51 protein-coding genes and 1 tRNA gene (2 of these 52 cut by a window edge) are annotated in these 57671 nt (G+C 44.0%); 46 read left to right on the forward strand and 6 right to left on the reverse strand.

From position 1 onward, the window contains the following. The 17 genes from NEJAP_RS03390 to NEJAP_RS03470 form a co-directional block, all read left to right on the forward strand. On the forward strand, positions 1-496 hold the 3' portion of the coding sequence (locus tag NEJAP_RS03390; RefSeq protein ID WP_201349298.1) for an aromatic/alkene monooxygenase hydroxylase subunit beta. The gene continues 488 nt to the left of window position 1, outside the view; 496 of the gene's 984 nt are visible here — the last part of the coding sequence; its start codon lies off the left edge, out of view; its stop codon occupies positions 494-496. Positions 497-507: 11 nt separating this feature from the next. Next, the gene (locus tag NEJAP_RS03395; RefSeq protein WP_201349299.1) at positions 508-774 is read left to right on the forward strand and encodes an MmoB/DmpM family protein; all 267 of its coding nucleotides are present in this window, start codon (positions 508-510) and stop codon (positions 772-774) included. Between the two features lie 21 nt (positions 775-795). Further along, positions 796-2298 (forward strand): aromatic/alkene/methane monooxygenase hydroxylase/oxygenase subunit alpha, encoded by a 1503-nt coding sequence (locus NEJAP_RS03400; RefSeq protein WP_201349300.1) that lies wholly within the window; start codon positions 796-798, stop codon positions 2296-2298. 59 nt (positions 2299-2357) lie between these two features. After that, entirely contained in the window at positions 2358-2720 is a 363-nt protein-coding gene (locus tag NEJAP_RS03405; protein ID WP_201349301.1) for a phenol hydroxylase subunit P4, read from the forward strand. 12 nt (positions 2721-2732) lie between these two features. Continuing rightward, entirely contained in the window at positions 2733-3794 is a 1062-nt protein-coding gene (locus NEJAP_RS03410; RefSeq protein WP_201349302.1) for an NADH:ubiquinone reductase (Na(+)-transporting) subunit F, read from the forward strand. Positions 3795-4128: 334 nt separating this feature from the next. Continuing rightward, on the forward strand, positions 4129-4455 hold the full coding sequence (locus NEJAP_RS03415; protein ID WP_201349303.1) for a 2Fe-2S iron-sulfur cluster-binding protein: 327 nt from the start codon (positions 4129-4131) through the stop codon (positions 4453-4455). A gap of 77 nt (positions 4456-4532) precedes the next feature. After that, on the forward strand, positions 4533-5456 hold the full coding sequence (locus NEJAP_RS03420; protein ID WP_201349304.1) for a catechol 2,3-dioxygenase: 924 nt from the start codon (positions 4533-4535) through the stop codon (positions 5454-5456). Between the two features lie 97 nt (positions 5457-5553). After that, positions 5554-7014: a 2-hydroxymuconic semialdehyde dehydrogenase gene (locus tag NEJAP_RS03425; protein WP_201349305.1), complete on the forward strand. Its 1461-nt coding sequence runs from the start codon at positions 5554-5556 to the stop codon at positions 7012-7014. A gap of 121 nt (positions 7015-7135) precedes the next feature. Then, a complete protein-coding gene (dmpE, locus tag NEJAP_RS03430; RefSeq protein WP_201349306.1) occupies positions 7136-7921 on the forward strand; it encodes a 2-oxopent-4-enoate hydratase in 786 nt (261 codons plus the stop codon). A gap of 31 nt (positions 7922-7952) precedes the next feature. Continuing rightward, positions 7953-8864, forward strand: a complete 912-nt coding sequence (locus tag NEJAP_RS03435; protein ID WP_201349307.1) for an acetaldehyde dehydrogenase (acetylating) — start codon at positions 7953-7955, stop codon at positions 8862-8864. A 16-nt stretch (positions 8865-8880) separates the two neighbouring features. Beyond that, on the forward strand, positions 8881-9909 hold the full coding sequence (gene dmpG / locus NEJAP_RS03440) for a 4-hydroxy-2-oxovalerate aldolase (RefSeq protein WP_201349308.1): 1029 nt from the start codon (positions 8881-8883) through the stop codon (positions 9907-9909). Further along, entirely contained in the window at positions 9909-10712 is an 804-nt protein-coding gene (gene dmpH, locus NEJAP_RS03445) for a 2-oxo-3-hexenedioate decarboxylase (RefSeq protein WP_201349309.1), read from the forward strand. Before dmpG ends, dmpH begins: the two co-directional genes overlap by 1 nt. 53 nt (positions 10713-10765) lie before the next feature. Next, the gene (locus NEJAP_RS03450; RefSeq protein ID WP_201349310.1) at positions 10766-10957 is read left to right on the forward strand and encodes a 4-oxalocrotonate tautomerase; all 192 of its coding nucleotides are present in this window, start codon (positions 10766-10768) and stop codon (positions 10955-10957) included. 406 nt (positions 10958-11363) lie between these two features. Beyond that, positions 11364-12335 carry a WD40/YVTN/BNR-like repeat-containing protein gene (locus NEJAP_RS03455; protein ID WP_236591049.1) on the forward strand — a complete coding sequence of 324 codons (972 nt, stop codon included), beginning with the start codon at positions 11364-11366 and terminating at the stop codon, positions 12333-12335. Positions 12336-12337: 2 nt separating this feature from the next. Then, positions 12338-14770, forward strand: a complete 2433-nt coding sequence (locus NEJAP_RS03460; RefSeq protein WP_201349311.1) for an efflux RND transporter permease subunit — start codon at positions 12338-12340, stop codon at positions 14768-14770. 14 nt (positions 14771-14784) lie between these two features. Beyond that, entirely contained in the window at positions 14785-16440 is a 1656-nt protein-coding gene (locus tag NEJAP_RS03465) for a DUF1302 family protein (protein WP_201349312.1), read from the forward strand. 33 nt (positions 16441-16473) lie between these two features. Continuing rightward, entirely contained in the window at positions 16474-17790 is a 1317-nt protein-coding gene (locus NEJAP_RS03470) for a DUF1329 domain-containing protein (RefSeq protein WP_201349313.1), read from the forward strand. A gap of 199 nt (positions 17791-17989) precedes the next feature. Here the strand turns inward: NEJAP_RS03470 and NEJAP_RS03475 are convergent. The 4 genes from NEJAP_RS03475 to flgA form a co-directional block, all read right to left on the reverse strand. After that, a tRNA-Arg gene (locus NEJAP_RS03475) sits at positions 17990-18066 on the reverse strand. Positions 18067-18217: 151 nt separating this feature from the next. Beyond that, positions 18218-18712, reverse strand: a complete 495-nt coding sequence (locus tag NEJAP_RS03480) for a flagella synthesis protein FlgN (RefSeq protein WP_201349314.1) — start codon at positions 18710-18712, stop codon at positions 18218-18220. 6 nt (positions 18713-18718) lie between these two features. Further along, complete coding sequence (gene flgM, locus NEJAP_RS03485; protein WP_201349315.1) at positions 18719-19030, reverse strand: flagellar biosynthesis anti-sigma factor FlgM; 312 nt, start codon at positions 19028-19030, stop codon at positions 18719-18721. Positions 19031-19156: 126 nt separating this feature from the next. Then, entirely contained in the window at positions 19157-19861 is a 705-nt protein-coding gene (gene flgA / locus NEJAP_RS03490; protein WP_201349316.1) for a flagellar basal body P-ring formation chaperone FlgA, read from the reverse strand. A gap of 73 nt (positions 19862-19934) precedes the next feature. Between flgA and NEJAP_RS03495 the strand changes: the two genes are divergently transcribed. The 13 genes from NEJAP_RS03495 (at position 19935) to flgL (ending at position 33590) form a co-directional block, all read left to right on the forward strand. After that, positions 19935-20876 carry a chemotaxis protein CheV gene (locus tag NEJAP_RS03495; RefSeq protein ID WP_201349317.1) on the forward strand — a complete coding sequence of 314 codons (942 nt, stop codon included), beginning with the start codon at positions 19935-19937 and terminating at the stop codon, positions 20874-20876. Between the two features lie 15 nt (positions 20877-20891). Further along, entirely contained in the window at positions 20892-21740 is an 849-nt protein-coding gene (locus NEJAP_RS03500) for a CheR family methyltransferase (protein WP_201349318.1), read from the forward strand. Positions 21741-21896: 156 nt separating this feature from the next. Beyond that, positions 21897-22307, forward strand: a complete 411-nt coding sequence (gene flgB / locus NEJAP_RS03505; protein ID WP_201349319.1) for a flagellar basal body rod protein FlgB — start codon at positions 21897-21899, stop codon at positions 22305-22307. 2 nt (positions 22308-22309) lie between these two features. After that, positions 22310-22744 (forward strand): flagellar basal body rod protein FlgC, encoded by a 435-nt coding sequence (gene flgC, locus NEJAP_RS03510; protein WP_201349320.1) that lies wholly within the window; start codon positions 22310-22312, stop codon positions 22742-22744. Between the two features lie 66 nt (positions 22745-22810). Beyond that, positions 22811-23488 carry a flagellar hook assembly protein FlgD gene (locus NEJAP_RS03515; RefSeq protein ID WP_201349321.1) on the forward strand — a complete coding sequence of 226 codons (678 nt, stop codon included), beginning with the start codon at positions 22811-22813 and terminating at the stop codon, positions 23486-23488. Between the two features lie 15 nt (positions 23489-23503). Continuing rightward, a complete protein-coding gene (locus NEJAP_RS03520; RefSeq protein WP_201349322.1) occupies positions 23504-25552 on the forward strand; it encodes a flagellar hook-basal body complex protein in 2049 nt (682 codons plus the stop codon). 119 nt (positions 25553-25671) lie between these two features. Further along, entirely contained in the window at positions 25672-26415 is a 744-nt protein-coding gene (locus tag NEJAP_RS03525; RefSeq protein WP_201349323.1) for a flagellar basal body rod protein FlgF, read from the forward strand. Positions 26416-26433: 18 nt separating this feature from the next. Further along, complete coding sequence (gene flgG / locus NEJAP_RS03530) at positions 26434-27219, forward strand: flagellar basal-body rod protein FlgG (RefSeq protein WP_201349324.1); 786 nt, start codon at positions 26434-26436, stop codon at positions 27217-27219. A 57-nt stretch (positions 27220-27276) separates the two neighbouring features. Further along, complete coding sequence (gene flgH, locus NEJAP_RS03535) at positions 27277-27951, forward strand: flagellar basal body L-ring protein FlgH (protein WP_201349325.1); 675 nt, start codon at positions 27277-27279, stop codon at positions 27949-27951. 50 nt (positions 27952-28001) lie between these two features. Beyond that, positions 28002-29096 (forward strand): flagellar basal body P-ring protein FlgI, encoded by a 1095-nt coding sequence (locus tag NEJAP_RS03540; RefSeq protein ID WP_236591050.1) that lies wholly within the window; start codon positions 28002-28004, stop codon positions 29094-29096. A gap of 1 nt (position 29097) precedes the next feature. Further along, positions 29098-30162, forward strand: a complete 1065-nt coding sequence (gene flgJ / locus NEJAP_RS03545) for a flagellar assembly peptidoglycan hydrolase FlgJ (protein WP_201349326.1) — start codon at positions 29098-29100, stop codon at positions 30160-30162. 71 nt (positions 30163-30233) lie between these two features. Further along, on the forward strand, positions 30234-32300 hold the full coding sequence (gene flgK, locus NEJAP_RS03550) for a flagellar hook-associated protein FlgK (protein WP_201349327.1): 2067 nt from the start codon (positions 30234-30236) through the stop codon (positions 32298-32300). Positions 32301-32315: 15 nt separating this feature from the next. Further along, the gene (gene flgL / locus NEJAP_RS03555) at positions 32316-33590 is read left to right on the forward strand and encodes a flagellar hook-associated protein FlgL (protein WP_201349328.1); all 1275 of its coding nucleotides are present in this window, start codon (positions 32316-32318) and stop codon (positions 33588-33590) included. 76 nt (positions 33591-33666) lie between these two features. Here flgL and fliT read toward each other — a convergent pair whose 3' ends face one another. Beyond that, positions 33667-33972, reverse strand: a complete 306-nt coding sequence (gene fliT / locus NEJAP_RS03560) for a flagellar protein FliT (protein ID WP_201349329.1) — start codon at positions 33970-33972, stop codon at positions 33667-33669. Between the two features lie 224 nt (positions 33973-34196). Here fliT and NEJAP_RS03565 point away from each other — a divergent pair, with 224 nt between their 5' ends. The 9 genes from NEJAP_RS03565 (at position 34197) to NEJAP_RS03605 (ending at position 46360) form a co-directional block, all read left to right on the forward strand. Beyond that, positions 34197-36191, forward strand: coding sequence for a flagellin (locus tag NEJAP_RS03565; protein WP_201349330.1), 1995 nt, complete (start codon positions 34197-34199; stop codon positions 36189-36191). 112 nt (positions 36192-36303) lie between these two features. Continuing rightward, complete coding sequence (locus tag NEJAP_RS03570; RefSeq protein WP_201349331.1) at positions 36304-36687, forward strand: flagellar protein FlaG; 384 nt, start codon at positions 36304-36306, stop codon at positions 36685-36687. Positions 36688-36719: 32 nt separating this feature from the next. Next, positions 36720-38750: a flagellar filament capping protein FliD gene (gene fliD / locus NEJAP_RS03575; RefSeq protein WP_201349332.1), complete on the forward strand. Its 2031-nt coding sequence runs from the start codon at positions 36720-36722 to the stop codon at positions 38748-38750. Positions 38751-38787: 37 nt separating this feature from the next. Continuing rightward, positions 38788-39177: a flagellar export chaperone FliS gene (gene fliS / locus NEJAP_RS03580; protein ID WP_201349333.1), complete on the forward strand. Its 390-nt coding sequence runs from the start codon at positions 38788-38790 to the stop codon at positions 39175-39177. Between the two features lie 200 nt (positions 39178-39377). Then, a complete protein-coding gene (locus NEJAP_RS03585; RefSeq protein ID WP_201349334.1) occupies positions 39378-40871 on the forward strand; it encodes a sigma-54 dependent transcriptional regulator in 1494 nt (497 codons plus the stop codon). Continuing rightward, positions 40868-41950: a sensor histidine kinase gene (locus tag NEJAP_RS03590; RefSeq protein ID WP_201349335.1), complete on the forward strand. Its 1083-nt coding sequence runs from the start codon at positions 40868-40870 to the stop codon at positions 41948-41950. Before NEJAP_RS03585 ends, NEJAP_RS03590 begins: the two co-directional genes overlap by 4 nt. A 47-nt stretch (positions 41951-41997) precedes the next feature. Further along, on the forward strand, positions 41998-43374 hold the full coding sequence (locus NEJAP_RS03595; protein WP_201349336.1) for a sigma-54-dependent transcriptional regulator: 1377 nt from the start codon (positions 41998-42000) through the stop codon (positions 43372-43374). A 219-nt stretch (positions 43375-43593) separates the two neighbouring features. After that, a complete protein-coding gene (gene acs, locus NEJAP_RS03600) occupies positions 43594-45543 on the forward strand; it encodes an acetate--CoA ligase (protein WP_201349337.1) in 1950 nt (649 codons plus the stop codon). A 148-nt stretch (positions 45544-45691) separates the two neighbouring features. After that, positions 45692-46360: a response regulator gene (locus NEJAP_RS03605; RefSeq protein WP_028471179.1), complete on the forward strand. Its 669-nt coding sequence runs from the start codon at positions 45692-45694 to the stop codon at positions 46358-46360. A 43-nt stretch (positions 46361-46403) separates the two neighbouring features. Here NEJAP_RS03605 and NEJAP_RS03610 read toward each other — a convergent pair whose 3' ends face one another. After that, on the reverse strand, positions 46404-50339 hold the full coding sequence (locus NEJAP_RS03610) for a NahK/ErcS family hybrid sensor histidine kinase/response regulator (RefSeq protein ID WP_201349338.1): 3936 nt from the start codon (positions 50337-50339) through the stop codon (positions 46404-46406). Between the two features lie 281 nt (positions 50340-50620). Here NEJAP_RS03610 and NEJAP_RS03615 point away from each other — a divergent pair, with 281 nt between their 5' ends. The 7 genes from NEJAP_RS03615 to fliG form a co-directional block, all read left to right on the forward strand. Continuing rightward, complete coding sequence (locus NEJAP_RS03615; RefSeq protein WP_028471181.1) at positions 50621-50881, forward strand: DUF4212 domain-containing protein; 261 nt, start codon at positions 50621-50623, stop codon at positions 50879-50881. Positions 50882-50909: 28 nt separating this feature from the next. After that, the gene (locus tag NEJAP_RS03620) at positions 50910-52724 is read left to right on the forward strand and encodes a sodium:solute symporter family protein (RefSeq protein WP_201349339.1); all 1815 of its coding nucleotides are present in this window, start codon (positions 50910-50912) and stop codon (positions 52722-52724) included. An 81-nt stretch (positions 52725-52805) separates the two neighbouring features. After that, positions 52806-54638 (forward strand): DUF294 nucleotidyltransferase-like domain-containing protein, encoded by a 1833-nt coding sequence (locus NEJAP_RS03625; protein ID WP_201349340.1) that lies wholly within the window; start codon positions 52806-52808, stop codon positions 54636-54638. Further along, positions 54638-55264, forward strand: coding sequence for a 3'-5' exonuclease (locus NEJAP_RS03630; RefSeq protein WP_201349341.1), 627 nt, complete (start codon positions 54638-54640; stop codon positions 55262-55264). The genes NEJAP_RS03625 and NEJAP_RS03630 overlap by 1 nt, the downstream gene beginning before the upstream one ends. A 173-nt stretch (positions 55265-55437) precedes the next feature. Beyond that, positions 55438-55788, forward strand: coding sequence for a flagellar hook-basal body complex protein FliE (gene fliE / locus NEJAP_RS03635; RefSeq protein WP_201349342.1), 351 nt, complete (start codon positions 55438-55440; stop codon positions 55786-55788). Positions 55789-55833: 45 nt separating this feature from the next. Continuing rightward, positions 55834-57501: a flagellar basal-body MS-ring/collar protein FliF gene (fliF, locus tag NEJAP_RS03640; RefSeq protein ID WP_236591051.1), complete on the forward strand. Its 1668-nt coding sequence runs from the start codon at positions 55834-55836 to the stop codon at positions 57499-57501. Then, positions 57491-57671, forward strand: the start of a protein-coding gene (gene fliG / locus NEJAP_RS03645) for a flagellar motor switch protein FliG (RefSeq protein ID WP_201349344.1). The gene runs 824 nt beyond the window's last position; the window shows 181 of its 1005 coding nt (coding positions 1-181); the start codon lies at positions 57491-57493; the stop codon falls past the right edge of the window. Before fliF ends, fliG begins: the two co-directional genes overlap by 11 nt.

Here is a 57671-nt window from a genome sequence, read left to right on the forward strand (position 1 = left end):
GGCTCAGTACCTATCTCGTATAGGTTTGATTCTAGATGGCAATAGTGGTGATTCGCTTGTAGAGGCTAAAACACAATGGATGTCTGCTGATATTTGGCAAGGTGTTCGTGCTATTTGTGAAGAGATGTTGGTGACTAAAGACTGGTTTGAATTACTGATCGCTCAGGACTTTGTCATCGATAATTTGGTTGCCAATCTTGTGTATGAGCAGTGGGATGAAAAACTAGCTGAAAATGGTGGGCAGGATGTAGCGATGTTGACTGAGTTTATGCGGGTTTGGCATAAGGATACCGCTCGCTGGGTTGACGCTGTGATTAAAGTGGCCGCGGTAGAATCCGACGAAAATCAGCTATTAATTTCTGGCTGGGTTACTAAGTGGCGCGGTAAGGCTGCCGAAGCATTTGCACCTCTTTGTAATGAAATGCTGAGTGAAAAAGCATTGACTGATGCGCTTTCGGTTATGGATAAACGATTGGCTAAGGCCGGTATTAAGTAAGGGGTTTCTACATGTCAAAAGTCTATATAGCACTACAAGATAATGATGTATCACGCTACATCGTGGAAGCTATTGAAGAGGATAATCCAGACGTAACGGTTATCCATATGCCGGCCATGATTCGCATTGAAAATGAAGACTCTTTAGTGGTTAAGCGTGAAACGGTGGAAGAAAAACTAGGGCGTGAGTGGGATGTTCAGGAGCTTCATTTGAACCTAATTACGCTGGGTGGAAATGTTGACGAAGAAGATGATCAACTGAGCCTTACCTGGAACTAATAATAAAAAAGGTACTTCGACATGGCTGCTAAAAAGCTCAATTTAAAAGATAAATATCGTTTGCTGACGCGCGATTTGGATTGGGAGTTCTCCTACCAAGATCGTAAAGAAGCGTTTCCTTACGAAGAGTTCGAGGGAATAAAAATTACTGACTGGTCAAAATGGGAAGACCCATTTCGTTTGACTATGGATAGTTATTGGAAATATCAAGCTGAGAAAGAGAAGAAACTGTACGCGATATTGGATGCTTTTTCACAAAATAACGGACAAACCAATATTTCAGATCCGCGATATGTCAATGCACTCAAAATATTCCTGACAGGGGTGTCGCCGCTTGAATATCAAGCATACCAAGGGTTTGCGCAGACAGGGCGTGAATTTGGCGGTGTTGGTGCACGTGTTGCTTGTCAGATGCAATCCATTGATGAGTTACGTCACGTCCAGACTCAGATTCATGCAATGAGTCATTACAATAAGTTTTTTGATGGATTTCAGGAGTTCAGCCATCAGCATGACCGCATTTGGTATCTGTCAGTACCTAAATCGTTCTTTAACGATGCGCGCGCAGCGGGGCCTTTTGAGTTCATGGTTGCCATCGGATTCTCATTTGAATATGTCTTAACTAACCTATTGTTTGTGCCCTTTATGTCAGGTGCTGCTTACAACGGGGATATGGCAACAGTGACTTTCGGTTTTTCTGCGCAGTCCGATGAAGCTCGCCACATGACACTTGGGCTGGAGGTCATCAAGTTCTTGCTTGAGCAGCATGAAGATAATGTGCCGATTGTACAAAAATGGATTGATAAATGGTTCTGGCGCGGCACGCGACTGCTCACTATTGTTGCCATGATGATGGATTACATGCTGCCAAATAAAGTGATGAGTTGGAAGGAAGCATGGGAGGTCTATTTCGAGGAGGCGGGTGGCGCACTGTTTAAAGACTTAGCGCGTTACGGTATCCGCATGCCTAAGTACGCTGAAACTATCGAAAAAGAAAAAGAGCATATCTCGCATCAGGCGTGGTGGACTTTTTACACGCATGGTCATGCTACCGGTTTCCATACCTGGATACCTTCAGATGAAGAACTGGATTGGTTGAGCGAAAAGTATCCAGATACCTTCGATAAGTACTACCGTCCTCGTTGGGAAATGGCCAAAGAAATGGAAGCTAAAGGTGAACGTTTTTATACCAAAGCCTTGCCGCAGTTGTGCACTGTTTGTCAAATCCCAATGCTGTTTACTGAGATGGATGATCCAACTCAGACATGTTATCGCAGCTCAGACTATGAAGAAAATAAGTACCACTTTTGTTCAGACGGTTGTAAAGACATCTTTGATGATGAACCGGAAAAATATGTGCAGTCGTGGTTGCCTGTACATCAAATTTTTCAGGGTAACTGCGGTGGTCCTGATGTAGAGGATATTTTACGTGATTACTATCGTATCAATGTGGGTGCCGACAACATGGATATGAAAGGCTCGCCAGATGAGTTGCGCTGGAAAGAGTGGAAAGGTACAGCCTAATAACAGAATAAAAACCAACAGAGACCGCTGATGTGGTCTCAGCATGGGGATAAAAGAATATGCCAGTACATGCAATTACGCCGAATTATAGCGGCGAGGTCAAAGATCGAATTGAGAATTTTAATGGTAACCAAGTTGTTTATGTGGGTTGGGACAAGCATTTAATGTTTTGTGCGCCGTTTGCATTTCCTTTACCGCCTGATATGCCATTTCGTGTTTTATTTGAAAGCGTTATGCCAGATCCTTTCTGTGTACATCCAGAATGGGAAAAAATTGACTGGAGCAACGTGAGTTGGTTGTTAGACGGTAAGCCGTTCACGCCACAACTTGATATTGCATTACAAGATCAGGGGATCGGGCATAAGTCGGTAGTACGCTTTCAGACGCCTGAACTTCTGGGTTTTCAGAATTCTGGAGTATAAGGGGAGGCCATTATGACTTATGAAGTAACGGTTGAACCGACGGGTGATGTTATTGAGGTTGAGGAGGGGCAGACCATTCTTGATGCGGCATTACGTCAAGGAGTTTGGTTGCCATTTGCTTGCGGGCATGGAACTTGCGCTACTTGCAAAGTAATGGTGTTAGAGGGGGATTCAGATTTAGGTAACGCATCACCTTTTGCGTTGATGGATGTAGAGCGTGAAGAAGGCAAAATACTTGCCTGTTGCGCTATGCCTGAGTCAGACATGGTCATAGAAGCTGATATTGACGTCGACCCAGATTTTCAGGGAAACCCGGTATACGACATGATTGGTACGGTCACTGAAATACGTGACTTGTCTCCTACAATTAAAGGCATTCACTTTAAGCTTGATAGAGTGATGGAATTTCAAGCGGGGCAATATATTAACCTACGTATTCCGGGTGTCGAAGGCTCTCGTGCATTTTCTATCGCCAATAAACCGGGTGACAATAAGGTGCTGGAGCTGCATGTACGTCATGTGCAGGGGGGCGCCGGTACCACATGGCTACATGAAAATCTGGAGCTGGGTGATACGCTTGATGTATCTGGGCCCTATGGTCAATTTTTTGTACGTAAGTCTGACCAGCAAGGCGCAATATTTATTGCGGGTGGTTCTGGCCTTTCTAGTCCGCAATCAATGATTCTGGATATGCTCGAAGAGGGTGACTCGCGTCAGATATATTTGTTTCAGGGCGCTCGCAATGTGGGAGAGCTTTACAACAGGGAGATTTTTGAAGCGCTTGACCAGCAGCATGAAAACTTTCATTACATACCAGCGCTTAATGCACCTTTGGCTGAAGATAATTGGCAAGGGTTTAATGGTTATGTGCATGAGGCAGCCAAATCTTTCTTTGATAATCGCTTTTCTGGCCACAAGGCTTATTTATGTGGTCCCCCGCCTATGATTGATGCTGCGATCACGACATTGATGCAAGGGCGTTTGTTTGAACGTGATATCCATATGGAGCGTTTCTTTACTGCAGCAGATGGTAGTGAGGAGCAAACTAGGTCGGCATTGTTTAAACGTATTTAATGTACAAAATAAATCATACCTAAAGTCAGCCATCGTGCTGGCTTTTTTATTACTGTCGCTTAGAACACGGCTTAATCAATTCATTAATTACAGAGATAAAAAAGTGATGATTTGATCACTACTTATTTATACAAGTAAAGTTTTTATGTGTGGAGCTAGCGCAGGTTAATTAATCATATTTATAAAATATTTATTATTAATCAATAAGTTATTTTTTTATATGAGAAGAGGGATGTCAACAGCCTCATGCATGGCACACCGGTTGCAATGAATACCTTATTAAAGAAAACCACTTAGCGAAATAATAAATACAGTTATTAGCTACAAGGGATTTATGACAGACAGCAAGCTGATGGCGAAGAGGTACCAGGTTGAGGTTATTAATCACCAGCGGAGCTTTACTGCGCTAGAGGGGTGTTCCTTGCTGATGTCGATGGAGCGTAGCGGTACACAGGCTATAAAAGTGGGGTGTCGTGGTGGTGGTTGCGGTATGTGCAAAATTCGTGTGATCAAAGGCCGCTATATCAGTAAACGCATGAGTCGTGCGCATGTGAGCGAGTCTGACGAACAGCGAGGTCTTGTACTGGCGTGTCGCGTTTTTCCACAAGAAGACCTGACAATTGAATCAGACCTGATCGTGGATAGCATATCTGAAAAATAATAAGAACCTCGTTGGCGAGGCCTAATCTCGCCAGCGTGAATGGGTTAAATACAATAATAAATAAGAGGAACTCTCTGATGAAAAAAGGAGTTATGCGTCCCGGGCATATCCAGTTACGGGTGCTAGATATAGAAGAAGCGTTGAAACATTATCGTGACCTTATTGGCTTGATTGAGGTGCATCGTGATGCTCAGGGCCGTGTCTACCTTAAGGGTTGGACTGAAGTTGATAAGTTTTCAGTGGTGCTTCGTGAAGCAGATCAGCCCGGTATGGATTTTGTTAGCTACAAATGTGTGAGTGAGGCTGTTGTTGATCAACTGCGTGATGAGCTAGCTGCCTTTGGTTGCAATGTGGAAGATATTCCGGCCGATGAGCTGGATGGTTGTGGCCGTCGAGTACGATTTGATTCTCCGACAGGGCATATGTTTGAGATTTTCGCTACAAAAGAGCAAACCGGTAAATGGGGTGTATCTGCCGTTAACCCTGAAGCCTGGCCTCGTGAACTGACAGGTATGAAGGCGACACGTTTTGATCATTGCCTATTGTATGGAGATGACCTAGAAGGATCATTAAAGCTGTTTTGCGATGTTCTAGGGTTTGATATCGCTGAACAGGTTCTGGATGAGAATGGAGAACGTATAGCGCAGTTCTTGACGGCTTCTCTTAAAGCCCATGATGTTGCTTTTATTAAGCACCCTGAGAAAGGTAAGTTCCATCATGCATCTTTCTATCTGAATACATGGGAGGAGGTGTTGCGTGCCGCAGATCTTATCTCGATGACAGATACATCTTTGGATATTGGGCCAACACGTCACGGGTTAACACACGGCCAAACTATCTACTTTTTTGACCCATCGGGCAACCGTTCTGAAGTGTTCTGCGGTGGTGATTATCACTATCCAGATCACCCGCCAGTGACATGGACTGCTGACCACCTCGGCAAAGCAATTTTCTATCACACACGTGAACTTAATGAACGTTTCTTGACGGCATTAACCTGATTAGCGCACCTAATCTGACGGTAATTGATCCCCTTCATTATCGTCAGATGGGTGCTGGCTAAGTAAAGGCTAATGAGGAAGGCAATGAGATAACTATATGAAAGAATTTAAGCATTTTATTAATGGCGAGTTCACCGGATCCGCCAGTGGAAAAACCTTCGAAAACCGTAATCCCGTTGATAATAGCTTATTAGGATTGGTTCATGAAGCGGGCAAAACAGAAGTGGCAGCTGCTGTTGCTGCTGCGAAAAAAGCGATGCATGGGCCTTGGGCTAAGTTAACGCAAGCGGCTCGAATCGATATGTTGAACCGAGTGGCAGATCGCATTAACGAGCGTTTTGAAGAGTTCCTAGATGCAGAGTGTAAAGACACGGGCAAGCCGCGCAAAGTCGCATCACATATCGATATTCCTCGTGGTGCTGCAAATTTCAAAGCTTTTTCCGAAACCTTAGCCAACCATCCGACTGAGTCATTCAAGCTGGATACACCGGATGGCCAAGGCGCGCTCAACTATGGTCATCGTAAGCCTAAAGGTGTGGTAGCGGTTATCAGTCCTTGGAATTTACCGCTACTGCTGATGACTTTTAAAGTTGGGCCGGCACTTGCGTGCGGTAATACGGTAGTCATCAAACCTTCAGAAGAAACTCCGGCCACAGCAACCTTGTTGGGTGAAGTGATGAATGAGTGTGGCGTTCCTGCCGGGGTGTATAACGTTGTTCATGGTTTTGGTGGCGATTCAGCAGGTGCATTCTTAACAGCTCATCCTGATGTTGATGCGATCACCTTTACCGGCGAAACACGTACAGGTGAAGTCATCATGCGAGCGGCCTCCGTTGGGCTACGTAATATTTCGATGGAGTGTGGTGGTAAAAACCCGGGAATCGTTTTTTCGGATTGCGATATGGAAAAAGCGATTGAAGGGACCATGCGCTCTGCTTTTGTGAATTGTGGTCAAGTGTGTTTAGGCACTGAGAGAGTCTATGTTGAACGGCCAATTTATGAGGTGTTTGTGCAGCGACTTAAAGAAGGTGTTGCCAAATTGAAGTTAGGGCGACCTGAAGATCCCGAGGTCGATTTTGGCCCTCTGGTTAGTCTTGAGCATAAAGAGAAAGTGCTCTCTTACTACAACTTAGCAGTTGAAGAGGGTGCAACCGTGGTCATTGGTGGTGGTGTTCCTGACATGGGAACTGAACTGAACAATGGGGCTTGGGTTGAGCCTACTATCTGGACTGACCTTGCTGACGATGCTCGTGTGATTAATGAAGAGATATTTGGTCCTTGTTGCCATATTCGCCCGTTTGATACAGAAGCCGAAGTGATCGCCTTAGCTAATGATACAACTTATGGCTTGGCGGCAACTGTGTGGACAGAAAATACCTCACGTGCCACACGTGTTGCAGAAGCTATGGATGTTGGGTTGGTGTGGGTTAATAGCTGGTTCTTGCGTGATCTACGTACTGCGTTTGGCGGCGCTAAGCAGTCAGGTATTGGGCGTGAAGGTGGTGTGCATGGGTTGGAGTTTTATACCGAGCTTAAAAATATCTGTATCAAACTTTAAACGGTGCTTATTAGCGTTGTTTTTTACAGCGTATTAAACCGATGACGGGCTTGTATTGGCCCATGAACTTAAACGAGCTAATCCGCTTAAATAAGCCAACTAGCTTGAACGAGAGAGCGTCATGGAAAAAGAACTAATTACGCAGTGCGGCGATGAGCTGTACGAAGCATTAAGTGGGCGCCGCACATTGCGCCCTTTTACTGAGCGGTTCAGCGATATCAGCATTGAGGATGCTTACCATATTTCCTTGCGTATGGTTGAGCGTCGTGTGGCAGCGGGGGAGCGCATTATAGGCAAAAAAATTGGAGTGACCTCCAAGGTTGTGCAAAACATGCTCAATGTACATCAACCCGATTTTGGTTACCTGACCGACAAAATGGCGTACAGCCAAGGTCAGGAAGTGCCAATTAGTGAGTTATTGATTCAGCCAAAAGCTGAAGGGGAGATCGCTTTTATCCTGAAAAAAGACTTAATCGGCCCAGGAATTACCAACGCTGATGTTCTGGCAGCAACAGAGTGTGTGATGCCGTGCTTTGAAATTGTTGATTCACGTATCGAAGACTGGCAGATAAAAATTCAGGACACAGTGGCAGATAACGCCTCTTGTGGCTTGTTTGTCCTTGGTGATAGTGCCGTAAATCCTCGAAAAGTTGATTTAACCACGTGCGGCATGGTTGTTGAAAAAAATGGTTCGATTATCAGCACAGGTGCCGGTGCAGCAGCCCTTGGTAGCCCGGTTAACTGTGTGACGTGGCTGGCTAATAGGCTGGGCGAATTTGGCATTCCATTGCAAGCAGGCGAAGTGATTCTCTCAGGTTCATTAGTGCCGTTGGAGCCTGTTAAGGCAGGTGACTACATGAGTGTCAGCATTGGTGGTATGGGTTCGGCTTCCGTACGTTTTGTCTGAGATTTTCAGGTAACATTTTTGGGTAACTACGATGAGTAAAAAGCTAAAAGCAGTGATTATCGGGCCAGGAAATATTGGTACCGATCTATTAATGAAAATGATGCGCTCCGAGTGGATCGAACCTGTATGGATGGTGGGTATTGATCCTGAATCTGAAGGTCTCAAACGGGCTAAAGAGATGGGGATGAAAGTCTCTCTTACGGGGGTCGATGGTATGCTTGAGCACATTGTTGAAGATGATATCCGTGTGGCGTTTGATGCAACTTCTGCATATGTTCATGCTGAAAACAGCCGCAAACTCAATGAGCTTGGCGTGATTATGATCGATCTAACCCCGGCTGCTATCGGTCCATTTTGTGTGCCTCCGGTCAACTTGCAAGATCATGCCAAAAATCTTGAGATGAATGTCAATATGGTGACCTGTGGTGGTCAGGCTACTATTCCTATGGTGGCGGCAGTGTCACGTGTGCAACCTGTTGAGTATGGCGAAATTGTTGCAACAGTTTCGTCCCGATCAGTCGGGCCTGGAACACGTCAAAACATCGATGAATTCACACGTACGACTTCAGGGGCTGTTGAAAAAGTTGGGGGGGCAAAAAAAGGTAAGGCAATTATTGTGATTAACCCAGCAGAGCCGCCTTTGCTGATGCGTGACACTGTGCATTGCTTGACAGAAACAGAGCCTGAACAAGACGCTATTACTGAGTCCGTTCATGCCATGGTGAAAGAGGTACAGAAGTATGTGCCGGGTTATCGCCTTGTTAATGGCCCTATTTTTGATGGTCGTAAGGTGACGGTCTTTATGGAGGTTGAAGGTCTAGGAGATTTCTTGCCTAAGTATGCTGGTAACCTCGATATTATGACTGCTGCAGCATTGCGTACAGCAGAAATGTTTGCCGAAGAAGCGGCAAGCGACACTATCACCCTTCCCGCACGCGGTTAAGCAGAGGAGAGTTGTAATGAATATTAAAGGACAAAAAGTCACTCTTCACGATATGAGTTTGCGTGACGGAATGCATGCTAAACAGCATCAAATTTCACTGGAGCAGATGATAGCGGTCGCCACCGATTTAGATGACGCGGGTATGCCGTTGATTGAAGTAACGCATGGTGATGGTTTAGGCGGTGCATCACTGAATTATGGTTTTCCTGCGCACACTGATGAGGAGTATCTCAACGCCGTTGTTCCAAAAATGAAAAATGCAAAAATATCCGCTTTACTGCTGCCTGGAATAGGCACGGTTGATCATCTGAAAATGGCAAAAGACTGTGGCGTAACCACTATTCGTGTGGCGACCCATTGTACTGAGGCAGATGTGTCGGAACAGCATATTGGTATGGCGGCTAAAATGGGAATGGATACCGTTGGCTTTTTGATGATGGCGCATATGGTGTCAGCAGAGAAAGTACTTGAGCAGGCTAAGTTAATGCAAAGCTATGGTGCTAACTGTATCTATTGCACTGATTCAGCAGGCTACATGCTGCCGGATGAGGTAACTGAAAAGCTCGGGCTGTTACGAGCTGAGTTGAACCCTAATGTCGAGTTAGGATTTCATGGGCATCATAATTTGGCAATGGGTATCGCCAACTCACTGGCTGCGATTGAGGCCGGTGCTAGCCGTATTGATGGCTCTGTTGCTGGCTTAGGTGCTGGGGCGGGAAACACGCCTTTGGAAGTATTGGTTGCTGTACTGGATCGAATGGATGCGGTTTCAGGTGTTGATCTTTACAAAATTATGGATGTTGCCGAAGACCTTATCGTACCGCTGATGGACAACCCTATTCGTTTAGATCGGGATGCATTAACGCTTGGTTACGCCGGTGTTTATAGCTCCTTCTTATTGTTCGCTAAGCGTGCTGAAGCAAAATATGGCATTTCGGCACGCGATATTTTGGTTGAGCTTGGGCGTCGCGGAACGGTGGGGGGGCAAGAAGACATGATCGAAGATTTGGCACTAACAATGGCAAAAGCGAAAGGGGTACTCTAATGAACGAGTCTAAAGGTAACCTGACACAGTCGCAGATTGAAGAGCTAGCGATTCACCTTGAAAATGCTGAGTTACAAGCATACGAAGTCACCAAAATTACTGATGATTTTCCGAGTATGACTTATCAGGATGCATTTGATATTCAGTGGGAAATCCGGCGCAGAAAAGAAGCGCGTGGTAATAAAATTGTTGGTATGAAAATGGGGCTCACCAGTTGGGCCAAGATGTCGCAGATGGGTGTTGAAAATCCTTGTTACGGCTTTTTAGCCGATTACTTCGCTATCCCTGACGGTGGAGAAGTAAAGCATGATGAACTGATTCATCCAAAAATTGAAGCAGAGTTAGCATTTGTTACCAAAGCGCCGCTCAAAGGTCCGGGGTGTCATATCGGGGACGTATTGCGTGCTACAGACTTTGTCATGCCTGCTGTTGAAGTTATTGATTCGCGCTATAAAGATTTCAAGTTCGATCTTAAGAGTGTTATTGCTGATAACTCCAGTTCGAGTCGTTTTATAACCGGCGGTCGAATGGCTGATACTGCTGATCTTGATCTGAAAAACCTGGGTGTTGTTATGGAGGTCAATGGTGAAGTAGTGGCAACCGGTGCTGGTGCTGCCGTCCTTGGACACCCTGCCGCTTCGGTGGCTATGTTGGCAAATATGCTGGGTGAACGTGGCGAAGAGATACCCGCTGGAACCTTTATTATGATCGGAGCGATTACCGCCGCTGTTCAAGTTAACAAAGGTGACTCTTTCTGTGTGCGCTATCAAGATTTGGGTACGCTTACGGGTAAGTTTGTCTGATGAAAAGCAGAGTTTGCATACAGAATCATAGGGTATGTGAGGAGTGATTAATTATGCCGATTGTACAAGTAAACATGCTTGAAGGCCGTACAGATGAGCAGAAAGAAGCGTTGATTAGAGAGATAACTGAGGCCATGGTGCGCTCTATTAGTGCTCCTCGGGAGAGTGTACGCGTAATGATCAATGAGATGCCTAAACAGCATTTTGGTATTGGTGGCAATTCCGTGAAAAAAATGGGGCGCTAGTCTCGCGGTGCAGTAAAGCATTAGCCGCTTATCTGTACAGAGATAATAGTATTTTTACCCGCCATAAGGCGGGTTTTTTTTGCCTATTTATTATGCGGCTAAATTTTTTGTATGTTTATTATCAATAAAAGCCTTCATGTTTTTTGATTTATTAGGGGGGAGGCGTTTTTCATTAAATGCTTAATCGTCATGTGATTTTTTGATGATTTAGTCACTTTTATAATTTGTTCTGCTATTAAAATTAATTTTAATCACGTATGGGTTATTTAAATAATCCCGCTTAATTGTTTGATATTTATCAATTAATTCCTGTCTTAATAATATTTTATCGTGCTGGCATGAGCTTTGCTTTTATAGAGATATTACTCAAAAGATCTTCAATAACTATAAAAATGAAGTGAGAAAAATGTATCCCGAGCAGCGTAAGCACAAACATCTTTTCGTCCTCATGGCACTTATCCCTTTTGCACTCGTCGGGTGTGAAGCACCGCTGAACTTAGAAAGTGTGGATAAGGAAACCTCTCAGCCGGTCCGACGTACGGACCAACTACAAGCAATTGCTAGTAATGATCAGGTAATGATTGTGGTGGGAAATAATGGCTTGGTGCTGACAACGGCAAAGGGAGAACTGCAATGGCAGCGCCATCAGTTAATAAGCCAGCCAAATTTGATTGATGTGGAGAGTTGCCCTGATCAGAGCTTTATTGCATTGAGCTTCGAAAAGCAGATATGGCGTACTAATGATAATGGTCAGCAATGGCAGATGATCAATTTAGGAACACAAGAAAATATGTTGGATCTAGCCTGTGCATCTGATGGCAGCTATTGGGTGGCGGGTAGCTTTTCAAGCATTCTTTCCAGCCATGATGGCGGAGAAAGCTGGAAAGAAAGTTCTTTCAATGAAGACGCCATGTTAACCAGCATCCAATTTGTTACTAATCAGGTTGCTTACGCTACAGGTGAATTTGGCATGGTAGTGCGCTCTGACGATGCGGGTGCCAGCTGGAAACTACTTGAACCGCTGCCCAATGAGTTTTATCCACAGGCTACGTTGTTTAAGAGCAATGAAGAGGGCTGGGTCGTCGGATTAGACGGGGTGGTCATGCATACCTCTAATGCGGGCAAAAGCTGGCAGGTTCAGCCAACACCCGTTGCTGCGCCTTTGTATGGTTTGCATCTGGGCAAAGCGGGCCTCTATGCCTTGGGTGAGAATGCCACTGTTCTGCAAGAGAAAAATGGGCGTTGGGTCTCTGTGACGTCGCCGTCTGTCTCGGCATATTTACGTGCGGCTGAAACCGTGGGTGATCAGTTATTGGTAGCGGGTGGTAACGGTACGTTACTGGCGCTGAATTCCAAAAAAAATAGCAATTCGGAATAATCATGGATAAACGATCGGCTGAAGCCCATAAAGCTACGCATTGGTTACACTGCTTTGAAGAGGCCGTATTTAACTCTCCCAAAGTAATTCTTTCGCTAATTCTGATGGCAACTCTATTTTTTGCAGCTCAGATACCCAGCGTAAAAATTTATTCTGACTTTGCAGACTTGCTACCGCAGACTCATCCCTATATTGAACTGCATAACGAAATTAAAGAATCGTTCGGTGGGGCTAATGTCATTATCGTGGGTGTTGAGTTTACTGAGCACGATATTTTCAATAACGAGGCGCTGGCACGCATTCATCGCATTACTCAGGCCGTAGACTCTCTTCCAGGCGTAAACCATAACCTCGTTGTGAGTGTTACACACCGCAACTCCCGAAAAGTATGGCTGACGGCAGAAGGTAATGTTAATTCAGAGCCTTACTATAATCCTGAACATACTGATTTGAGTAATCAAGAGTTAGCGCTGTTGCGCAAGGATATAGTTGCTGATGCCCGTGTATACGGTCCTCTGGTTAGCCCAGATAAACATATGGCACTGGTTAAAGCGCAGTTGATTGAAGGGCAGTTAGATTATGCAGCGACCTTTACTAAAATTCAGGAGTTGCGTCAGTTAGAAGCAGCTGATGGTGTGCGTATACATGTAACAGGTCAACCGATGCTGGTGGGTTGGGCATACCAATACCTAAACCAGATTATTGAAATCTTTCTGTTTACCGCGCTGATTATGCTAGCGCTGTTGATATTTTATTTTCGAAAAGCCTACGGGATCCTTGTGCCACTTGCTGGCGTGGTGGTTTCTGCCATCTGGGGTGTTGGGATCATCTCTTTATTTGGCTATAACCTTGATCCTTTAAGCTTGGTTATCCCTTTCCTTATCTCTGCGCGTGCGATGTCGCATGGTATTCAGCTAGTGGAGCGGTACTACCTTGAGCTAAATGATCATGATGATCATCACGTTGCGGCCCGGCTGACATTCGATAGCTTGTTTCGGCCCGGAAGCTTGGGGGTGGTTTCCGATGCTGTCGGTCTGTTGTTACTCGCGATTGGTTCTATCCCGTTGAATACAAAACTGGCGCACTATGCCTCGGTATGGGCGCTGAGCATTATCGTCATCGTACTGTTAGCGGTACCACTATTGCTATCTGTGCTGCCTAAGCCAAAAAATAGCGAGATTAAACATAATTTGTTCCGCAATGTCGGTTATTTCTGTGCTGATCTTATTAGCGGTGTTAAACCTGCGAAACGTGCTCTTTCTGTTGCGCTAGTACTGTTGTTGAGTGGTTTCTACCTGTCTTCTAGTGTTGTTATCGGTGAGTCCGAACCGGGCTCGCCGATCTTGTACCAAGATCATGATTACAACTTATCTTCAAAGGCTGTTAACGATAGTTTTCCGGGTTCAGAAGAGATGTATATCGTCGCACAAACCACTGACAAAGGTGGAATAAAGCGACCGGAGGTGCTCAAAGCATTGGCTGATTTGGAGCGCCATATGTTGCTTGATCCGGACGTGGGTGGGGCGAAAGGTGCGCCAGATTTGGTCAAGCAAGTTAACCGTTTGCTGCATAACAATGATCCGCGTTGGCAGCAGATCCCAGATGATAAGTTGTACGTCGGTGGTTTGATGTATACCTACATGATGTCTAATCCTATCCCGGGAGCTTTGAATGAGTTTATCGATACAGATGAGCGTATTGCCAACTTAGTTTTCTACTACAAGGATCATCAGGGCGAAACGATTCGCCGTGCCATTCATACGGCCAAACAGTGGATCACCGCTAATGAAGGGAAAGTTGAAGGCCTAACGATTCGTCTAGCCGGTGGCACTATCGGTGTAATTGCCTCTCAGAATGAAGCCGCTTTTGAAACCAATTTATGGGTGTTACCTCTCGTTTTTCTACTGATTTTCATCTTTGTGGCTGCTTTTTATTCCTCTCTTATGGCAGGAACAATGATGTTTGGTGCGATGTTGTTCGCCACTACTTTGACTTATGCCTATATGGGAATTGTCGGTATGGGAATAAACAGTAATACCGTTCCGATTATTGCTGTGGGTGTGGGGGTAGGCATCGATTACTCGATTTATATGATGGATAGAATTCGCTCTGAAATGGTGCTGCTTGGTGACCTAAATGCTGCAGTGAACCGTGCCATAAGAACAACGGGCCTAGCGGTGAGCTTTACAGCCATTACCTTGATTGCGGGCATTGTTATGTGGGTGCTTTTGTCGGACCTGCGTTTTCAGGCGGATGCTGCGCTGCTATTGATTGTAATGGTGATTCTTAATGGAGCGGCTGCGATGCTGCTGGTGCCTAGTTGGGTGCTGGTATTTAAACCGAATTTTATTGTTAAAGCGTATGTGGACGAAGACGGCGTGATTCATGCTGATCAGAGTTCTGAAGATGTATCACTTATTACAACCAAGGCATAACAGAGGCTATAACTATGTCGAAAAAAATAACAACGACATTCACTCACCTGACTGTAGGCATTGCTGCCACTATAGGTACAGGCATGGTCGCCACGTCTGTGGTGGCAGCTGAAACAGAGTGGGCAGGGTTTATAGAAAACGCTACATACTATCGTGAGGATGTCGGGCTTTCGAAGTTCCGTAATACAGGGCAAGCAGAGTTCGAAACAAAGTTTGAGTCGGATACTTTTCGTTCACTTAAGTTAAACGGGACATTCCGAGCTACTTATGATGGTGTTTATGATCTGAACGACGATGAGTTTGGTAAAAATTCTGGGCATGCTTATTTGGGTGAAAATTGGCATGGGCGAGATACATCAACGGCGGTATTAACTCCCGGCGTTCCTTTCCCTTGCGATAATGATCCCACTTTATGTAATAACTTAAACGGTTATATGGATCACAAGGAAAGTGATGCCAAAACTCCCGACTTTAATGATCAACTCGATTTTATTCGTGAGTTGTATGTAAGTGCAGATAAGCAATTAAGTAATGGTGATGTACTTAACATACGCTTGGGAAAACAACAGGTTATTTGGGGTAAAACAGATCTATTTCGTGTTTTAGATGTTATTAACCCGGTTGATTATTCACGTCACAATATTTATGACGAATTGGAGGATATTCGTATCCCTCAGTGGATGCTTACGGCTGAATGGCGAATGGGGCCTAATTCTGTCTTAGATGATTCAAACCTGTCGATGGTTTGGAACTTTGATAAATTCCGACCCAATAATTTGGGTACGTGCGGGCAGTCATATCGGATTATCGATGCCGGCTGTTTTTTCTCATCATCAGCTAACCTCCAGTTGATACCGGGTGGGCCGTACTCGCAACCCGTACCTATTATTCACGATGTTGAAGACCATGATTGGAGCTTAGCCAATACCCAGTTGGGTCTTAAATGGGAGGGCGTCTATGGTGATGCAACCTTCTCTGTAAACGCGCTGACTTACCGTCAACAACTGCCTTCATTGCACTTTAGACCGATAGCACCAGGTGCTCCAGTTCCTGCTGCTGATGGTGTGTTTGATATCAAGTTTCCACGTGTGAATTTATTGGGTGGGTCGATTGACTACTATTCCATGGGTATGGATGCAGTATGGCGCTTAGAGATGGCATATACGCAAGGAGAGGAGCAACCTCGTGATACCGACGGGCACAAAGAAACCGATATGCTGCGTTATGTAATTGGTTTTGATAAAAATATTATCCTGCCTGAATTAGGCACGCGTAGTGCATTCTTGTTATCAACGCAGTTGTTTGGCGAGCATATTTTGGATCATGAGCGTGATATGCCAAATGAAGCTGACAATTGGATTGGGACCTTATTGTTTAAAGGCTGGTATATGAATAACCGCCTTAGCCCTCAGATTATCATTGCTCATGATGTGGGTGCTGATGCCACCGTTTATGCTCCAAGTGTGTCTTGGTCTCCTGATAATAATTGGATGTTTAACGTGGGAGTAAATATTAAATCAGGGGGTAAGAAAGAATTCCCATGGGGTGTTGCTTCTGCATTTGGTGATTCATCTCCTCAAACGGAACCTCTGGCACGTTTTACTAATGGTCCGATAGGTGTTGCGCACCAAGAAGACGAAGTGCAATTGAGTGTGCGTTACAGCTTTTGATTTTTCACAGCTAACAATTACAGGTATAAAAAAATGCTGAAAAAGACTTTATTATCTGCTGCACTGGCTTTGGCAACGCTGACTGGTGTGCAAGCAGCACAGATATCGGAAGATGTTATTCAGAACAGCTTCTACCCTTATAAAACAGGGACTCCAAGCTTTCCTGGGCTCAATGCTGGAATGACAATAAACCAGGCAAATGTTGATCAGTTTAAAGATGCACTTGATCCTGCCATGTATACATTTATTAAAAATGGTGCAACACAAATGAAAGTAGGTGCGACTACCTCTTTTGACCTGCACCCTAGTTATGTTGAATCAACACGGAAGTACTCCAGTAATGTATCGCTTGGTGCAAACAGTGGAGAGGTTTCTCCAACAGTGGCGGGGAGGCCGTTTCCGCAAGAGCCTTCAATGGATGATCCTCGAGCAGGCGAAAAGTTAGCATGGAACTACAAATACGGATACAACTGGGGGGATTCGGCAGCAATCTATCCTTTCTATTGGAAATACAGAAATATGGAGAGCGCTAAAGTCGAGCGTACCATTAAAATGAATTTTCACTTTTTAAATTTCACGCACCGTACCTCGCAGGCTCCATACCCTGCAATAACACCAAACCCTTCTAATTTGTTTCGCGCAATTTATGTGCAGGTTCTTGAACCGTTTGATGTTAAAAATACTCAATTGTTGATTCAACGATTTGAAGATGACACTAAAGTGGATAACGCCTATCTGTATCTTGGATTTCAGCGCAGGGTGCGACGCTTGTCTTCAGGGCAAACCACTGATGCTTTCTTAGGGTCAGATGTAATGATCGAAGATTTTGAAGGTTATAACGGTCGTATTAGTGATATGAAGTGGTCATATAAAGGCACCAAAAATATGCTGGTTCCGATGTATAACCATAATGAGATGCCCCTCGATCCTAAAACACATTCGGATAAAGATGGTTATCAAGTGATTGCATTCGGCGGGCAGGGGGGGTGCTTCCCGGATATCACTTGGCAGCTTCGTAAGGTCTATGTTGTAGAGTCGCAGCCTGTTGATCAGAACCATCCAATCAGTAAGCGAGAGCACTATATAGATGCTCAGACTTTTATTATTCCGCGAAATATTACATATGACCGTAAAGGTGATATGTGGAAAAGTTGGACAATTGGTCAGAGCCATCCGGATTATCATTTGCCAATCAATAAAGGTACAGGTGTATCAATTGATGACTCCTTCTCTATGATCGATATACAAGCTCAGCACTGTACGACAGGACAATTTAAGGGAATTGTTGCTCCTGATTTGAACCCTGTAGATAAGTTTAACGTACAGAATATGCGTGCATCAGGAAGTTAATCTTTTTGGTTTTAGTTTTCATCATACTTTGCCCGGCGATAGTCGGGCTTTTTTGTGCGGAGGCATTTTTTATTAGTGTTGCTGTGAAGTAAATGAGTTAGTAAAGGTGAGAATCTCACACTACTTAACATTGCTAGTGTTTTAAAAAGGTGTGTTGTCTTATGGTTGTGGGTTGGCAAAAGTGAGATTTTTAAAAGGATGGTGTCCCAGGCAGGATTCGAACCTGCGACCTGCCCCTTAGGAGGGGGCTGCTCTATCCAGCTGAGCTACTGAGACATTTAAACGAATGATTAATATACGTTTAAGAGGCGGTATATTAAGGCTTTTTTAGCAGCCTGAAAAGTGGCATCTTTATTTATTGGCTATTACGCGAGTAAAAAGTGAGAATCTATGAATGTGTTGTTGCTAGTAGGTAACGTAATGGCCTTTATGCTTTGCCGATGTGAGACTGTCCAGTGTAATTACCTTTAGCCCCTTTTGACGTATATAGCGAATTACTGGGCTTTTGTCCGCGTAAAGCCGTGAGCAACTTGTCTAGACTTTGGCTTGAACGCATTATGATTTGTTCGTTTCGCAGATTGGCATCCATGGTGGTTTTCAATACAGCTTCCAAATCACTCCAATGAGCTTTGAACTGTTGCGCAAGTGTTTGGTTTTGATTTTGGGAAAGTAATGAAGAAAGACCTTCTTTAGAGACCGGTAAGCCAGCGGCTATTAATAACTCGGCTCTTGTTTGATTATTCTGATCAAACTGTCGAAGGATGGTTTGTTTCTCTGTATTGATGATCTGAATTGTTTCGATTTCTCGAGCTTTAAGTGCGACAAGCTCTTGATCTAACAGTTTTTCTAACCCGCTTAAAAGAGTAATGCCCTCTAAGGCGAGGGCATCAACGGAGGCAAGAGTAGAAGAGAAATCTGTCATATCGGATTATTCCATCATGGCATCAAAATCGATCATCTTTTCTGCTACTTGCTGAGCATCAATTTTATAGCTACCGCTATCTATTGCGGCTTTAATGCTGGCAACACGTTCACTGTCAACATCCGGTGTGTTTGCAATTTTGGCATCAGCCGCTTGCATAACTTTAACGGTATCGCTTAGCTCAACGGTATCTTTTTGAATAGCCTTAGCGGAAGTATGGGTGACAGGTGCAGCACTCCCATTACTTTTTTGGGTGCTGACCTTTTCACGAGCTGTCATCGCTTGTTGCGATAAGGAGCTGTTAAGATCAATAGCCATTTTTCTACCCTCAAAAACTATGTATACGTTGTTTAACGGCTGCGCTTATTAAAACTTTAGAAGAAAAGTGAAATAAATTATTTTGCTTGCAATATGTAGCAATTATAAACATTTACCTTGAAATAGCTACCGAGAGACGGACACTACTCCTCTGCTTTTTACATAGGCGCGGATAACTTTTTGTGATTTGTTATTGAGAATTCTTATTTGTTCGCCCTTTTTACCGCTCTCAAGTGCCGTGCCTTGTGTTCTTACTGATAGTGAACCGATTATAGCTTCAATAATAACGGTATCGTTACGCTCAACCAGTTTTGGAATAAGCAACATGTTAGCTGTTAATAATGTGCCTGTAGGAATATTCCGGCGGGCAGTCAGACTTATAAGTTGATCAGGGGCAGTAAAGAAGCTTTGGTTAATCAGACTGGTATTTTTTCGTACAAATGATAAATCATTTGCCCCAATGGCTGAATCTTTCAATATGGGGTGTCTTGCCGTTGCGACCAGGGAAAATATATTTACTTTAGCCATGACATGAACAGCCCACTTTTTAGGTGCGTGGCAGCGAACGCGCATAGACAATCGGCCACCTGAAGGGAGAGTAGAGGGGGTGGGAATATCAAAATTTGTACATTTTTTTAAATTTGTACGATCATTAATTGGGTTTACGACTATATTAATATCAGATTGAGGATTTTTTGCGGAAAAGTGCTCGTAAAGATGTTTCTCTACAATGCTTTGTAAAGGTTCTGCTACGCAGTGCGTAGAGAATAGAAAAGTACTTAATAAAATGCTGAGAGTGCCGATAGCAGGCATTATTCGAAAATAACTCACGGTGGCTCCTGATTCAGAACAGGATGGATGTCGTGGTGTCGCTTTTATAGTGACAATAGATTTGGTGTAGATCATGTCAGGTATTCTAGATACTGTAAACCTGCGTACCCAGATGGTTGGGCAGAACCGTTTAGAGCTTTTATTGTTTGCACTTGAAACCGATCAAGTATACGGAATCAATGTGTTTAAAGTACGCGAAGTACTGCAATGTCCCAAATTGACAGAAGTTCCGCGGCAAACAACTTCAGTTAAAGGGATGGCACATATACGTGGTGAAACCATTCCCGTCTTGGATCTTTCTGAAGCAGTAGGCCGTTCTGGTATCCCTAAGGATGAGCATCAGCAATGCTTCTTGATAGTTGCTGAATATAATACGCGTACATTGGCTTTTCTCGTAAGGAAGGTGGACCGTATTTTGAATACTCATTGGGATCAAATTATGGCGCCTCCCGCAGAAATTGGGGTGGAAAACTATCTGACAGCCGTGTTTGAGTATGAAGATAGGCTTATAGAGATCTTAGATGTTGAGCAGATCTTGGCTGATTTGTACCCGATGCATACTAATGTCAGTGAAGAAATTGCTACTCAAGAGATGAAAAGCAAGGCAAAAGAGTATCAAATCTTGTGCGTTGATGATTCGAGTGTGGCACGTAATCAGATGCAGCGTAGCCTTGAAGATCTCGGTGTTAAGGTTACAACATGTAATAACGGAAAAATTGCATGGGATATGTTGAATAAGCTGTCCGAAAATGGAAATGATGTTACTGAACTTTTCTTGATGGTTATTTCGGATATCGAAATGCCAGAGATGGATGGCTACACATTGGCGGCAATGATTAGAGAAGACCCTCGCATGGATAAAATGCACATTGTGCTTCATTCTTCACTAAGTGGAGGGTTCAATGTTTCCATGGTGAAGAAAGTGGGAGCGGATGGCTTTTTGGCTAAGTTTAATCCTGATGATTTGGCGAGTGTAGTTATTGATCGCATTAAGAAACTTGAGCAGCGACTCTAGAATGGAATCATCGCTATGAATGAGCGTGTTGACGCCTTCAGAATAACGCCGGAAGAATTTACTATTTTTAGCCGTTTTCTGGAAAAAAGCTGTGGAATTTTACTAGCAGAGCATAAGCAGTATCTTGTGAAAAGCCGCTTAGGTAAAATAATGCAGGAATGTTCGCTCAATAATTTGAACTGTCTTGTTAAGCAGCTTGAGAGGCCCGGAGGAAGTCAGCTTAAAGATAAAGTTATTGATGCGATGACTACTAATGAAACCTTATGGTTTCGTGATATACATCCTTACGATATTTTAAAGAATAAGTTGCTTCCAGAAATAAAAGAGAAAAAAGGTCGTCAAAAGATACGTATTTGGTCGGCTGCTTGTTCTTCCGGACAAGAGCCATATTCTATGAGTATGGTCATTGATGAATATAAGCGTGCAAACCCTGGCTCTTTTGTGGCGGGGGAAGAGATAGTAGCGACGGATATTTCTACCAGTGTGCTTCAGCAAGCTCGCTCTGGTGAATATGAGATGTTGGCGTTAGGCCGAGGCTTAGAGCAGAGCCGTTTGCAGAAGCACTTTAAAGCGAATTCCAGTGGTTCGTGGACTATCAATTCTGATATTAAATCAAGGGTGCGTTTTCAAAGTATTAATTTACTAGGTCAATATACAGGGTTAGGGCAATTCGATGTTATTTTCTGTCGTAATGTAATGATCTACTTCTCTTTAGAAGTGAAAACGGAAATACTAAGAAAAATGCATAAGCAGCTTAACCCTGGTGGTTACCTATTATTAGGTGCATCTGAATCTCTACCTGGTTTGTCTGACTGTTACAAAATGATTCATTGCCGCCCGGGTATTATTTACCAAGCTATTTAGCTTCATAGCGGCAAAGAAAAGCGGCAATCAAGTGCCGCTTTTTTATGTCTGTCAAAAATATACCTTTAACTCCCCCCGTATTTCATGGCTCTGTGGCGCTTTCTGCTGTTTGGCATAGAGATTGCTTTATTCTCTCTACACAGTGAGAGGTGACGTATGGCGATTAGTTTTGATAAAGCATTAGGAATACATGAAGACGCAATTGGGCTGCGCTCAAAGCGTGCAGAAGTGATTGCTAATAATATTGCCAATGCCGATACGCCAAACTTCCAAGCACGTGATATCGACTTTAAAAGTGTGCTGCAAGGTGTTCAAGGTGCTCAGCAGAATCAAGCACCTCTGAAAATGGTTAATACCAATGCAACGCATCAAGATGCCGTCATTCATCCGGATTATGCTGCCGAGTTATTATTTCGTACACCGACTCAGCCATCTGTTGATGGAAATACAGTTGATGTTCAGGAGGAGATGGCTCGTTATACAGAAAACGCTTTAGGCTACCAAGCATCGTTTGATTTTATAAATCGCAAATTTAAAGGCCTATCTAGCGCTATCAAGGGTAATTAATCATGTCATTGGCAAATATATTTAATATAGCGGGTTCAGCGATGAGTGCTCAGACCATTCGTCTGAACACAACAGCGAGTAACATGGCTAATGCCGATAGTGTGAGCTCCAGTGTTGGTGAAACTTATCGAGCACGTAAGCCTGTTTTTGAATTGCAAGCGCCTTCACTTGAGCAGGTGACTGATACCGATACTGGGTTGGTTCCTGGCCAGGGAGTGCATGTGGCAGGCATCGTTGAGAGTCAGGCTCCGCTTCGTACGGCGTATGAGCCAAGTCACCCTTTGGCTGATGAAAAAGGCTACGTACATTACCCTAATGTTAATGTAGTTGAAGAGATGGCAGATATGATTTCAGCCTCTAGATCGTTTCAAATTAACGCCGAAATTATGAATACCGCAAAACAGATGGTGCAACGAGCTCTGACATTGGGGCAGTGAGCGGCTAAACAAATACTAACCTGGTCAAGTGAGTTTTGGCCGCAATTAAAGAGTTGAGGTCATGATATGGCTGATATCAACGGTGTAAATGCAACGTCGGTTTATGAGCAAATAAACAAAAGTAATCAAGCATCATCTACAGCCAAATCGCAGTCTGAAACAGATAGCGATATGTTCATGAAGCTGATGATTGCTCAGTTGAAAAATCAGGATCCTACCAGCCCTGCTGATACTGCTGACTTTATGCAGCAAATTTCAAACATGAGCTCTGTTGAGAGTATTAATAACCTCAATACTACGATGTCTGATATGAGCAGTGCTTTGTTAACCAGTCAGGCGGCTTTACAAGCATCGTCAATGGTAGGACAAACAGCTTTTGTGAAAACCGATAAGGCGATGCTAGATAGTCGGGGCATTATCGAAGGTGTGTACACGCTTCCTGAAAGCGCCAAGGGCGTGCGGGTCTCGGTTTACGATTCGGTAGGAGATGTTGTAGATACTTGGGAGATGAAGTCTGTAGCAGCGGGTGATCATAACTTCGGTTGGAATGTGGGAAATAGAGACCCTCAAAGTGAGTACAAAGTCGTGGTGGAAGCGACAGATTCGGAAGGCGTTTATAAGCCTACCGAAAGCTATATTGGCCATCGAGTTGACAGTGTTACCTTGGGGCAAAACGGTATTGGTATGAAAGTGAATACAGGTGCCGGAACAGTGAATATGAGTGACATCAAGCAAATAGGTTAATGAGGGGAAATAGTCATGGCGGGTTTTAATATCGCGGTTACAGGATTAAAAGCATCATCGACCATGCTTGATGTCGCAGGTAATAATATAGCGAACTCTAGTACAGTAGGTTATAAGTCATCCAGAACAGAGTTTGGTGATATCTATACTGCATCTGTTGTGGGCTCGGGAAGTAGTAATACCCCAGGGTCAGGTGTCACTGTATCGAATATCGCGCAGGACTTTAGCTCTGGTACGCTAGAGTTTACCAACAATAATCTTGATTTGGCGATTAATGGCTCTGGCTTCTTTCAGTTAGATGATCAGCAAGGCGGTATAACTTATTCGCGTGCTGGTGCCTTTGAACTTGATAAAGAAGGCTATGTCGTTTCTAAAGATGGTAAGCGTTTGCAGGGATACGGGCTGGACGATAAAGAAAATCGCTTGCCCATAGGTGATTTGGCAGTAACTCAAAAAGAGTACCCACCCAAAGCAACCAGCGACATGGATCTTGCTTTCAATATTGATGATCGTGAAGACTCAACAACACTTTTGCCGAATTATGATAAAGATAAAGCAGGCTCTTACACCTACAGTACAACAGTGCGTACGTTTGATAGTTTAGGTAACGAGCATACCGTAAAATACAATATGGTTGAGCAGCGTCCCGAACAAGAGTATAAAAAATATATAACGGCCCCTGCTAGTGATGTGCTGATTTCAGGTGCTCCGGCGATAACAGTGGCTTTGGCAGTAGGGGTGCCAACCGCAGCAGCGGGTTTTGCTCAAGTTACGACGACGGCAAAAGGTCCTACGGGAAATAACCAAGAAATTTGGAGACTTCAGGACCCAGTTCTTAAAGATCTTCAAGAAACAGACCCAAGGATTTTTGCTGTTGAGTATTACCCTGATGGGGCGGGTTCTGGTGAGCTGAAAATTATTACTCGTGCAGATTCGCTTGAGTTTGGTGACTTAGTTGTGACTGATAATGCGGCGACGCCTGCTTCATTAGTTCCTACTGCAACGGATACGACAGGTTTTGTTTCGAGTAATGAGAAACAATACTTCGAGTTTAATGCCGCCAATTTCCCAACCAATACATTCAATATTAAAATTGCTGGTGTAGATATAGATATCTCTACTGGGACTGGAGGCATGAGTGCTGAGCTGGTTGCTTTAGCGATTCGTGATCGTGAGTCAGATATCATTGAAGCGAACCCGCTTATTCAGTCAGTAAGCTGGGATGCTGATCAGGGTACCAATGGTGCATTACGTGTTGAGTATAAACCAGAAGTAACCCCGGGCTCTTTGAACTCTGTTTCTGTAGGTGTTTTTGATGACAATGTCTCGCAACTGTTTGCCGCTGATAGTGTTGCTGGTGGTGCTTTAGATGCGCACTTTACTGAGCCGGGTGATAACTCTTATGATGGCGTCTATCGTGTTTATGCATATCTAAATGGTGATGAAGCGCTTGATTTGGGTAAAGCAAATGATCCAGGTAATGGGTCGGCTACTGAGCCAGGTCCTATTCTGATTAAATTTGACCCAACCAGTGGTATTCTTTCATCGGTTAATGGCGAAGAAGTACGTACGGGTGCAGCCGTGCCTGATCTGTTAATTAAAGGAGCTGATCCAGCTAACCCAAATAATGTAATTACATTGAATTTAGCTGGTTCTACACAGTTTGCATCTGACTCTATTATAAAAGCCTCAGATCAAGATGGTTATCCAAAGGGTGATCTTATTGGTGTTTCGTTCAGTGGAACGGGCGATATGATTGCGGCTTTTAGTAATGGTGAAGAGCTTAAAATTGGTGTGGTTGCTATCGCATCTTTTGAAAATCAGGCAGGTTTGCAACCAAGTGGTGATACTGAGTGGTCGGCAACATTGGCATCTGGTGGCGCTTTAATGAATCCTCCGGGAACTGGTTTGAATGGTTTGCTTCGCTCTGCTGCTTTAGAGCAGTCCAATGTTGATTTATCTGCAGAGCTTGTGAAATTGATTGAAGCGCAGCGTAACTTTCAAGCAAACTCTAAAACACTTGAAACTTTGAATACGGTAACGCAGTCGATTTTGCAGATCTAATTTCTACGTTATTTTGCTTGTTAAAAAGAGCCGCTTATGCGGCTCTTTTTTTTGGCATGTAGTTTGCATTTAACAATATATCGAATAGGTACGGCAACCACAAAATTCCGGATGAAGTTATGGATAAAGTTGTTTTTATAGCGATGAGCGGTGCACGAGAAAATATGCTTGCACAACAAGCTCATGCTAACAATTTGGCTAACGTGAGCACGACTGGTTTTAAGACAGATTTGGCTCAAGCCCGCTCAATGCAAGTGTTTGGCGAAGGCTTGCCTACACGTGTTTATGCAATGACGGAAAGACCGGCAACCGATACAACAACAGGGACTTTCATTCAAACAGGGCGAACACTCGATGTTGCTATCGATGGAGGTGGTTGGTTAGCCGTTATTGGGGCCGATGGCAAAGAGGCCTATACCCGATCAGGCGAGCTGCAGCTCAATGCCGCTAATCAGCTCGTAACGGGCAGTGGTTTGCCGGTAATGGGTAATGGCGGCATCCCGATCGCTATTCCTGCTGCCGAGAAAGTTGATATTGGTTCAGATGGCACTATTACTATCCGCCCATTAGGAGAAGCCGCCGCTGAGTTGGCTGTCGTTGACCGTATTAAGCTAGTGAAACTTGATGAACAATCTATCTATAAAGGTGTAGATGGTTTGATGCATGTAGATGATGGCCTTCCTCAGCCACCAGACTTAGCGCTTAAGCTGCGTTCAGGCTATTTAGAGTCCAGTAATGTAAATGCTGTCAATGAGCTAACCAGTATTATTAGCTTGTCACGACAGTTTGAAATGAACATAAAAATGATGAAAACCGCAGAAGATAACTCTACAGCTGCGGCAAAAATTCTTCAGTTAAGTTAGCAGTATTAGGAGATAGCAATGCACGGTGCACTTTTTGTCGCTAAAACAGGTTTGTCAGCACAGGATACTCAGCTGAAAGTTATCTCTAATAACTTGGCAAACGTCAGTACGGTTGGTTTTAAGAAAGACCGTGCTGTTTTTGAAGATCTACTTTATCAAGTGCAACGCCAGCCAGGTGCCGATTCATCTGAAGGTACTCAGCTACCAACAGGGTTGCAGCTAGGTAATGGTGTGCGTGTCGTAGGTACGCAAAAACTATTTCAAACAGGCGAAATGCAGGTATCCGAAGAGCCGTTTGATGTCGCTATTAATGGACGAGGCTTTTTTCAAGTAACCATGCCTAGTGGAGAACTTGGTTATACGCGTAATGGCCAGTTTCATGTTAATGCTGATAATGAACTGGTAACTACAGAGGGTTATTTAGTTGAGCCTGCGATTACGTTACCAGCTGAAGTACAGACCTTTACTGTAGGTGTTGATGGAACAGTGACGGCTGTCGTTGCAGGAAGTGCTACGCCAGTCCAGCTTGCCCAGCTAGAAATAGCAGATTTTGTGAACCCAGCAGGTTTGCAGGCAATCGGGCAAAACTTATTTATTGAAACAGCAGCAAGTGGTGCGCCTCAAATAGCAGTACCGGGCGAAGCGGGTACCGGAATTCTGCGCCAAGGAATGCTGGAGGGGTCGAACGTGAACTCTGTAGAAGAACTGGTGAATATGATCACGACACAGCGTGCTTATGAGATTAACTCTAAAGTGATTTCTACTGCCGATGAAATGCTCTCTTATGTTTCGCAGCAGCTGTAATTAGCTGATGTTTTTGTGTGTGTGAAGTCTATAAAAATGAAAGCATGGAAAATAAGAATGAAACGCTTTGTGCTAGTTACCATCGTATCTGCGTTTATGGTTGGTTGTGTTAATAAGCCAGTAAAGCCAGATCGCCCTTATTATGCGCCAGTGGCCCCGCAGCAATTACAGCAGCCAAGGCCAGTGAATGGTTCTATTTTTAATGCGGCTACCAATATTGATATCTACAGTGACGGCCGAGCGCATAGGGTTGGAGACATTATCACTATTGTATTAAGTGAAAAGACTCAGTCTTCCAAGACGGCGAAAACAACGGCGGATAAGAGCAGTACATTATCACTTCCACAGCCTACTATCTTAGGGAATCCGTTATCTGTTTTCGGTGCACCAGTTAGTGCTTCTTCAGGTGCTTCAACAAACACGTTTGAAGGTGAAGGCAAGTCAGATATGAGCAACAGTCTTAGTGGTGATATTACTGTGACTGTTCATGAAGTGTTACCTAATGGCGTGCTTTCGGTGCGCGGAGAAAAATGGCTGCAGCTTAACCAGGGTGATGAGTATATTCAGATCAGTGGTTTGGTGCGGCCTCAGGATATTGCCTCTGATAATACGATATCCTCCACCAAGTTAGCCGATGCCAGGATAGGGTACAGTGGAACGGGTGGTGTGCATGATACTAATACGATGGGCTGGTTGAGTAAGTTTTTCATTAGCCCTTTATGGCCTTTTTAATATTGTTTTTGTGTAGGTTTTCTGCAATGAACTGGAACATGGTGAATAGTATGTTTAGTAAAGTGTTATCTGTATTGCTGCTTGGGCTGGTGTTTTCATCTGGTGCACTAGCAGAACGCATTAAAGATATCAGTTCAGTTGCAGGTGTTCGTAACAACCAGCTAGTAGGTTATGGTTTGGTCGTGGGGCTTGATGGTACAGGGGATAAAGCCAGTTTTACATCGCAGACCTTTAGAAATATGCTAAATAATTTTGGTGTAGCTATTCCTGCTACCGTTAACCCAAAATCTAAAAATATTGCAGCGGTTGCTATTCATGCTGAACTGCCTCCGTTCTCCAAACCCGGTCAAACAATTGACCTTACCGTATCCTCTATTGGTGATTCAAAGAGCCTGCGCGGTGGTAGCTTATTGTTGGCTCCTTTAAAAGGTGCTGACGGTCAGATTTATGCAATGGCTCAAGGTAATCTTGTTGTATCGGGGTTTGGTGCAGAGGGGCGTGATGGTTCCCGTTTGTCTTTGAATATACCTAGCGTAGGGCGTATACCTAATGGGGCAACAGTAGAGCGCACTGTACCTAATGCCTTTGCACATGGTGATAGTTTAACGCTAAATCTTAATCATCCGGACTTTACGACATCGCGTCGAGTGTCTGAGGAAATAAACGGTTTGTTGGGCACTAATACTGCCGCGGCGATTGATGCGACTTCTATTCGCGTGAGGGCGCCTAGGGATGCTTCACAGCGTGTCTCGTTTATTTCTGTTCTAGAAAATTTAGAAATCACACCGGCAAAAGAGATTGCCAAAGTAATTATTAATTCGCGCACTGGTACCATCGTAATTGGCCAGGATGTCAGAGTGTCTCCTGTTGCTATCACCCACGGTGGTTTAACGGTGGCAATTACTGAGAACTTCGATGTGAATCAGCCAAATGCATTAGCGGGTGGCGATACAGTCATTACGCCTCGTACAGGTATTGAGGTCGATGAAGGTTCGGGGCATATGTTTGAGTTTTCACCAGGAACATCACTGCAAGAGATTATAGAAGCAGTAAACCAGGTTGGTGCGGCGCCGGGTGATTTAATGGCCATTCTTGAAGCTTTAAAGCAGGCCGGTGCTCTTAAAGCTGAACTGATAGTGATCTGATATGGCTATTAACAACGATCCAAATCATAACCCTCAGTTTTATGCTGATATGAACAGTTTGCAAAAGCTGAAGCATCAGGCAAAAACTGATACACCTGAGGCGCTAAAGCAGGTTGCTGAGCAGTTTGAGCAGATGTTTCTTAGCATGGTAATGAAGAGCATGCGTGAGGCTAATGCATCTTTCGGCGAAGATAATCCATTTAGCAGTGGTGATGTACGTTTTTATCAGGGGATGCTGGATAACCAGATGACTCAAGAAATGTCTCAGGGTAAGGGAATTGGTTTGGCGGATGTGTTAGCAAGGCAGTTAAGCCACCAGTTAAATGTGCGAATGGATGATGACGATGATAATAAGGCGCGCCCTGTATCGGAGTCTGAGCGTTTATTAAATCGTGCTTTTGATCAAGGGGCCAGTGCTGCGGCGTCAGCGTTATTAGGCCAAAATTTTGTGCGAACTAATGATAAAACAGAAGCTCCGCCATCTATTACACCTATTAATGAAACCATCGATGCGTTACTTGCAGCGAGTGAAAATAAGTTGAATAACGCAAAAGCCGCTGTTGCCTTGCCTGCAAATTTTGAATCGCCTGAAGAGTTTGTCTCCTCGCTGTTGCCTTTAGCTGAAGGAGTTGCCGCTGAATTAGGCGTTGACCCAAAAGTGCTGCTTGCTCAAGCCGCATTAGAAACAGGCTGGGGGAAGCACATAATTAAGGATGGTGCAGGTGAAAGTAGCAATAATCTATTCAATATTAAAGCAGATAAACGCTGGGATGGAGATCGAGCTCAGGTCAACACACTAGAATATCGTGACGGTTTGGCTCAACAAGAGAAGGCTCAGTTTCGCTCTTACGATTCATACGAGCAAAGCTTTCGAGATTATGCTGATTTCTTGAAAAGCAACCCTCGCTACCAGCAAGCGTTGGAATCTGTGGCTAGCCCTCGTCAATATTTACAGCAGCTACAAGCGGCTGGCTATGCCACAGACCCCGCCTATGCAGACAAAATAACCACGATTTTTGAAAACCGAATTTTAGCGATGGAATTAAACACACCTAAAGAAGGTTGATGTTTGGCCGCTATAAAAAAGATAAATATGGGTTTGTATTGCTGGTAAGGCACTAAGCTCAGGAGGTAATGATGTCTAGTTTCAATTTGCTAAATTTAGGTAATCAGGCGCTTAGGTCTAATCAGGCGGCGTTGTCGACGGTTGGACAAAATATATCCAATGTAAATACACCTGGGTATAGCCGTCAGATTGCTAATTTTTCCACACTGCCAGATCAGACCGGCGTGCAGGTTGATTCTATTGATCGTATCACTAATAAATTTCTGGCTCAGCAGTTGTGGTCAGATTTGTCCTCTTATAATCAGACGTCGACCTATGCAAACATGTCTGGCGAGTTAGATAACCTCCTAGCGACCGAAACAACCAGTGTCTCTAATGCGTTGGATCAGTATTTCAGTGCAGTGCAAAATGTAGTAGATGACCCTGTTTCAATTCCTAACAGAGAGCTGTTTGTTGCACAATCAGATGCGCTTGTTAAACGCTTTAATGATTTAGATGCACATATCAATCGCCAAAGCACCACCATTAACAGTGTAATTGATGACTTGGCTAGCCAGATTAACTCACTGGCTACAAGCATCGCTGAAACCAATACCAGTATTCGTATAGCTACCTCATCCGGTAATTCTGCTAATGAACTGAAAGACCAACGAGAAGAGCTAACGAACCAGTTATCTGAGCTTGTGGGTATTAAAGTCATAGAGCAAGGCGAGCAGTTTAGTGTTTTTATCGGTAACGGACAGCCTTTGGTAGTAGGTGTTGCTGCCAGTCAGATACAGTCGGTGCAAGGTGATCCAGATAGCTCTCAGAATGAACTGGCAATTGTCGTTTCAGGTAACAAAGTTACCGTTTCAGATGAATTGAGCGGTGGCCGAATTGGAGGGTTACTCCAGTACCGGGAAGAAGCACTAAATGACGCGCGTGATGAGCTGGGTCGGATCGCAATTGGCTTTTCAGAAAGTATGAATACACTGCATCGTGCAGGTATGGATCTTGATAACCAGTTGGGCGCCGATATATTCAGTGATGTAAATAGCAGCGCTTTGCAAAGCAGCCGCCTTACTGCCAAGTCAGATAACCAGTCAAAGTTTAGTGGTGGCAGTGGTGTTGAAATCAAAGATATATCCAAGCTGCAAGCGTCTGATTACGAGCTGACATACGATAGTGATAATAGTATTACCTTGGTTCGAAATAGTGATGGCAAGCAAATCCGAGTTAATCAGATGGCGGCGGTTACACCTGACGATCCTTTGTTAACGACGGCTGATCCTGGGTATAAACAAGCGGCAGTTGCAGCCGTTGATGAAGAAGGCGAGTTTTTCCTTGGCTCAGATGGAAAGACATTGTCTTTCCAAGTTGATGGTATGAAAGTTACCCTTAACACGGATACTCGATTTGCTAAAGGAGATACCTATCTTATTCAGCCGGTGCGCACAGGTGCAGAAGACCTATCACTGAAACTTAACGATGCGAGAAAACTTGCGCTAGCATCTCCTGTTAGGGTAACAGCAGACAGTGATAATAATGGTTCAGGTGTTGCTACAGTGGCTGTGACTGATCCAGAGAAGTTACGCTTGTCTAATAGCAGTGAACTGACACCGCCTGTGTCGATAGTCTTTAATGCGCCAGCTCCCCCGACGGTTGCTGACCCCACGCCAAAAATGACGTACACCGTTTACGATGTGAGTGATCCATCCGACCCCCAAGCCTTGAGTACCAGTGAATATGAGGAGGGGGCAACGATAGCGCTCAATGGTTACAGTGTCGAAATAGGTAATGAGCCGCAAGCAGGTGATCGTTTTAGTTTCACTTTTAATCACAATGGCGTATCTGATAACCGTAATGCGTTGGGGTTATCTAATTTGCAGCAAGAAAGTAACTTGAATGGTGGTAATTACCAAGACCTCTACAGTAGTTTGGTCGAGCGTGTTGGTACGCGTACGGCAACATCACGTATTACAGTAGAAGCAAACAAGGCGGTGTTGGACTCAACCAGCAGTGCAAAATCCAGTGTGTCGGGGGTTAACCTTGATGAAGAAGCAGCCAAGTTGGTACAGTTTCAGCAAGCGTATCAAGCATCTGCACAACTGATAAAAACATCACAAACACTATTCGACACCTTGTTGAGTAGTATTTAAGAAGGAGGTTGAGTTATGCGTATTTCAACCCAGCAACAGTATTTTAAATCGATAGACCAGATGCAGAACTCGCAATCTAAACTGGCAGACTTGCAGAACCAGATATCGACGGGCAAAAAACTGCAAACTCCTTCTGATGATCCAGTAGCGGCAGCGCAGGTGGTTAAGCTAGAGCGCGAATTGGCGCAGTATGAGAAGTACGACGATAATATTAATGTCACCCAGCGTCGTTTGGAATTAGAAGATTCCATATTGGATGATATTAATATAGCCACAGATAGAATGCGTGAGATAACCCTTCAAGCGGGTAATGGAACACTCAATGATCAGGGGCGTGAAGCCGTAGCCAATGAATTGAAACAGCTATCAGGTTATGTCGCAGGCTTGATGAATACCAAAGATTCTCAAGGAGAGTATCTTTTTGCCGGTAGCCGAGGGGCAACAACGCCGTATGTATTAGAAGGCGATAGGTATGAATATAAAGGTGATGATGGGCAGCGCCAAATTCAAGTAGGGGCAGCGCTGTATATGCCTTCAAACGATTCAGGTAACTACCTTTTTGAAGCCGTAGATGATGAGTTGAGTGTTGCGTTATCAGGCGCTTCTGTTGCAAGTAACAGTGCCTTTGTTGATAGCGCTACGTTTGCAAACGAAACAGAAGAAGAAAGGTTTACTGCTGCTGCACAAATGGCCGGTTGGGGTGATTTGACAGTGAGAACAACAGAGACGGCTCCACTACCCTCTGGAGTGTTTACCTTTGATGTGTTGGATAGTGGTGGAAACGCAGTTAAAGATCAGTTCGATAATGTGGTTACAGGCAACTTTTCAACCAACCCTGTTAGCGTAAATGTACATGGGATGGATATAGTTATCCATGAACCGACAGCAGCTGAATCTGGAGATATTGTATTAACAGTATCGTCTGAAAAGAAAAATATTTTAGATGTGGCTATGGATCTTGCTGATGTATTAGCTGAACCGGTTCTCTCTGATGAAGATCGCACTGTGTTGAATGAGGCAGTGGCTAAGGGGATTGATCAATTTAAACAAGTTGCTGAACGCAATATCGAAGCAAGAACAACGTTAGGCTCGCGCCTCGGAACATTGGAGCAGATTAGTGGCTCTAATTTGGACTTTGAATTGTTTACTAAAAGTGCGTTATCGCGCCTTGAGGATGCTGATTTGGCATCGGTGATCAGCCAGTTTAAGTTGCAAGAGGTCACTTTGGAGGCGTCGCAGGCAACGTTTGGCCGAATATCATCATTGTCTTTATTTAATTACATCAACTGAGTGTAGTTGCGCCATCTTATATATTAGGTGCTAACTACTTGCGGGTTTTATTTATGTAATATGACACAGAGGCTTATCAGGTTGACTGATAAGCTTTTGTCATTTTTGCCCCTTTGCTCGCTTGTTTTCGCTCGTTTGCTAATGCCTGAATCTGCGCTGTTATTTTAGGCATCATCAAGGCGTCAATTTTTTGTATTTCCATTACCAAACGTTCTATATCGCGTGAGCTGCTTTCGTCTTTAGGTGCGTTAAGAAGCTCTGCCTGCTGTATTAATTTAGCTCTGTTGAGCTGTAACTGCTCAACTTTTTGCCACTCTTCTTGTAAAGATAATTCGCTTATTTCTATTGTTATATCAAGCACTTGCTGTATTTTTTTGAGCATTATTAATCCCTCGTTCTTTTGTACTAAAGCATACATTGCACAGGCCGCTATATAAAGTATTCGAACCATAATGCAGTTGTAGAAGAAATTGAAAATAAACTCTAAAGCAGTAGCCATATTGGTCGATAACTTAAACATAGCCGGTGTGATGCAGATCCTTTTCAACAGCATCCAACGGAAATGTACACTAAAAGCCAGTCAGATCTGGTGAAGGAGAAGCTCTTATGTCTATGGTAATCAATTCCAACATTATGTCACTTACAGCTCAGCGTAACTTGACACTATCTCAGAATGATCAGAACTCAGCGATGGAACGTTTGACCAGTGGTAAACGTATCAACTCCGCTTCTGATGATGCTGCAGGTTTGGCTATCTCTAACCGAATGACTTCTCAGATCCAGGGTCTGAATCAGGCTGTACGTAACGCTAACGATGGTGCGTCATTGATCCAAACAGCGGAAGGTGCGCTGGAAGAATCTACCAACATCCTGCAACGTATGCGTGAACTGTCTATCCAGTCTGGTAACGGAACTTACTCAAGTGGTGACCGTTCTAAAATGAATGCTGAGGTTAAGCAGCTGGTATCTGAGCTGGATCGTATCTCTGAAACTACCAGCTTTAACGGTCAGAACGTACTAGACGGCACGTTAGGTACGGTTTCATTGCAAGTAGGTTCTGAAGCGAACCAGACGATTGAAATGAAAATCGGTGCAATGGACTCTAAATCGCTTGGTATGGGCTCTACTAGTGCTGATGTGCTAAGTGGCAATATCACTAAAGCAAACATTGATATAGCGAATAACTCTGTAACCATTAATGGCCAGTCTGTAATGGCTATTGGTGAAACTTACGATGGTGCTGCTGCTGGCGAAGCGGGTAACTTGGGCAATCTTGTAGATGCAGTTAATACTAACGTTCGTGGTGTTACTGCTTCAACATATGCAGAAGTAACCGCTACTACTGCAGGCGATGGTTTGCTGGTTGAAGGAACTGATGTCTTTACTGCTACATTGACGAAGTTGGACGGTACTACTGCTGCCATTAGTGTGACGGGTACCGAGAATATGGACGACTTGGTTTCAAAATTGAATGAGCAAGGTGGTGGGTTGATCTCTGCTTCTGTTACAGATGATGGTGAGTTGAGTATTAGTGCAGAAAATGTTGCATCAATAGCTATTGCCGATCTTGGTGGTGCTGCTGGTACCATGACTGCGACTACAGAAGCCTCTATTTCACTAACTTCTGATGATGGTGGTGATATTGTTGTAGAGCGTGGTTCTGCTGGTACATCTGCTGATTTAACCGCACTTGGTTTTCGTGAAAATAACGTGGCTGGCGTAATTGAAGGGGCAGCAGGTACTGGTGCAACTTTAGCGGCAGGCGATGTTACTATTAATGGTACTAAAGTTGGTGCTGGTGAAGGTGGCTCTTTGGCTGATACATTATCTGCAATCAATAAAGTGAGTGATGATACGGGCGTCACGGCTACAGCTTTTACATCAGTTGAAATTGATGTGGGTGTTAAAACGGGTGCTCATACAGCAGCTAACTTCCATATGAATGGTGTGATTATTAACAGTGGTGCTGACCTTGATGCACTCGTTACAAATATGAATGCTAAAACAGACGAGACAGGTGTTACCGCTACGCTTTCTGGCAATCAGCTGCGCTTAGAAGGTGATGTAGGCGCTATTACATTTGGTACTGCTGCAGGTCTTTCTGATAGTGGTGCTGCCTTAGCCGCTGCACTTGATGGGGGTGGTACAGTTACTGCAGCAGATGGCGTAGGTGGTGTTAAGCTTACATCCGATAGCGGAGCGCCAATCAGCGTTGATGTAAACACTAATGGTGCAAATGCTACAGGCTTGTTAGATGCTAATACTACAGCTAACGGTAAGTTTGGAGCAGCAGTTAACAGCATTGATATCTCAACGGCTGCTGGTGCGCAAAAAGCGATCGGTGTTATCGATAATGCACTGGAAACTATTAACTCGACTCGTGGTGATATGGGTGCGATCAGCAACCGTCTAGACTTTACTGTAAATAACCTGTCAAGTGTTGCCGAAAACGCATCAGCCGCTCGTTCACGAATTGAAGATGCTGACTTTGCAGTTGAATCAGCTAACTTGAGTCGTGCACAGGTACTACAGCAGGCGGGTACTGCCATGTTGGCTCAGGCTAATGCTGCACCTCAGCAGGTACTGTCACTGCTACAGTAATAAAGCAGTAACGGTAAATAGGTTAGTGAGTTAATAACCCGCTAAATAGAATCCCTCACCACCGTTGGTGGGGGATTTGTGTTTTCAGCTCCGCGGGTTTAGGAGGTGTGAAATGTCAGTAGAATCAATGAATGCTAGCAATGTTGCTGCGAGTACGCAGGTAGCGCAGCAGCCAGCAGCACAGCAAACAAGTAGATCTGGCGAAACAGAAGCTGTTAACCAAGCAGCGTTGTCGCAGTCGGAAGCATCAGAAAAACCATCACAAAAAATGACCGCAGATGAAGTGCAGGTAGTTGTTGATAAGCTCAATGAGTTTATGCAAAACGACCAGCGTAATCTTAATTTTAGTATCGATAAAGATACGGAAGATATGGTTGTGAAGGTGATGGATACTGAAACTCAGGAAGTGATTCGTCAGTTCCCTTCGGAAGAAACCATCAAGCTAGCGAAGCATATTGAAGGTATGTTAGGTTTAATTTTTAACGATCATGCTTAAATAAAGTTCTACATCAGTAAGAGGAGAAGGTTATGGATACCAATATTGTTTCCGCTTTGGGAGCTGGCTCCGGTATCGATACCAAGAGTCTGGTTAAGTCGCTGGTAGACGTAGAAAAAGTTCCTCAGCAGGAGCGTTTGGACTCTAAAAAAGAGACGATAAATGCTCAGATTTCTGCTTATGGAACATTGAAAAGTAGTTTGTCTGAATTCCAGAAAATACTCGAACCTCTCTCTGATAATGATACCTTTAATGCCCGGGCTGTCTCATTCCCTGAAACTGATGTTATTAGCCCTAATGCATTGGCTGCCAATGCGCAGGCTGGTACCTATCAAATAGAAGTACTGGAAGTAGCTCAAGCACAAGCGCTAGCCGTTAATACCGCTTTTACTGATAAAGATGAAAGTGCAAATGCGACAGGCAACCTAACTATACGTTTGGGTAACTGGACGTATGATGTGGATAATAACCCAACATCGTTCGCTGAGAATGAGGGCAAAACAGCGCTTGCATTGGAAATCGCTGCTGATGACTCAATACAAGATATAGCCGATAAGATAAACAAAGCCGAGTCAGATGTGCAGGCATCGGTCTTATTAGTTGATGGGCAATATCAGTTAATGATTTCAGCACCCTCTGGTGCTAATAATGCGTTGGAAATCACCGGCGATGATCCTAGCCTCGACATGTTCGCCTTTAATGCCGGTAGTTACGCAAGTGTTACAGAAACCCAGCAAGCCCAAGATGCTGAGTTAAAAATTAATGGTTTAACAGTCTTTCGTGAAAGCAACGAAATAAGTGACGTCATCCAGGGGTTAACCTTTGATATTAATAAGAAAAGCCCTGATGAGAAATTCACATTTTCAATCACTGAAGATAAAGCTACCGCAGAGCAGTCTGTTCGTAACTTTGTAGAGGCTTATAATGAGTTGTATGACGCAGCTAAGGCCTTAACCGGTATAAGTACGGATGCTGAAACGAATGAGTCCTCTAGGGGCGATTTAGCAACAGATAGTTTGGCCAAAAGTGTTTTGTCGCGTATCAGGCAGATGGTGAGTTCTGAAGTTCCTGGTGTGAGTGATTTTAATTCGTTATCCAATGTGGGTATTCGTACTCAATTGGACGGCAAACTTGAAATTAACGCAGAAGATTTTGATGCCGCTCTTAAGGATAACTTTGACAAACTCGGTGCCTTATTTGCACCGCAAACATCGTCTTCAACTAATGATGTGGACGTCAGTATTGGTAGCTACGCGACTAAAACGGTGTCAGGTGTTTATTCTGGATCTATTACAACAGCGCCAGCCAAAGGCTCTGTTGTAAGTGATGCAGCTTTTGTTGCATTTAATACCGCCGATACTCCCGCCGGAGATTTTACCTTTACTGTAGAAGTCGATGGGGCAACATCGGAAGAGTTAACCTTGTCAGGTGACTTTTCAACGGCAGATGAATTGCGCTCGGCATTACAAGCGTTAATAAACAATGATGATACATTAAAAGCATCAAAAGCTTTTGTCGATGTAACAGTGGAGCCGGGTGGAGAGTTGACACTGGCATCACGTCAGTATGGTAGTACATCAAAAGTGTCGATAGCGGCTAATGGTGCTGATTTTGCTACATCGACAAACCTTTCAACATCCTCAGTTTCTACCAGTGGGCGCGATGTGGCAGGTACAATTAATGGTGAAGCCGCTTTTGGGGCCGGTGAAGTTCTTCTGCCTGCAATTGATACTGATCCATACGGCCTGAACTTGAGTGTGCGTGAAGGTGCCTCAGGTGATTTCAACTTTACCTTTTCTCAAGGTTTTGCCGGTGAGCTGACTAAGCTTATCGATTCTTTTCTGTCTTCTTCAGGAACTATAAAAGCACGAGAAACTAGCCTTAATAAGGACTTGGAAGGTATTGATGTTGCGCAAGAGACTCTTGATCGGAAAATGACAAAATACGAAAGTCGACTTTCTCTACAGTTTCTGGCAATGGAGCGGATTGTTGCAAGCTTTAAAACAACAGGTGATTCATTAACAGGCATCGTTGATCGATTACCGTTTACCGCTAAAAAATAAATATCAGCTTTATAATAAATTACGCTTTGGAGTGAAAATGAGTATTAACCTGAATGCCATGAAGCAGTATCAGAGTGTGGATCTACGTTCGGCGGTTGAAACCGCTTCGCCTAAAGAGCTGATCTCCATGTTAGTAGATGGTGCTTTAACGGCAATGGCAAAAGCTAAGGGCGCGATTGAACGAAAAAATATCAGTATGCGTACGGAGCAGTTAAATAAAGCCAATGATATCATTTTGGGTTTGAAAGATTTTCTAGATCATGAGCAAGGTGGTGAGATAGCCACTAACCTCGATGCTTTATATGACTATATGGTGCGAACGCTCATGCAAGCCAATAGGAGTAACGATGAAGCTAAGGTTCAAGAAGTAATGAACCTGATGCTGCAAGTTAAATCAGGTTGGAATGCTATGGAAGTTCCTGCATAAAATGAGTGAGTTGTAGATAAACTACATATGCTCTAGGAGCGCTTTTATTAAAAATGGAAGCGCTTTTTTATTCTTTCGCCAACTATTTGGCAGTCATTTACAAAGCACTGTTTAACCCGTTCCAATTAATCCATCACATTTCTTGTTAATCTCTATTCTTCTGCTAGACTGTCAAAAAAATGACATTTTATCAGTGATTTATGAATGCACCTTCTAAAATGAATGTACTGCTGGTCGATGATGATGATAAGCGTCGACAATCTGTCAGTACTATCTTCAGCTTTCTTGGCGTTAATCATCAAATGATGACCTTCGTTGAGTGGTTTCAGAACAATCATATTAACTCTGACCTGAGCATGGCATTTATTGGGCGTTGCTTGTTACCGGTGTCGCTTGAAAAGCTAATAGCATCATTTAGGCATAAAGATGCGCAGACATCATTGTGTCTTTTAGAGCCGTGGGATGACATAGAGCAGTTAAGTGAGCGCTCTAAAGTTCAGCTGTTACGTGTGTTGGATGGCCCGTTGACTGAACATGTCTTGACAGATCTCCTGCATGAAGCACAGGTGCTCAAGGGAGGGAGTGAGGCTTTTGATCAATCTCTTTTTCCGCAGCTCATTGGTAAAAGTCAGCCCATGCAGAGCTTGAAGCAATCAATGATGCGTGTTGTTGACCGTGATGTGAATGTTATGATCACGGGGGAGTCGGGCACAGGTAAAGAGGTAATCGCTCGCAGTTTGCATGATTACTCTAAAAGAGCGCCTGGGCCATTTGTTCCTGTGAATTGTGGCGCCATTGCACCTGAATTACTAGAAAGTGAGCTTTTTGGTCACGAAAAAGGTGCATACACAGGTGCGATCAGTGCGCGTGCTGGTCGATTTGAAATGGCAGATGGCGGAACCTTGTTTTTGGATGAAATTGGCGATATGCCTTTAGCCATGCAGGTGAAGTTATTACGTGTTTTACAAGAACGATGTTTTGAGCGTGTTGGTGGCAGCAAAACCATAGAAGTCGATGTTCGTATTATTGCAGCCACACATAAAAACCTAGAAGAGATGATTCTCTCTGGTGACTTTCGTGAAGATTTATATTATCGGCTCAATGTCTACCCCATTGAAACTCCGCCGTTACGTGAAAGAAAAGATGATGTGGTGATGTTGCTACATACCTTAGCGCAGCGTGCTGAAAAGCAGGGATTGGGGCGTTTGCGTTTTCATATTTCAGCATTGGATTCGTTGCAAAGGCACCCGTGGCCGGGGAATGTGCGTGAGCTTTCTAACTTAATAGAGCGCCTTGCTATTATGCATCCTGATGGTGTTGTGGGCGTTTCAGAGCTTCCCGCTAAATGCCGTCATATTTGTGAACCAGAACCCACTCGCTATCAAGCACAAAACTCTTTGCCTTTAGTCACGGGTGAAGTGAGCCCTACTCGTTTTATGGCGAACGATAGCGAAAAAACTGATGTTGTGGATGAAACTCCCGTCTTTGCTACTGCTACCCCATCAATGGTTGTTCCTGCAGAAGGAATAGACCTTAAGCAATATATTGAGTCGATAGAGAAAGCATTAATAGCCGATGCCTTAGATAGAACAGGTTTTGTGGTAGCACGAGCTGCAGCACTGTTAATGATAAGACGAACCACTTTAGTAGAAAAAATGCGTAAGTTTGGTATTCAGCGAGTATCAGATAAATGAATGAAATAGATCGTTTGAAGCAAGAGCTCGAAAACACTAAAGCCGAGCTAGAGAGCATAAAGCGCGTACGTGATCGCGAAATGGCGCACGGTGATTTACTCGCGGTTCGAATGCGTCAATTACTTGACCTATTACCTGCAGGCGTTATTTTAATTGATAACCAAGGTCTGGTATCGGACTGCAACCCCGCTGCGGAGGATCTTTTAGGAACGCCTTTATTGGGCGAGCTTTGGATGCAAATTATTCAACGTAGTTTTGCACCTAAGAATGATGATGGTCATGAGATATCATTGAGAGATGGTCGGCGCGTTAGCCTTTTAACGAGAGCGATGAAAGATGAACCGGGGCAGTTGGTTTTATTAACGGACCAGACAGGTACTAGGCTGCTACAGTCGCGTTTGTCTCAGTACCAACGTCTCTCTGAAATGGGACGCATGATGGCATCACTTGCTCATCAAGTAAGAACGCCACTTTCAGCGGCCCTGCTTTACACTGGCCACCTTGGTGCGGAAAGTATCACTGACCAACAGCGTATTAAGTTCTCTTTAAAAGTTAAATCAAGGCTCTTGCATTTAGAGCATCAAGTGCAGGATATGTTGCTTTTTGCTAGAGGAGAAACCAAATTAGATAATCGTGTTTCCAGTGACGCCTTGTTTCAAGCGATTGATGATGTGTTGGATGTTCCACTGACACAATATGATGCAGATTGCGAACTGTCTAACAATGCCCGAGGCTACTGGCTACAGTGTAATCAGGAAACGCTTATTGGTGCTATTCTGAATCTGGTTAACAATGCATTGCAGGCAGCGGGTAATGAGTACCCTCTGCTTATAGAAGCACATATAGCAGAGCAAAATATTAACATCAGTGTGATTGATAGAGGGCCGGGCATGGACGCTAACACTGTCGCGCAAGCGTTAGAGCCATTTTTCACGACGAAGTCTCATGGGACAGGTCTTGGCCTTGCTGTCGCTCAGGTGGTTGCTAAGGCGCATCATGGTAGCTTTACGTTAGTGTCTCAGCCGGGGCAAGGTACTGTAGCGCAATTTAGCTTGCCGTTTATTAAGCAAGGCGAATAACCCATTTTTTTCATGTAGCTAGAACTTATAATAATTAGGAAGCAAAGATGTCGCTAACGGTATTGGTTGTCGAGGATGATTTTGACTTGAGAGAAGCACTAGTTGATACCCTCGAGCTTGCTGGAATAAGTGCCGTTGAGGCTGAAGATGGTGAGTCAGCTATCTTACGTTTAAAAAATAATACGATTGATATGGTGATTTCTGATGTCAATATGCCGGGCATCGATGGTCATGCTTTACTTCAGTACGTGAAACAAAACTTGCCAGCTATTCCTATGTTATTAATGACGGCATTTGGTCAAGTCGATAAAGCGGTCGATGCCATTCGTGAGGGGGCTGTTGACTATCTATTGAAACCTTTCGAACCTGATGCGCTGATCAGTATTATTAACCAATACGCAGGTGGTGTTTCTAAACAATCTGGCGAGCCAGTGGCTGAAGAAGTGTCAAGCCAGCAGTTATTGCAATTGGCACGCCGTGTTGCTGATACTGCCTCTACTGTTCTTATTACGGGTGAATCGGGTACCGGAAAAGAGGTTTTGGCTCGTTATATTCACGATCACTCGCAACGCTCGGATAAACCATTTATTGCCATTAATTGTGCAGCTATTCCGGAAAATATGCTTGAGGCTATGTTATTTGGCCATGAGAAAGGTGCTTTTACGGGGGCTGTGGCCAGCCAATCAGGAAAATTTGAGCAAGCGAATGGCGGTACATTGCTGTTAGATGAAGTTACAGAGATGGATCTGGGGTTGCAGGCAAAATTACTTCGTGTCCTTCAAGAGCAAGAGGTTGAGCGGGTAGGTGGGCGAGCTGTTATCAAGCTCGATGTTCGCGTGCTCGCAACAACAAACCGACAGCTGGAGGCTGCGGTAGCTGAAGGTAAGTTTCGAGAAGATTTGTACTATCGTTTAAATGTGTTCCCATTGCAGTGGTTGCCTTTGCGTGAACGCCGCGCTGATATTGTGCCTTTGGCGCAAGGTTTATTTGAAAAGCATTGCCAGAAGATGAAGCGCCCATCTGTTTGTTTGAGCAATGACGCTCAAGTAGCTCTGTCCCAGCATTCATGGCCAGGAAATGTTCGTGAGTTGGATAATGTTGTACAGCGAGCGCTCATTCTGCAAGCCGGTAATATTATTACTCCATCTGATCTGCATATGGTTACTGGTGCTATATCGTTGCAGGAAAACTTATCTTCTATTAATGCGGATAAGTTGGTTGTTCAGGAAGAAGATGATTCAGGAAAATTGGGTAGTGATTTGCGTCAACATGAGTTCCAGTTAATTATTGATGCATTGAAAACATCCGGTGGAAGTCGAAAGGAAGCGGCTGAACGATTAGCGATTAGTCCTAGAACATTACGATATAAGCTGGCTAAGATTCGTGAATCCGGCTTGGATTTGGATAAGTTGTTAGCAAAGTGACTCGTGTGTTTCTATCAAATTAAGTTCTTTTATATCAATGATTTATAATCTACTGAGACTATTGAATGAGTCTAAATAGACCAATGTCTAATTCAGGATTAAGCTCGTGGTTGGGTATAAATCTAGACTCTAATTCCGTATGTCGAACCCTTAGAGAATGATAATAAATGGGTAGATAGGCGGATATATAATTAAAACAAGCAAGCTAAGGGCATCACCATGAGCGAAAAGGTATATCCAGTCAGTCCAGAAGTGGCGGCACAGGCACATATTGATAATGCAAAATATGAAGCGATGTATGAGCAGTCTATCAATGATCCGGATACATTTTGGGGCGAAGAAGGGAAGCGTCTTGATTGGTTCAAGCCATACACTAAAGTTAAGAACACTACTTTTGATCCGCACAATGTTGATATTCGTTGGTTTGAAGATGGTACCTTAAATGCTTCTTATAACTGTTTAGACCGTCATCTTGAAACGCGCGGTGATCAAGTCGCTATTATTTGGGAAGGTGACGACCCAAGTGAATCAGAAAATATTACATACCGAGATCTCTATGAGCGTGTTTGCCGCTTTTCTAATGCACTAAAAAGTCAGGGCGTTGAAAAAGGTGATGTTGTTACTCTATACATGCCAATGATTCCTGAAGCAGCAATCGCTATGTTGGCTTGTACGCGTATTGGTGCGGTTCACTCTATTGTTTTTGGTGGTTTCTCACCTGAAGCGTTGGCTGCTCGTATTGAAGGCGCAAGCTCAAAAGTAGTGGTAACGTCAAACTACTCATTACGTGGTGGTAAAGTTGTCCCATTAAAAGCTAATGTGGATAAAGCGTTAGAGCACCCTGCTGCTGCGGCACATGTTGAAAGTGTTATTGTTGTTAAGCGTGTTGATCAAGATGTTGCTTGGAACGAAAAAGTTGATGTGTGGTACGAGGGGTTGGTTGCTGCTGCGTCTGCAGAATGTGCTCCAGAAGAGATGGAAGCGGAAGCGCCGATGTTTATTCTTTACACATCTGGTTCAACAGGTGCGCCTAAAGGTTTGAAGCATACGACTGGTGGGTACATGGTTTATGCCGCTATGACGCATGAGTATGCTTTTGATTATAAAGAAGGCGATATCTACTGGTGTACAGCTGATGTTGGTTGGGTAACGGGTCATAGCTACATCGTTTACGGACCGTTAGCAAACGGTGGTACTTCTTTGATGTTTGAAGGTGTTCCAAACTATCCTGATAACAGTCGTTTTGGTCGTGTTATTGAGAAACATAAAGTAAACCAGTTATATACAGCCCCAACAGCTATTCGCTCATTAATGCAGCAAGGTGAAGATGTGCTGGGTGATTCAGACCTGTCTAGCTTGCGTATTCTTGGATCGGTTGGTGAGCCAATTAACCCAGAAGCATGGAACTGGTACCACCGTATCGTTGGGCAAGGTCGTTGCCCAATCGTTGATACGTGGTGGCAGACAGAAACAGGCGGTATGATGATTCTTCCTCTGCCAGGTGCTACCGCGCTTAAGCCTGGTTCTGCAACACGTCCTTTCTTTGGTGTACAGCCTGCACTGCTTGATGCAGATGGAAATGAGTTGGAAGGTGCGGTTGACGGGAATCTTGTTCTTAAGGATTCTTGGCCTGGCCAGAGTCGCTCCATCTGGGGAGATCATGAGCGCTTTATTCAGACGTACTTCTCTACCTATAAAGGTGTTTATACAACTGGAGATGGCGCGCGTCGTGATGAAGATGGTTACTACTGGATTACAGGGCGTGTTGATGATGTTATTAACGTATCGGGACACCGTATGGGTACTGCTGAGGTAGAGTCTGCACTCGTAGCGCATCCTGCAGTTGCTGAAGCGGCGGTAGTCGGTTATCCGCATGAACTTAAGGGGCAGGGTATATATGTTTATGTAACCTTGCAGTCAGGCTATGAGCAATCAGATGAGCTGATGAAAGAGCTTCGATTGCATGTTCGTAAAGAAATTGGCCCGATTGCTTCACCTGATTTGATTCAATTTTCACCCGGTATGCCTAAAACTCGTTCAGGTAAGATTATGCGCCGTATTTTGCGTAAAATTGCTGAAGATGACTTCGATGCTCTAGGTGATACCTCAACTTTGTCAGACCCAACTGTTGTTGATGATCTGATCGAAAACAGAATGAACCGTAAATAAGGTTGTTTCTTAATTACGTGTTAATTTAGTGAAAACTCCCTCTTCGGTTGATCTGTAGGGGGAGTTTTTCGTTTATAGATGTTATTATTCAAGCCTTACAAGATTGAATAATATGGATTTGGACGCGTCTGTGTCCGGGGGATAAAGCATGCAGCTAGCCAGTAAAATCATTATTGCAGATGACCATCCGTTGTTTCGTGCGGCATTACGCCAGGCAGTAACTCAGGCGATTGAGGGTGTTGAAATTGTAGAAGCCGATTCACTGGCGGCGGTGCAAGAAGCTGTTGTTCAGCACAGTGATGCAGATTTAGTGCTACTTGATCTTCATATGCCGGGTACCCATGGATTTACTGGTTTGGTGTTTTTGCGAGGACAAAACCCAGGTATGCCAGTGGTAGTGGTTTCAGGAAGTGAAGAGGTCAGTGTTTTAAGACGTGCTATGGATTATGGTGCTTCTGGCTTTATTCCCAAATCAGCGCCACTTGAAACTATCTCAGAAGCGATCGTTGCCGTCCTTAAGGGTGAAGAATGGTTGCCGCGTGATATTACAGAGAACGGCACTGTTGATGTTAGTGAGGAAGAGCGAAAATTTGCAGCGGCTTTGGTTTCGTTAACGCCGCAGCAGTTTAGAGTGCTGACCATGCTGACAGAGGGCTTGCTGAATAAACAGATTGCCTATGAGTTGAATGTGTCAGAAGCAACGATTAAAGCACATGTTACCGCTATTTTGCGTAAATTGCGTGTGCATAGCCGTACGCAGGCTGTTATTGCTGCCCAGCGCTTGAGTGTTGATCCTGCGCGTACAGAAATGGAATAGTCTGCAAGTTCGCGATAATGAAGCACCCTGTTGGGTGCTTTTTTTATGCCGATTTACTAGCTGAGACAAGCTTGTTAATCATAGCGCGTAATGCGGCTGGTTTAATTGGCTTGGTCAGTAGTTGGGCGCCAAAGTTATTAATTTCCTCTTTTACTTCATCGGTACGGTCTGCTGTAATGACAAGAGCAGGGATTTCTTTCCCCCACAGCGTGTAAAGCTCATTAAGTGCCATGATACCTGTGTCTAGTTCATTTAAATGGTAGTCCACAAGAGTAATGTCGGGAAGAGGTGCTGCTTCGTTGTTGTATAAGTTGGCAGCTGCCTCAATAGACGCAGCTGTATAAGTGTCACAGCCCCAGCCTTGAAGTAGTGCTGACATGCCTTCTAGTATTTTAGGTTCATTATCAATAATGAGTGCGGTGGTGCCATTGAGCGTTTTGCTTCTTATCCAGCCACGTTGCTCTGGTTTTGATTGCACTTCTTTGGCGGGGTCGCCCAGAGGTATTGTTATACTGAAAACAGTTCCTTGGCCAGGCCAGGAGCGCACGCTGATCTTATGTTTTAACATTTTGGCGATACGGTCAGTGATAGCTAACCCTAAACCAAGCCCCTGTACTTTTGAGTGTTTAGGGTTGTTGATGCGTTTGAATTCTTCAAATACCTCATGAAGCTTTTCTTTAGGTATGCCAACGCCGGTATCCCATACTTCGATACGTAGCTGTTGGCCTATACGTCGACATCCTAAGAGTACTTTGCCATCTTGTGTGTAGCGCAAAGCATTGGAGAGAAAGTTTTGCAGAATTCTTCTTAATAATTTTTGGTCAGAAGCAACGATTTGGTAGCAATGAACGTAGCGAAAAGCTAAGGCTTTTTCCTGTGTGAGTGCGGCAAACTCTGTGCTTAAGTTGCTAAAGAGTGAGTCTAATGAGAAGTGTGTAATAACAGGCTCAAGAGCGCCGGCATCAAGTTTTGATATGTCCAAAATAGTAGTGATAAGCTCTTCAGCTGCTTTCAGAGAGCCGTCTAGGTTGTCTACTAGTTGTGTAGTGCTTGGTGATGAGTGGCTTTGCTGGGCTAGAGCAGAAGTGAACAGTCGAGCTGCATTTAATGGCTGTAGTAGGTCATGACTTGCGGCGGCTAAGAATCGAGTTTTACCTAAGTTAGCGGCTTCGGCGTCGCTTTTTGCTTGGCGCAATTCATCTTCCATTAGGGCTCGAATGGTGTTTTCTTTTCGAAGTTCTTTGTTTACAACTGAGAGGGCGTGGGTACGTTCTTTCACGCGTTGCTCAAGCGTCTCATTGGTTATTTGTAAGGCTATTTCGGCATCGCGCCGCTCAGTAATATCTTGATAAAGAGTGAAATAGCCTAGTACATCGCCATATTCTCCTACATGAGGAATATACGTGACTTCGGCAAAACGTTTGGCACTATTTTGTGAAGGTAGATCAGTCTCAAATTTTTGGCGGTTTCCATTTAGAGCTTGTTGGATGAAATCTTTTCTTTTCGCATACTCTGTTGCATCAAGTATTTTATAAGCCGGTTTGCCAATCATTGTGTCGCGTTCCATGCCAAATGCTTCAGCGTAGGCTTTGTTGACAAAAAGATAGCGCCTCTCTGTATCTAGGTAGGCAATTAATACCGGGACATTGTCAGTGTATATTCTAATATTGTGTTCACTCTCACGCAGTGCTTCTTCAACGCGTTTGTGTTGAGTGATATCCATGTAGGTATTTACGTACCCTCCATTGGGAGTTGGATTGTCGCGAACTTCTAGAACCGTTCCATCAGGTCGGTATCTTTCGTAACGGTGCGGGCGACCTGATTTGATACTATCAAGTCGTTTGCTTATCTGCTCCTCGATATTCCCAGGCCCGTACTCTCCTTTGAGAGCGTTGTATCGGAATATTTCTTCGATAGAGCGCCCCACGCAAATCAGGCCTTCAGGGTAGTTAAACATTTGTAAGTAAGGTCGATTCCATGCGACTAATCTGAGTTGCTGGTCGACTACGCTAATTCCTAAGCCTATGTTCTCAATGGTGGACTGCAGTAGTGAACGGTTAAACCTTAATGCTTGAGATGCTTCATCGACAATGGAAACAACATCACCTATCTGCATGTCTTTTCCGCGAAGAGTGGAGGCAATAACTATACGTGCCGAAGACGCACCTATTACACCAGCCAAAAGACGCTCTGTAAAATTGTTGAGTTCCGGGGTGGCTTTATCACCCGACAGTGGTGGCTCTTCGTTGCGTTGTAATGCGTAACCGGTGAAGGCGTGCTGAGTGCGACTGAGCCCAAGAAAACGCTCTGTAAGCATTTGTAAGTCACCAACAGTTACTGTGCTGTGTTGGCGTGATGGAATTGTTAAGTCTTTATTATAAACATCTACAAAAGCACTAGCTTGAATACGATCTGTGAGTCTTTGTGAGGTGTATTGAGATACGATGACGTACAGAGTGATATTTGTGATGAGACTCCACAGTACACCGTGCGTGAGCGGGTCTAGGTTGTTGATGCCAAATAAAGCCGTAGGCGTAAGGATTAGATAATCAAATAAGCCGTTTTGTAAAAAATGCGGTGAGATAATGTTGGCGTTGATCAGAGTGGGGATGACTAGTGTGTAAATCCATAAAAGTAACCCTGCCGTCATGCCGACAAGAGCACCTTGGCGTGAACCCTTTTTCCAAAAAATACCGCCAAGTAATGCGGGCATAAATTGCGCTATCGCAACAAACGCAAGCAGACCGAAGGAAGATAGTGGGCCTTGGTTGCCAAGAATTCGATAATAGAAATATGCCATCAGTAATAATGTGATGATAGTTAGGCGTCTCACTTTTAACAGAAGGGCACCTAAGTCGTTACTCTGTGAGAGTTTTAGGCTGGATATCCTGAAGAGCAGAGGCATTATTATGTCGTTACACACCATGGTGGATAGCGTAATACTGGCAACAATTACCATGCTAGTTGCTGCTGACAGGCCACCTATAAAGGCAAAAGTTGCGAGTTGCTTGTTTCCTAGCTCGAAAGGCAGCATTAACACGAAAGTATCTGCATCGATGAATTCGCCTTGAAAGAAAATATTTCCTGCTGTGGCGATGGGGAGAACGAAGATGCTCAAAAGTAGCATGTAAAATGGGAAGAGCCAGCGTGCAATGCGCAGGTTTTTGATGTCGGTGTTTTCAACAATGGTCACATGAAATTGACGTGGAAGACAAAGGACTGCACAGCAGGCGAGTACTATTTCCGTCAAAAAACTGCCGCTTAAGTAATTATGGTACCTATTATCTGTTTGGAGCTGCTGGCTAACATTATGTAAGGTGTCATAAAGGCCATCAAACACCTGTCCAGAAATGAAAATACCTACGGCGATAAATGCGGTGAGTTTAATAATTGATTCGAAAGCAACAGCGAGAACAATACCCTCATGATGTTCTGTTGCGTCGATATGGCGCGTTCCAAAAAGAATGGCAAATATAGCCATTAATATGGCAACAAAGAGGGCTGTATCACTCCCTTTGCTTAGTGCTTCTGTTGTACCGGGGGCTAGTGCGTTGTAGCTGATGGCTACGGCTTTTAGTTGCATAGCAATGTAAGGCACGGTGCCCAGTACGGCGATTATTGTTACCAAGACGGCAAGTGATTGGCTTTTGCCATAACGTGACGAGATGAAATCAGAAATAGTTGTGATGTTTTGTTGCTTGCTAATCAGCATCATTTTTTCTATAACGCGCCAGCCAAAGATGAAAACCAGCAAAGGGCCTAGGTAGGTAGCTAGGAACTCCCAGCCTGAACTAGAGGCACGACCCACAGAGCCGTAAAATGTCCATGAAGAGCAATAAACGGCTAAAGAAAGCGAATAGATTATGGGATTGTTTGCGTAAGACTTGCCGCGACTGGTTTTGTCTCCGTAGTAAGCGATGCTAAATAGCAGTCCTACGTATAGGAGCGAAATAAGAATAATGGACCAACCTGAAAGCATGTCGACACACCTTGAGCTTTAAAAGTTTAAACGTAAGTGTAACCTAAACCGTCTAAGATCCTAATACTTCAGTTATACCTTTGTATAGCCTGTTGTATGTTAAGGAATTTTCAATATTAAGACTGTAAGCAGCTAAATATGCAGGCTGTAGCGATGTTGGCTGTATGTGTCGACAATGTGTACCGACTAAAGTCGGGGATTTGTTTGGGGGTGCTCTCTGATAAATTTACCCAGTCTACTTCTTTCACTTAATCCGATAACAAAAATTTAAGGATAGTGCCATGTCAATCAGTAGTGAGAGTGCAAAAGCCTATTGGGGCGAAAATTTGCGCATAATAATGACTTACCTTGCCATCTGGTTCGTAGTTTCCTACGGCGCTGGCATTCTGTTTGTCGAACAGTTGGATGCAATTAGCTTTTTTGGTTTTCCATTAGGCTTTTGGTTTGGTCAGCAGGGTTCGATTTTCGTATTCGTCGTCTTGATCTGGGCTTATGTAGCCAGCATGAACAAGCTCGATGAAAAATATGACGTACAAGAATAATAATAACTTAATATAGGGTGGCGTTAATATGAGTGTTGATATGTTATCGTATCTATTTATTGGTGGATCATTCCTCCTTTATATAGGTATTGCAGTGTGGGCCCGTGCGGGTTCAACTAAAGAGTTTTACGTAGCTGGTGGTGGTGTACACCCGATTGCCAATGGTATGGCAACAGCAGCAGATTGGATGTCGGCGGCATCTTTCATCTCTTTGGCAGGTTTGATCTCCTTTGTTGGACGTGATGGTTCTGCTTATTTGATGGGTTGGACTGGTGGTTATGTGTTGCTAGCAATGCTGTTGGCTCCATACCTTCGTAAATTTGGTAAGTTCACAGTGCCAGATTTCGTAGGTGACCGTTATGAATCAAGCACTGCTCGTATTATCGGGGTCGTTTGTACTATCGTAATCTCTTTCACTTACGTTGCTGGTCAGATGCGTGGTGTGGGGATCGTGTTCTCTCGTTACTTGCACGTAGATATTAATACTGGTGTTATTCTAGGTATGGCGATTGTTTTCTTCTACGCTGTACTGGGTGGCATGAAAGGTATTACTTATACACAGGTGGCTCAGTACTGCGTATTGATTCTTGCTTTCACAGTGCCTTCTTTCTTCCTTTCTGCTCAAGTAACTGGTCATATCCTACCGCAGATCGGTTTGGGTGCGACTCTGGAAACTGGACAGTCAGTTCTAGCTACTCTGGATCAGCTATCTTTGGATCTTGGTTTTGCTCAATATACCGCGGGTAAGAAGTCGACCTTTGATATCTTCTGTCTAACAGTTGCATTGATGTGTGGTACTGCAGGTCTTCCGCATGTAATTGTACGCTTCTTCACAGTTCCTCGTGTAAAAGATGCGCGTACTTCTGCTGGTTATGCGTTGATTTTCATCGCATTGCTTTACACAGCTATTCCAGGTGTTGCTGGTTTTGGACGTGTAAACCTAATCCAAACGCTTAACGGTCCTGATAACGCAGGTACTGAGTATGCTGAAATTCCTTCTTGGTTTAAAAACTGGGAAAATGCTGGTCTGCTAGGTTGGAATGACCGTAACGGCGATGGCAAAATTCAGTATGCTGCGGGTGCTGCATTTGATGGTAAAAAAGGTAAGCCTTCATATGCTGAAGGTGATGAGCGTGGTGAGTTTGGTCAGCGTTTAGCAACTAATGCTAAGACTGATGCTGGCTTCGATGCGGCAAAACAGCCTTTTGCTAACGAAGTATATGTTGACCGTGACATCATGGTACTGGCTAACCCAGAGATTGCTCAGCTTCCTGCTTGGGTAATTGCTTTGGTAGCAGCAGGTGCGGTAGCAGCGGCACTATCTACAGCAGCAGGTCTGTTGTTGGTGATTTCGACTGCCATTGCGCATGACTTGATGAAGAAAACCATCAACCCTAATATCAATGATAAGCAAGAGTTGATGTACGCTCGTCTAGCGGCTGTTGTGGCTATCTGTATTGCCGGTTACTTCGGTATCAACCCACCAGGGTTTGTGGCACAGGTAGTGGCGTTGGCATTTGGTATTGCGAGTGCTTCGGTATTCCCAACTCTAATGCTAGGTATCTTCTACAAGCGTATGAACACTCAGGGTGCAATCGCTGGTATGTTGGTTGGTCTGATTTCTACTGTTGGATACATGTGGTACTTCGTATTTGGCGGTGGTAACAGTGCTGACTACTTCATGGGTGTAAGCCCGGGTGGATTTGGTGCAATCGGTATGGTGCTTCACTTTATCGTCGCTATCGTTGTTGCTTCAATGACTCCTCCTCCATCTGAAGAGATGCAGAGAATTGTTGAAGATCTACGTATTCCACGTGGTGCTGGTGAAGCTCACGCTCACTAAAATTTGAGATAACACTCAAAATTCAGAAGGGCGCATCAGCGAAGGTTGATGCGCCCTTTTTAGTCATTAAGGAGAATAATTATGCCTTCATCTTTCAATATGGATAATCTGCCCTTTAGCTTGCTGGATGAAAGGGAGCAGGCTTTATTGCGACAAACTCTGGATATAGGCTATTTTCAGAAAGATGAAGTGATTATGCAGGCCGGTTCTGTACCAGAGGGTGTGTATGTTGTTCTAAAAGGCAAAGTTTCAGAAAGCGAAGTGCATGCAGGGGAAGCCGATAGGCAAGAGCATATTTATGTTCATTATGAAAATGAAGATTACTTCGGTGCTTGGTCTGCAATTAAAGGTAATGCAATACACAACTTCATCGCTGAAGTTGAAACTATTTGTCATATTATTCCAACGAAAACCGTATTAGATCTAGTATCAACTAATTCATCATTTGCTGACTATTTTCAGCAAAACCTTGTGGCTAAGGCTGAGATTGTTGAGCAGCATGGTGACTCGCAAGATATGGCTGAGTTTATGTTGGCTCAGGTCGGTGAGGGGGTGATGCGCGCCCCGCTAATAGTGGATGAAGCCTCTACTATTAAAGCAACCACCGTTATGATGCGTGAAAAGAAAGTCGATTGTGTTCTTGTTAAAAAGGGAACGCGATATGGGATGGTAACCGGAACTGATTTATTAAACGCTGTTGTTCTGAATGAGTGCTCTATCGATACCGCTGTTGCAGAGATAGCTACATACCGTTTGATAAGTGTTCATCCTAACGATTATCTATTCAATGCATTGATTATCATGACACAGCAACAGATCGAACGTGTTGTTGTTATGCGTGAAAATGAGTTGATGGGTATTGTTGATTTGACCGATGTGTTGAGTTTCTTTTCAAGTCACTCGCATGTTATTGGTTTGCGTATTGAGCGAGCAAAAACATTGGAAGACCTGCATACCGCTGCGCATGGTCTGAATGATTTAATTAAGTCTTTGGTTTCACAAGGTGTTAAAGCGCGTTTTGCTATGGATCTTTTGGCGGCAATGAATGGCCGCATAATGGCCAAGCTATTTGATTTAATGGTTCCTGCAGATATGCAGCCGCATGTATGCTTGATTGTTATGGGGTCTGAAGGGCGTGGTGAACAAGTTATGAAGACAGATCAGGATAATGCCATTATTTATCGTGATGGTCTTGCTTGGAAGGACATGCAAGAAGTAATGAACAGTTTCTCTAAGCAGCTGATGGAGTTTGGCTACCCTCCTTGTCCTGGTAATATTATGGTGTCAAATCCAGAATGGGTTAACTCTCTAGGGGATTGGACTCAGAAAATGTCTTCTTGGTCAGTCAGTTGGGCAGAGCAGGATCAAATGAATCTTGCTATAGCGGTTGATGCTAAACCTGTTGCAGGAAACCCCGCACTATTTAAAGCGGCTCGTAATTGGTTCTTTAAGTCGTTAAAAAATAATGATGCTTTTTTCTCCAATTTTGCAAAAGTGGCCTTGGAGTTTAGTACGCCGTTAACTTTTTTTGGGAACTTGAAAGATCGCGGTCAGCTTGATGTTAAAAAAGGCGGTATCTTCCCGATAGTGCATGGCGTTCGCACGATGGCGCTTGAGCATAAGATACTTGTCACTAATACGTTTAAGCGTTTAGAGGCTCTCGTAGAAGTGGGGGCGATGACTGATAAGCACTCTAAAGATCTTGCTGAAGCATTAGGCTTGTTTATTCAGTTGCGATTGCGTCAGCAAATCAAGCGTGCCGAGGAGGAAGAAGCAGGTGTTGATCTAACGCCTAATACCCTTGATTTGCAATCTATGAATAAAATGGAAAGAGATTTATTGCGAGATGCTTTTCATATAGTTAAAGGGTTTAAGAAGCATCTGGAGTTGCATTACCACTTAGGGAGCCGTTAATGATTATCCCAAGAACAATAAGAAGAATGAAAGAAAAGATGGGGCATAAATCTGGACCATATGCTCACCTGTTTGAGCCTTATGATGGTGATGAGGTTGTGTCATTAGATTGTGAAACAACAGGACTAGACGTTAAGAATGCCGATATCATTTCTATTGGGGCGGTTAGGGTAAAAGGTAATAAAGTTTTAACCAGCGAGCGGTTGGATATTAAGTTAAAGCCACCGAAGACTCTTACGGGCGACTCCATTAAGATACATAAAATTCGAGCTGTCGATTTAGAAGACGGGATTGAGTTAGAGGAGGCGCTTGAGCAGGTTTTAGCTTTTGTTGGAAATAGGCCTATTTTGGGTTATTACGTTAATTATGATATTAGAATGTTAGACAAATTTATCCGTCCTAAATATGGATTTGGTTTGCCGTGTAAGGCGATAGAGCTATCTCATGTTTATCACGATATTATAAAGTGGCGTATGGTGGGTGGGAATGTTGATCTTCGGTTTGATACGATCTCCAAAAAGCTAGATATCCCTATACTTGAAAGGCACACGGCATTGGGTGACGCTATCACTGTCGCATTAATGTATGTCCGATTGAAATATGGAGACCCGCCAGAAGTGGGGTAAGTTAACAGTATGTTAAATAAAGCGAGCTTTTGGCTCGCTTTTTGCATTTTAAATTATGCTGGATAATAATAAGTAATAAGTGCCATAATAATGACGTTCCATAAAGTTGATACGCTTGTTTAATAAGTGAATACTTTGTTTGATGTCAATAAAATGCCGTATTGGGGCGTGAGATGATTGAACGAGCAGACATAAATAATGTGCTAATGCAGATGAGGTCGTTAAAGGCAGAAGCTCAGCAAGGTGTTATCCATGTTGATAAGCCTGCTTTTAAAGCTGATCCAGTGCGCGCTGTTGATGGTGAAGGCTTTGGTGATTTGCTTAAAAATGCCATTGATAAAGTAAATGATACTCAGATGGAAGCTAGTCGTATGGCTACAGCGTTTGAACAAGGCGACCCACGAGTTGAATTAACTCAGGTAATGATTCAAATGCAAAAAGCCAGTGTGTCGTTTGAGGCAATGACTCAGGTTCGTAATAAGCTCGTTACTGCTTATGAAGATGTTATGAAAATGCCAATGTAATAATGAAAAAATATTTGGCTTTACTGTTTTATGGATAACAATACGATGGCTTTACAAACTAATGATGGTGGATTGATGTCGGGCTTTAATAAGCTGACAATTTTGCGCCAGTTTGGTTTGATGGTGGGGCTTGCTGCGAGTATTGCTATCGGCTTTTCTGTCGTTTTATGGTCAAAATCTCCCGATTACAGAGTTCTATTTTCTAATCTTGAATTTGTAGATGCCAATCAGGTTATCGAACAACTACGTTTGTACAATATTCCTTATAAGTTTGAAGGCGATGGCAGGGCTGTGCTCGTGCCTAATGAGTATGTTCACCAGGCCAGGCTTAAGCTAGCAGCAGAGGGGTTCTCTGCAGATAAAACGGTTGGCTTTGAAATAATGGATAAAGATCAAGGTCTAGGCGCCAGTCAGTTTATGGAGAATGCTCGCTATCGACGTGGTTTAGAGGGTGAGCTTGCTAGAACGATAGCCAGTATGATGGCTGTTAGAGGTGCGCGTGTGCACTTGGCAATACCTAAGCAGACTGTCTTTGTTCGAGATCAGAGAAAAACCAGTGCTTCAGTTTTTCTAGAGATATTTGCAGGGCGAAAGCTGGAACGTGGCCAAGTGGCTGCTATCGCTAATTTAGTTGCCTCTTCAATTCCTATGCTAGATGTTAAAGACGTAACAGTGGTTGATCAGCGGGGGCAGTTGTTAAATTCTCGTGATGAAGATGAGGATGTTGTACTAGCAGCTAAGCAGTTTGAGTACGCTCGCAAAGTTGAAGAAACTTTGCTTAATAGAGTTAATAGTATTTTGCTGCCAGTGGTAGGGCAGGGGCGTTTTAGAGCAGAAGTGTCGGCTGAAATTGATTTTACGTCTATTGAACAAACAGATGAGCTATTTAATCCAGATTTGCCTGCATTGAGAAGTGAGCAGACACTTGATGAAAATAAAGTAGGCGCTGCTGCATCAAGAGGTATTCCTGGTGCGCTATCTAATCAGCCACCTGGCCCTAGTTCTGTGCCTGAAGTGGCTGATGGTGGTGGGGCTGCTGCTGGAGGGTCTTCGGTACCTGGGAGTAATCGCAAGCAAGCAACTCGCAATTTTGAACTGGATCGCTCTATTTCTTATACCAAACATCAAAGTGGTCGTGTCGGGCGTTTGTCAGTTGCTGTTGTTGTTGATGACCTTATGTCCATTAACCCTGAAACTGGGGAGGCAGCTAAAACGCCGTGGGCTGCCAATGAGTTGGAGCGATTGAGAATTCTTGTTAAAGACGCTGTTGGTTATGCTGCGGTGAGGGGAGATAGTGTCAATGTTATTAATTCACCATTTGTGGCTGAGCAGCCATTTATAGAAGAAGAGATACCTATTTGGATGGAGCCTTGGGTATGGGATATTGCAAAGCAAGTAGGCGCTGTCTTGTTTGTGTTGTTAATGGTTTTTGGAATATTGCGACCCATACTTAAAAGCCTGACAACAACAGGAGGGGCGGCTGCGGCTCTAGGTGATGATGCTTCTGGGGATGTGGCTGCAGAGCTTGAAGGCCTGGATGGTGGTGTAGTTTCTGATGATAAAGTGACCTTTGGTGAGAGGGGAGACTCTCTTTTACCGACGCCAAATGAAAGTTTTGAATATCAACTGAATGCAGTTCGAAGCATGATTGCAGAAGATCCTGCGCGAGTGGCGCAAGCTGTAAGACAATGGGTTGGGCAAGATGAGCGATGATGCTGAGTTGACGGATATAGAAAAAGCGGCAATCCTTCTTATTAGTCTAGGAGAGGATGATGCTGCTGAGGTGCTTAAGCATTTAGGTCCTAAGCAGGTGCAGTTGATAGGTGAGGCAATGACTCAGCTTGATAACATACCTCAATCTAGCGTTGAGGGTGTTGTTTCTG

Origin of the sequence: Neptunomonas japonica JAMM 1380, assembly GCF_016592555.1 — a bacterium.
In the GTDB taxonomy this organism is placed as follows: domain Bacteria; phylum Pseudomonadota; class Gammaproteobacteria; order Pseudomonadales; family Balneatricaceae; genus Neptunomonas; species Neptunomonas japonica_A.

Excerpts from the sequence above, each read along its gene's own strand:
- flgG (WP_201349324.1), top strand. The coding sequence starts at position 26,434 with ATGCACGGTGCACTTTTTGTCGCTAAAACAGGTTTGTCAGCACAGGAT.
- flgM (WP_201349315.1), bottom strand. The coding sequence starts at position 19,030 with ATGGCTATTGATCTTAACAGCTCCTTATCGCAACAAGCGATGACAGCT.
- flgJ (WP_201349326.1), top strand. The coding sequence starts at position 29,098 with ATGGCTATTAACAACGATCCAAATCATAACCCTCAGTTTTATGCTGAT.
- fliF (WP_236591051.1), top strand. The coding sequence starts at position 55,834 with ATGGCTTTACAAACTAATGATGGTGGATTGATGTCGGGCTTTAATAAG.
- flgK (WP_201349327.1), top strand. The coding sequence starts at position 30,234 with ATGTCTAGTTTCAATTTGCTAAATTTAGGTAATCAGGCGCTTAGGTCT.
- NEJAP_RS03585 (WP_201349334.1), top strand. The coding sequence starts at position 39,378 with ATGAATGCACCTTCTAAAATGAATGTACTGCTGGTCGATGATGATGAT.
- NEJAP_RS03590 (WP_201349335.1), top strand. The coding sequence starts at position 40,868 with ATGAATGAAATAGATCGTTTGAAGCAAGAGCTCGAAAACACTAAAGCC.
- NEJAP_RS03520 (WP_201349322.1), top strand. The coding sequence starts at position 23,504 with ATGGCGGGTTTTAATATCGCGGTTACAGGATTAAAAGCATCATCGACC.
- NEJAP_RS03500 (WP_201349318.1), top strand. The coding sequence starts at position 20,892 with ATGAATGAGCGTGTTGACGCCTTCAGAATAACGCCGGAAGAATTTACT.
- NEJAP_RS03410 (WP_201349302.1), top strand. The coding sequence starts at position 2,733 with ATGACTTATGAAGTAACGGTTGAACCGACGGGTGATGTTATTGAGGTT.
- dmpH (WP_201349309.1), top strand. The coding sequence starts at position 9,909 with ATGAACGAGTCTAAAGGTAACCTGACACAGTCGCAGATTGAAGAGCTA.
- fliT (WP_201349329.1), bottom strand. The coding sequence starts at position 33,972 with ATGCTCAAAAAAATACAGCAAGTGCTTGATATAACAATAGAAATAAGC.
- NEJAP_RS03405 (WP_201349301.1), top strand. The coding sequence starts at position 2,358 with ATGCCAGTACATGCAATTACGCCGAATTATAGCGGCGAGGTCAAAGAT.
- dmpG (WP_201349308.1), top strand. The coding sequence starts at position 8,881 with ATGAATATTAAAGGACAAAAAGTCACTCTTCACGATATGAGTTTGCGT.
- NEJAP_RS03615 (WP_028471181.1), top strand. The coding sequence starts at position 50,621 with ATGTCAATCAGTAGTGAGAGTGCAAAAGCCTATTGGGGCGAAAATTTG.
- NEJAP_RS03605 (WP_028471179.1), top strand. The coding sequence starts at position 45,692 with ATGCAGCTAGCCAGTAAAATCATTATTGCAGATGACCATCCGTTGTTT.
- NEJAP_RS03420 (WP_201349304.1), top strand. The coding sequence starts at position 4,533 with ATGAAAAAAGGAGTTATGCGTCCCGGGCATATCCAGTTACGGGTGCTA.
- NEJAP_RS03625 (WP_201349340.1), top strand. The coding sequence starts at position 52,806 with ATGCCTTCATCTTTCAATATGGATAATCTGCCCTTTAGCTTGCTGGAT.
- fliS (WP_201349333.1), top strand. The coding sequence starts at position 38,788 with ATGAGTATTAACCTGAATGCCATGAAGCAGTATCAGAGTGTGGATCTA.
- NEJAP_RS03570 (WP_201349331.1), top strand. The coding sequence starts at position 36,304 with ATGTCAGTAGAATCAATGAATGCTAGCAATGTTGCTGCGAGTACGCAG.
- NEJAP_RS03465 (WP_201349312.1), top strand. The coding sequence starts at position 14,785 with ATGTCGAAAAAAATAACAACGACATTCACTCACCTGACTGTAGGCATT.
- acs (WP_201349337.1), top strand. The coding sequence starts at position 43,594 with ATGAGCGAAAAGGTATATCCAGTCAGTCCAGAAGTGGCGGCACAGGCA.
- NEJAP_RS03515 (WP_201349321.1), top strand. The coding sequence starts at position 22,811 with ATGGCTGATATCAACGGTGTAAATGCAACGTCGGTTTATGAGCAAATA.
- NEJAP_RS03610 (WP_201349338.1), bottom strand. The coding sequence starts at position 50,339 with ATGCTTTCAGGTTGGTCCATTATTCTTATTTCGCTCCTATACGTAGGA.
- NEJAP_RS03450 (WP_201349310.1), top strand. The coding sequence starts at position 10,766 with ATGCCGATTGTACAAGTAAACATGCTTGAAGGCCGTACAGATGAGCAG.
- NEJAP_RS03525 (WP_201349323.1), top strand. The coding sequence starts at position 25,672 with ATGGATAAAGTTGTTTTTATAGCGATGAGCGGTGCACGAGAAAATATG.
- NEJAP_RS03495 (WP_201349317.1), top strand. The coding sequence starts at position 19,935 with ATGTCAGGTATTCTAGATACTGTAAACCTGCGTACCCAGATGGTTGGG.
- fliD (WP_201349332.1), top strand. The coding sequence starts at position 36,720 with ATGGATACCAATATTGTTTCCGCTTTGGGAGCTGGCTCCGGTATCGAT.
- NEJAP_RS03455 (WP_236591049.1), top strand. The coding sequence starts at position 11,364 with ATGTATCCCGAGCAGCGTAAGCACAAACATCTTTTCGTCCTCATGGCA.
- flgC (WP_201349320.1), top strand. The coding sequence starts at position 22,310 with ATGTCATTGGCAAATATATTTAATATAGCGGGTTCAGCGATGAGTGCT.
- NEJAP_RS03470 (WP_201349313.1), top strand. The coding sequence starts at position 16,474 with ATGCTGAAAAAGACTTTATTATCTGCTGCACTGGCTTTGGCAACGCTG.
- NEJAP_RS03595 (WP_201349336.1), top strand. The coding sequence starts at position 41,998 with ATGTCGCTAACGGTATTGGTTGTCGAGGATGATTTTGACTTGAGAGAA.
- NEJAP_RS03400 (WP_201349300.1), top strand. The coding sequence starts at position 796 with ATGGCTGCTAAAAAGCTCAATTTAAAAGATAAATATCGTTTGCTGACG.
- flgL (WP_201349328.1), top strand. The coding sequence starts at position 32,316 with ATGCGTATTTCAACCCAGCAACAGTATTTTAAATCGATAGACCAGATG.
- NEJAP_RS03415 (WP_201349303.1), top strand. The coding sequence starts at position 4,129 with ATGACAGACAGCAAGCTGATGGCGAAGAGGTACCAGGTTGAGGTTATT.
- NEJAP_RS03620 (WP_201349339.1), top strand. The coding sequence starts at position 50,910 with ATGAGTGTTGATATGTTATCGTATCTATTTATTGGTGGATCATTCCTC.
- fliE (WP_201349342.1), top strand. The coding sequence starts at position 55,438 with ATGATTGAACGAGCAGACATAAATAATGTGCTAATGCAGATGAGGTCG.
- dmpE (WP_201349306.1), top strand. The coding sequence starts at position 7,136 with ATGGAAAAAGAACTAATTACGCAGTGCGGCGATGAGCTGTACGAAGCA.
- NEJAP_RS03480 (WP_201349314.1), bottom strand. The coding sequence starts at position 18,712 with ATGACAGATTTCTCTTCTACTCTTGCCTCCGTTGATGCCCTCGCCTTA.
- NEJAP_RS03565 (WP_201349330.1), top strand. The coding sequence starts at position 34,197 with ATGTCTATGGTAATCAATTCCAACATTATGTCACTTACAGCTCAGCGT.
- flgH (WP_201349325.1), top strand. The coding sequence starts at position 27,277 with ATGAAACGCTTTGTGCTAGTTACCATCGTATCTGCGTTTATGGTTGGT.
- NEJAP_RS03630 (WP_201349341.1), top strand. The coding sequence starts at position 54,638 with ATGATTATCCCAAGAACAATAAGAAGAATGAAAGAAAAGATGGGGCAT.
- NEJAP_RS03425 (WP_201349305.1), top strand. The coding sequence starts at position 5,554 with ATGAAAGAATTTAAGCATTTTATTAATGGCGAGTTCACCGGATCCGCC.
- flgB (WP_201349319.1), top strand. The coding sequence starts at position 21,897 with ATGGCGATTAGTTTTGATAAAGCATTAGGAATACATGAAGACGCAATT.
- NEJAP_RS03540 (WP_236591050.1), top strand. The coding sequence starts at position 28,002 with ATGTTTAGTAAAGTGTTATCTGTATTGCTGCTTGGGCTGGTGTTTTCA.
- NEJAP_RS03435 (WP_201349307.1), top strand. The coding sequence starts at position 7,953 with ATGAGTAAAAAGCTAAAAGCAGTGATTATCGGGCCAGGAAATATTGGT.
- NEJAP_RS03460 (WP_201349311.1), top strand. The coding sequence starts at position 12,338 with ATGGATAAACGATCGGCTGAAGCCCATAAAGCTACGCATTGGTTACAC.
- NEJAP_RS03395 (WP_201349299.1), top strand. The coding sequence starts at position 508 with ATGTCAAAAGTCTATATAGCACTACAAGATAATGATGTATCACGCTAC.